The sequence below is a fragment of the Microbacterium aureliae genome, from assembly GCF_054780155.1.
The window spans coordinates 282,538-337,003 of sequence record NZ_BAAGWW010000002.1 but is presented as its reverse complement, the minus strand read 5'-3'; the positions used below and the strand labels follow the sequence as shown (position 1 = coordinate 337,003).

The window sequence follows — 54,466 nt, the reverse complement described above, 5'->3', positions numbered from 1 at the left end:
CGCGCGGCGCCGGTGACCAGGGCTGACGGCATCCGTCGACCTTACCCGTAGGTGTAGAAGCCGCGCCCGCTCTTGCGGCCCAGGTCGCCGCGGGCGACCATGTCGCGCATCAGCTGCGGCGGCTCGAAGCGGGGGCCGAGCTCGGCGGCGAGATACTCGGCGATGCCAAGGCGGACGTCGAGTCCGACGATGTCGGTGAGGGCGAGCGGCCCGATCGGGAAGCGGTAGCCGAGCACCATCGCCGCGTCGATGTCCTCGGGCGAGGCGACGCCCTCCTCGACCATGCGGATCGCCTCGAGCCCGATCGCCACCCCGAGCCGCGACGACGCGAACCCGGGGGCGTCCTTCACGACGACGGCCGTCTTGCCGAGGGCAGCGACCCACTCGCGGGCGCGGGCGACGAGCTCGTCCGCGGTCTGCTCGGCGACGACGACCTCGACGAGCTTCGACGCCGGGACCGGGTTGAAGAAGTGCAGCCCGCAGAGCCGCTCGGGGCGCTCCAGCCCCGCGGCGAGCGCCGTCACCGACAGCGACGACGTGTTCGTGGCCAGCCACGCGTCTGGGCCCGCGTGCCGCGCCATGCGCGCGAGCGCCTCGGTCTTGAGCGCGAAATCTTCGGGCACCGCCTCGACCACCAGCCCGCACCCGGCGAACGCGGCGAGATCGATCGTGACGGTGAGGGTGGGCGCGGGTGCGTGGGTCTCGCCGGGCGTGTGGGGCTCGCCGGGTGCGTTCGGCTCGCCGGGCGTGTGGGGCTCGCCGAGTGCGTTCGGCTCGCGAGCCATGGGATTCGCGGCGAGACGGATGCCGTCGCCCCCGGTCTCGGCGGGAATCCCCTGGGTCGGCGGCGCAACGGCTGCCGCGGCGCGTTCCCGCGTGCGGCGCAGGTCGGTGTCGATGCGCTCGCGCGCGGCGGCCACCGAGGCCTCGTCCCGCTCGACGACGACGACCTCGGCGGCGCCGGACACGAGGAAGGCGTGGGCGATGCCGGCTCCCATGCGCCCACCGCCGAGCACGCCGACCCGCGCCGGCACCCGCGCCGGCACCCCTGACGGCACCCGCGCCGGCATCCCCGCCTGCACCCCTGACTCCGCGCCGCCATAGCCCGCTGCGGGCACCGAAGAAGCCACCCCCGACGCGGCCCCCGAAGACGCCCCGCCGCCGGAACCGACCGCCGTCACGCGCGGTCCCCTCGGGTGTTCCGGCGGTCGAGGAAGGACTGCATCCGCTCGAACTTGGCGTCGGACTCGAACAGGATCGCCTGGGCGATGTTGTCGACGGCCGGGTGCGCGTCGCGGGGCATCGCGAGCAGCTGCTTGCCGAGGCGGACGGCGAGGGGGTCCTGCCGGGCGATGTCGTCGGCGAGGGCGTCTGCGGCGTCGAGCAGCTCGGCCGGCTCGTGCAGCGAGGTGACGAGACCGCGGGCGAGCGCCTCGTCCGCGGTGAGCGAGTGCCCGGCCAGGACGAGGCGGCGCGCGGTGTCGAGGCCGGCGAGCTCCGCGATCCGCCACAGGGCTCCGGCGGCGGGAAGGATCCCGAGGCCCACCTCGGGCTGGCCGATGCGCACGCGGGTCGTGGCGACGCGGAAGTCCGCCGCCCACGCCAGCTCGGCCCCGCCGCCCAGCGCGTAGCCGTCGAGCGCGGCGATCACCGGCATCGGCAGGCGGGCGATGCGCTCGAAGACACCGGAATTGATGCCGCGCAAGGCGTCCTCGCGCCGCCGCTCGCGAAGCTCCGCGATGTCGGCGCCCGACGCGAAGAAGCCCCTGCCGTCGATCTCGGTGCCCGAGAGGATCAGGATCTTCGGGTTCCGCTCGAGGTGGTCGCACAGGCGGTGCAGCTCGTCGACGAGTGCGGCGTCGATGGCGTTGCGGGTCTCGGGCCGGCGGATCGCGGCGTGCAGTCGGTCGTCGGTCTCGTGGACCTGCACGGCGGCGAAGTCGGCGGGATCGGCCGACGTCGCCGAGGAGGACGTCGTTGTCATCCCCCCATCATGGCCGCTCGACGGATGCCGGTGCGGACCGCCCCGTCAGCGCTCCTGCACGCGCCGCATCTCGGCGGCAAGCTCGGGGTTGGTGCCTTCGAGCCGCGCGGCGACGTCCGCCTGGACCTCGGCGGGCTTGTTCTGACTGAGCTTCGCGCGCGCGTCGAAGCGGTCCACCCGCATCCGCAGGCCCACCGTCCCCCTCGCCATGCGGCGGGTGCCCGCCTCGTCCTCGGCGAGGCTGCGGCCGCCGGGGTGATGCTTCTCGAAGTGGTCGGTGAGCCGGCTGAGCATCGCGTAGTTCTCGTCCTCGCCGAGCACCTCGGGCGTGCCGTACAGGTGTGCCGTGAGGTGGTTCCACGTGGGCACGACCTGCCCCTCGGGATACCAGCTGGGCGAGACGTAGTCGTGCGGGCCCTGGATGATCACGAGCATCTCGTGCTCTCCGAGCTCGTGCAGCTCCTCGTCCGGACGGCCGAAGTGGCTGACGATGACGATGCCGTCGGCATCCTCATCGAGCAGCACGGGATAGTGCGAGGCGACCAGCCCCGTACGCGCCGCCGACACGAACGTCGCCCACGGGTGCCGGCGGATGAGCCGGCGCACCTCGTCCGGGTCGGTCATCAGGAAGCGCGGCGTGTGGCGCATCGGGGTCTTCCTTCGGTTCGGGATGCCGGTGGGCTCGCGCGTCGGCGCCCCACCGGCATCCGATCACATGGTCAGCAGCGCCTTGATGGCGCGGCGCTCGTCCATCGCACGGTACGCCTCGGCGGCGTCGGCGAGGGGCACCTGCAGATCGAAGACGCGGCCGGGGTCGATCCGGCGGTCCCAGATGAGCTGGATGAGCTCGGGCAGGAAGCGACGCACCGGCGCGGGGCCGCCGTGCAGGTGGACGAGCGACATGAACATCTCGCGGCCGTCGAGCGAGACGTCGTGCGAGACGCCGACGAAGCCGACGTGGCCGCCGGGGCGGGTCGCGCGGATCGCCTGCGTCATCGACTCCTGCGTGCCGACCGCCTCGATCACGCTGTCGGCGCCGAGCCCGTCGGTGAGCTCCTTGATGCGGGCCACGCCCTCGTCGCCGCGTTCCTCGACGATGTCGGTGGCGCCGAACTCGCGCGCGAGAGCCTGCCGGTCGGCGTGGCGCGACATGGCGATGATGCGCTCGGCACCCAGCTGCTTCGCGGCCAGGATACCGAGGAGGCCCACCGCGCCGTCACCGACGACTGCGACGGTCTTGCCCGGTCCGGCCTCGGCGGCGACGGCGGCGAACCAGCCGGTGCCGAGCACGTCCGATGCGGCCAGCAGCGACGGGATCAGGTCGGGGTCGGGCTGACCGGGCGTGGCGACGAGCGTGCCGTCGGCGAGCGCCACGCGCATGTACTCGGCCTGCGAGCCGCCGACGCCCTTCCGGTGCACGCAGCCGGTGTGGTAGCCGGCGCGGCAGATCTCGCACGTGCCGTCCGAGGCGAAGAAGGAACCGACGACGAAGTCGCCGGGCTTCACCGTGGTGACCTCGTCACCCACCTGCTCGACGGTGCCGCAGTATTCGTGTCCCATCGCGCGCGGCTCGGACACCGCGTCCGCGCCGCGGTACGGCCACAGGTCCGATCCGCACACGCACGCGGCGGCGAGCTTGATCACGGCGTCGGTCGGCTGCTCGATGGCGGGGCGGTCGCGCTCTTCGACGCGGATGTCGCGCGGGCCGTACAGGATCGTGGCTTTCATCCCCCCAGCATCCCCCGGTTTGCCCCTCTCGCGGCGCGCGGAACGCTCGGCTTTCGGTGACCGGGTCGCCCGTTCGGTGTCCGGATCACGTGATGCGCACGAGATCACCCGGTGTTTCCGGTCCGTACCGGGTGATCTCGTGCAGATCACGTGATCTGGTGGTCAAGAAGAGGGGAAGTGACCGGATGCCGGGGAGCCGGCATCCGGTCATCTGTGCGCGGCGAGCGCCTCGCTGAGCCCGGTGACCGACGGCAGACCGGCCAGGCCGGTCTCGGTGACGTACACCCTGCAGGCGAGATCGGCCGTCGGAGCCCCGCCGAACGGATCCGCGCCGTCGAGCAGGATCGTCGGCGACCCGGCGAATCCCGCGGCGACCGCCTCATCGGGCGTCGTGATGAGGCGCACCGCGATGTCGGCGTCGATTCCGAGATCGCCGACCGCGTCGCGCACTCGGCGCTCGGCCTCACGCCAGTTCGGGCACTCCTCGATGTGCAGGATCTCGATGTGCATGCGACCAGCCTGCCACCGCCGCCGGGCGGGACGGAATGCGGCTCGGCGCAGTCGGGGCTGCTTCCCGGGCCAGATCACGTGATACGTACCAAAGCACCCGCTGTTTCCGGTCCGCAGCGGGTGATCTCGTACGCATCACGTGATCCGGTCACCCAGACAGACAGGGGGTCCGGCACGCGCGGAGCTGTCAAGTGCCGGGCGCAAGCGCAGGTGGGCGGGATAACGTGAAGGGTCGTCCGCCGCGCCCGCGGCGCCTGGACGGAGGAAGATGACCGACGCGAGTCTGCCCCCCGATCACGTCACCGGAGAGACCCTCGACGGCCGTTACCGCCTCATCGAGCGGATCGGCGAGGGCGGAATGGCGCGCGTGTACCGCGCCGAAGACACCGCACTCGGCCGCACCGTCGCGATCAAGGTGCTGCGCGGGCCGTCCGGCGACCTGCAGGTCATCGAGCGCGCGCGCTCCGAGACGACGCTGCTGGCCTCACTCAACCACCACGCCCTCGTCACGCTGTACGACGCGCGCATCGACGACGACGCCGGCGGCTACCTCGTCATGGAGTACGTCGACGGCATCACCCTGCGCGACCTCATGGCCCGCGGCCCCGTCGAGCCGCGCGAGCTCGCCGGCATCGCCACCGACCTCGCCGAGGCGCTGCAATACGCCCACGACGCCGGGATCGTCCACCGCGACATCAAGCCCGGCAACGTCCTGCTCTCGGCATCGCCGCGACCCGACCGGGAGTGGCGGGCGAAGCTCGCGGACTTCGGCATCGCGCACCTGCTGGATTCCGACCGCGTCACCACCCCGGGCCTCATCGTCGGCACCATGGCCTACCTCGCCCCCGAGCAGGCCCGCGGCGCCGCGCCCGCGCCGTCGGCCGACATCTACGCGTTCGGCCTCATGCTGCTCGAGGCGCTCACCGGCTCCCGCGCGTTCGGCGACGCTGAGGGCATGGCCGCCGTGACCGCACGACTGGCCGCTCCCCCGGTCATCCCCGAGACCGTCGCACCGGCGTGGCACGATCTGCTGCGGCGCATGACCGCCATGATCCCGGCGGACCGTCCCACGGCGATCGAAGTCGCCCTCGCCGTCGAACAGGCAAGATCAGCGGATGCCGGTGCCCCCGGTAGCCGGGACACCGCCGTCACGCGGGTGATGCCCGCCGGGCTCGCCGCCTCGGGCATGCCGCCGCTTCCGGCTGTGCCCGCCGCGGTCGCGGCCGCGGGCATCGGCGCCGCGGCGGGCGCCGCCGCCAACGCCGCCGCAGGACCGGGCGCCGGAGCGACCCAGGCCACCACCGTCCTCGAAGAGCGCGCGGGCGCGGCTGCCGCGGGCGCGGCTCCGGCGTCCGCGAGAACGCGCTCGGGAGGATTGCCCCGTCGTGCGGCGCTCATCGCGGGCGCGATCGCGCTGCTGCTCGTCCTCGGCGTGGTGCTCGCGGTGCTGTGGGCGGGCTCGCTCGCGCCGGCGCCCGCCACAACCCCGACGCCGACGTCGACGGCCACCCCCACGCCGACGCCCACGCCGGAACCCGAGCCCGCACCACCGGCGGACGACGACGGCGATGACGACGGCGGCAACGACAACAGCGGGCCGGGCAACAACAGCGGCAACAACGGCGACGACAAGGGCAAAGGCAAGGGCAAGAACAAGGACGACTGACAGCCGTCGTCGGCGGGAGCTGCCGGGTCAGCGCCCGTCGTGGTCGTGCGGGCCGTGGTCGTGCCGGTCGTGCTCGTGCCCGTCGTGCTCGTCGTCGAGCGGCATCCCCACGGACGTCGCGCACGCGTCGCCCCGCCACGCCTCGATGCCCTCGCGGACGGCGAAGCCGGCGATGACGAGAGCGGCGATCGGGTCGACCCACCACCAGCCCAGCAGGCTGTTGAGCAACAGTCCCACGAGCACGGCACCCGACAGGTACGCGCAGATCAGCGTCTGCTTCGAGTCGGCGACCGCGGTGGCGGAGCCAAGTTCGCGGCCCGTCCGGCGCTCGACGAACGACAGCACCGGCATCGCCACCACGCTCACCGCGGTCAGCGCGATGCCGACCGGAGAGTGCTCGGCCTCGACACCCGCGGTCAGTGCCAGCACAGAGGATGCAGACACCCACGCCGCCAGCGCGAAGAACGCCACCGCGATGACACGCAGTGTCGGCCGCTCCCACCGCTCGGGGTCGCGCCGGGTGAACTGCCAGGCGACGGCGGCGGCCGACAGCACCTCGATCGTCGAATCCAGCCCGAAGCCGATCAGAGCGACCGACGACGCCACCGTCCCGGCCGAGATCGCCACGATCGCCTCGATCACGTTGTACGAGATGGTCGCAGCGACGATCCAGCGGATGCGGCGCTGATGCACCCCGCGACGGCTGTCGACCGGTGGGCCTCCGCCGGCGCGGGTCCCCGCGCCGCTCATGCGCGGCACTCGCACGCCGGGTCGACGCAGGGCATGCCGTCCTCGACCGCGACGACCGCCTCGAGCAGCTGCCGCAGACCCTGCGAGAGGTGCGGGTCGGCTATCTCGTAGCGGGTGCGGCGACCCTCGGGCGTAGCGACGACGAGCCCGCAGCCGCGCAGGCACGACAGGTGGTTCGACACATTCGCCCGGGTGAGCTCGAGCGAGTCCGCGAGCTCGGCCGGGTAGCCGGGTGCCTCGAGCAGGCTCAGCAGGATGCGGGAGCGCGTGGGATCCGCCATCGCCCGCCCGAGGCGGTTCATGACGTCCAGGCGTGTGGTCACGGTCAGCACACGGAAGACTATACAGCGACCGCTGAACAATCGCCGCCCGCCCGGCCCACGACGGCATTGCCGGTCTACCCTGGGAGGATGGCGCCCACCACCGACGGAGGATCATCGCCGTCTGGGGCGCCCGCCGACCCGGACGCCGGCACGTGGCGCCACATCCTCGCGGGTGACACCACCGACGACGACGACATCTGCGCGCTCTACGGTCACCTCGTCCGCACCGAGGGCCGCGTCGCGATCGGCCAGCTCGGCCAGAGCCTGGACGGATTCATCGCCGCGCGCACGGGAGACGCGTGCTTCGTCACGGGCGAAGAGGACCGCCGCCACCTGCACCGGCTGCGCGCCCTCGTCGACGCCGTCGTCATAGGGTGGCGTACCGTCCGCAACGACGACCCGCGGCTGACCGTCCGCGCCGTCGCCGGGCGGAACCCCACCCGCGTGATCCTGGATCCCGACGCGCGCATCCCGCACGCATCGGGAGTCCTCACCGACGGCGCGGCGCCCACCGTCTGGGTCGTGGATGCCGGCACCGACGTCCCGCTCGATCTCGCCGGCCATGTCGAGGTCCTCCCCCTTCCCCGGGTGCGCGAACTCCCGCCGCGGGAGCTGCTCGACGTCCTCGCCGCGCGCGGCCTCGAGCGCGTGCTCGTCGAGGGCGGCGGCCTGACGATCTCGAGGTTCGTGCAGGCTCGGGCGCTCGACTGGCTCTACCTCACGACATCGCCGATGCTCATCGGCGACGGGATTCCCGGCATCCGCTTCGATGGTGAGGACCGTCTCGCCGACGCGCTACGCGGCCGGGTCCGCCGCTTCACGTTCGGCGAGGACATCTGCACCGAGTTCGCCTTCGGCCCGGCGCAGCCGCCGGCGTGACCGCGCGCGGCGGAGCTCGCGAACACGCGGAGCGAGGCGTGCCGCGACGATGACGGCTCCCGGCACGGTCGACCACAGCGCCAGGATGCCGTACCCCACCGACACCGCCACGCCCAGGCCCGGCGCGAGGCCGACGAGGCCGAACGCCCACGCGGCCGCCGCCTCGCGGGTCCCCCACCCGCCGACGCCGATCGGCACGGACATGCCGGCGATGGCGATGGACGCCAGCGCCGGAACCTGACCGGGCGGCACCGCGGGAGCCAGTGTGAGGATCGCGAGGACGAAGAGCCCCGCGAACGCCGCCCACCCCACGATCGACAGGGCGACGACCAGGGCGAGCTCGCCGAGCGACAGCGGGCGCAGCCACCGCCACGCGACGGCGGCCGCCACGATCGCCACGGTCAGAGTCACCGCCGCACCCGGCAGCGACAGCGGCACGAGCGCGACGGTCGCGGCGGCGAAGACGACCGCGGTGCCGACGAGGCGCTCCGCGGCGATCGCGGCGAACGCGCTCGCCAGGGCCCGGCGTCCGGCCGACACGGTGGCGTCGCTGGAGTCGTCGGCGCCGCGGACGAGGTCGCCGGCGAGGCCTCCGGGGAGCACGCTGTTTAGGAACGCCGCCTGCCAGCAGCGGGCGACCGCCGGCCCGACGCCGATGCGGATCGCGTGATGGCGGGCGACCGTGCGCCACCGCAGGGCCTGCGCGACGACGCCGACCCCGCCCAGGGCGAGCCCCGCGGGGAACATCCACCACGGCAGCGCCGACATCGCGTGGACCATCGGGGCCGGCCCCCACCGCCACACCATGAACCCCAGCAGCAGCACGGTCACCGCGAGCTGCGCGAGCGAGACGACGATGAGCCTGCGGCGGCCGCGATCGGGGGTCCCCGGCGCGCCGGCCCTGCCCCCGCGGGCGAGGACGCTCACGGCCGTGACCCGGCCGAGGCGGGCAGGCACCGCAGGTCCGTGTGCCCGACCCGGACGCGCAGGCCGGCGCGGTCGATGCCGGCCGTCCGAGCGGCGAGCCAGTCCGCGGCGACGGCGGCGAGTGCGGGGTCGTGCTCGACGGCGGCCTGGGCGCGGTCGGTCAGGTAGCGGCGCAGCAGCGGCGCCTCGCGGGCCGCGTCGAGCTGCCAGGCGGTGTCGATCGCGTCGACACGGCAGCCGCTGTCGCGGAGCAGCCCGGCAACGTGGGTGGCGGCATCCGGCCCGAGAATGCCGTCGCGACGCTGGTGGGCGTCGAACGCGGCCGCGATCGCCGTGTCGGCCGCGTGAGGCGGATCGAGCGCGACCTCGCCGGTGACGCTGAGACTCAGCAGTGCCACGGACCTCGCGCGGACGATCGCGTCGGCGAGGACCCGCGCGTCGTCGGGGGTGAGCAGATCGAGCAGGGCGGCGCACGTGACGAGGGCGGGGGCGCCCGCTGGAACGAGCGCGGGGAGCTCGTCGAGTGCGGCGACCCGCCGGGTCACCTCGACGACCCGCTCGGGCACGTCGGCGTCGACGGCATCCATGAGGTCGGCGTCGTGATCGACGAGGACCCACCGCTGCGGGAACGGCAGCCGCGGAGCGAGCCACGCGAGGTTCGAGCCGGTGCCCGCGCCCACATCGACGACGGTGACGACCTCTTCGGCGAGGGTGGCGGCGATGTCGTCGAGCCACGGCACGGTCGCCTCGCGCGCGCGATGGTCGGCGGCACGGCGCAGCGACAGCCAGTCGGCGGCGACGGGGCGGGTCACCATCCCTGCGCCGCCTGGAGCTCCTTCGCTGCGTCCGGCCACGTCCGGAGTCTAAGCCGCGCCGAGAGGGCCCGGCTCCGCCAACGGTGACGGATTGGTGGCTCGTCCAGCCACCGCGCGATCGCGTCCGCCCACGCTCCCGTGTCCCGCGGATCCAGCGCCGCGCCGGGAAGGTCGCTCCCCCCGGCGCCTGCGGCGAGGGCTTCGACCGCACCCGTCCCCGAGGCGACGAGACTCGGGATGCCGCGGGCCAGCGCCTCGGTCACCACCATGCCGTACGTCTCGGCGCGGGACGGCAGCAGCAGCAGGTCGGTTCGGTGCCAGAGCTCCGCGAGCTCGTCGCCGGCGACGGCGCCCCGCACGGCGGCGCGGGACCCGAGGATCCCCGCCGCCCGATCGATCTCGCGCGCATAGGCGGGGTCGGCGCCGCGGGGACCGGCGACCGTGACGGTCCACTCGCGACCGGTGAGGCGCGCGAGGGCCTCGAGGGCGACGACGGCGTTCTTGCGTGGGGTCTGCGCGCCGAGGATCAGCAGGTGGGCCGGATCGCTGCCGGCGGCGGGCGGAGCCGGCTCGACGCCCGGCGCGACGACGACGGCATCCACGCCGTACCGCGCGCGCAGGTCGTCCCGCGCCCACGCGCTCGTGCAGACGACGGCGTCCGCGGCGGCCAGCGCCGCCCGCTCGGCCGCGGCGAGTCGGTCGGCTTCGGCGGGGTCGAGCCCGGTCTCGGCAGGCAGGGGCAGGTGCACCAGGATCGATACGCGGATGCCGGCGGCCACGGCATCCGTGATCTCTTGCGGAGCCGCGCACGCGACGATGCCGTCCACGAGCACGTCGGACGCGGAGCGCAGCGCCCCGGCGAGCGCTGCGCGGTCGGACGGACGGGGGTGCGGCCACGCGCCGGGGAGCGTCCGCTCGGCCACGTCGACGTCGGCGGCGCGCAGGGCGCCGAGGACGCGGGCGTTGTAGCGCGAGCCGCCGCTCGGACCGCCGAGGTCGCCCGGGACGAGGAACGCGCGAGATGCGGTCGGCGGGGGCTCAGCGGGCGGGGAGGTCGAGCTCATAGGTCACCCACGCGTCCGGATGCTCGCGGACGACCACATCGATGCGCGCGATGCCCGCATCGACGACGCGGTCGGCGAGTCCGTGGGCGATGTGCCGGGCGACGGCCTCGGTCGTGCTGAGGGTTCCGGCGAACGCGGCGTGCTCGTCGAGATTGGCGTAGCGCAGCGGCCCCAGGACCTCGCCCAGGTGACGGCCGGCCTCGCCGATGTCGAGGACGACGTTGTGCGCGTCGAGGTCACGCCGGCGCCAGGTCGCCTCGACGACGAGGGTCGCGCCGTGCAGCCCCTGCGCGGGGCCGAAGAACGCGTCGGGAAGGCTGTGGGCGATCATGATGTGGTCGCGGACGGTCAGGCCGAACATCGGTGTCCTCTCGGTCGTCGTCTCAGGCTACGGGTGGAGGAGCCGAGCCCGGCCGGTTCGTCGAGACATGGGATCCGCCGCGATACCGAGGACGTCGCCTCCGGTCTCGCCCGGCATCCCGTGGTTCGCACAGCGGACACGCGGTGCGCAGCGGACGGGCCGCCCCCGCCACCCGCACACGCGCGCGCGTCACGCCCCGGCGCCGGGGTAACGGACGGCGACGCAGCCGGCGCCCCGCTCGAGGTCGCCGAACGCCGCGTCGATGCCGGCGAAGTCGACCTCGGACGCGATGAGCGCGTCGAAGGCGTCGTCGGCGAGCAGCGACAGCGCGAAGGCGCGACGTGCGGCGAGGTCGCGGCGGTGACGGCGGGCGGCTCCGACGCGGCCGACCTGGCTCGCGATGATCCGCAGCCGGCGCGAGTGGAAGTCCTCGCCGAGGGGCAGGCGCGGTGCGCGGTCTCCGAACCACGACAGCTCCACCAGGTCGGCGTCGTCGCCGAGCAGCGCCAGGGCGGTCGCGGCGCCCGCCTCGGACGCCGACGCGTGGAAGACCAGGTCGCAGTCCGCCGCGGCATCCGCCGGAGAGACCGTCTCGAGACCCACCGCCGCCAGCTGCTCCCGCCGCGCGGGATCGGCGTCGACGACCTGCAGGCGGGCGAGAGGGTAGCGGCGCAGCAGCAGAGCCGCAGCGCCGCCGACGAGTCCCGCGCCGACGACGGCGATGCGGTCGCCCGCGCACGGCGGTGCGTCCCACAGGGCGTTCAGGGCGGTCTCGACGGCGCCGGTCAGCACGGCACGGCGCGAGGGCACGTCGTCGGGCACCGGCAGCAGGCTGTCGGCGGGGACGACGAAGCGGTCCTGGTGCGGATGCAGGCTGAACACCCGCCTGCCGATCAGCTCGGCGGGCCCGTCCTCGACGACGCCGACGGCGAGGTAGCCGTATTTCACCGGGAACGGGAAGTCGCCGGCCTGGAACGGCGCCCGCATGCGATCCCGCTGCGACGGGGGGACCTCGCCCCGCCGCACGAGCAGCTCGGTGCCGCGGCTGATCCCGCTGTACAGGGTGCGGACGAGCGCGTCGCCGGCACGCGGGGCGGGCAGCTGCTCGGTGCGCAGCTCGCCGAGGCCGGGTGCGGTCGCCCAGTACGCCGTGGCGGTGACGGATGCCGTGGTCACAGGCCCCCCGCTCGCAGACCGGCCTCGAGGCCCGCCACGGTGACTCCGCGCCACACCGACGAGGCTCCGGTGTGTCCCAGCAGCACCGTGAACACCGTCGCGACCAGCCCGGCGACACCCGCGAGGACGCCCGCCCACCGCGTGGCCTGCCCGGCGAGGCGCGGCGGCTGGGGCCGGCGCGACAGGATGAGCAGCGCGTACCAGGCGCCCGCGAACACGCCGAACACGATGGCCGCCGTGAGTCCCGGGTCCGCCCACGCCATGTGCTCGTAGGGCGTGCCGACCACGGCGGCGAGCGCGGTGCCGGTGCGGTGCGCGATGAAGAACGCCACCGCTCCGGCGAGCGCCATGCCCGCACCGACGGCGCCGATCTGCACGCGGACGCGCGCCCACGCGACGGCTGTGATGACGAGCAGGGTCGCCACGGGAACGAAGATGACCGCCACGTGGACGATCAGGGGATGCAGGGGCGGGTTCACGGTCGCTCCATTCGGGTTCCGCGGGTGGCGGGCGGCGCCGTAGCGCCCCGCTCGAGGGTGACGACGTCGCGTCCGAAGGACGCCACGAGCAGAACGAGCGCGAGGGCGACCGCGAGCACCGCGAGCGGGACCGGCACGATCGGCAGCAGCGCGACGAGCAGCGCGATGCCCTGGAGGGCGGCGACCACCCGCCGGAACTGGCTGAACGCCAGCTCCCCGCCGAGCCGCGGTCGCACCCACGCCGCGGCGACGAAGAGGTAGCGCATGGCGCCGATCGCGAGCACCCACCAGCCGACCGTCGGCGCGGCCAGCACCGAGAGGACGAGCAGCAGCGCGGCATCCGACTCCATGTCGAGCCGCGCGCCCGCGGCGCTGGACGTCCCGGTTCGGCGGGCGACGTAGCCGTCGACGGCGTCGAGCGCGAGGGCGACTCCGACGATGACGGCGACGAGCCACGTCCGGGTAGGCAGGTCGCCGGCGAGCATCAGCACCGTCGCCGTGGCGAGCACGCCGGTCAGGGCGACCCGGCCGAGCGTGACACGGTCGGCCGGCGTGATCACCGGAGGCCGGCGCCGCAGCAGCGCGACCGAGGCGACGACCGGCACGACGAGCCCCGCGAGGACCGCGGTGACGGCGAGGGCTGACGGCGGAGCGACCGCGATGACCCACGCGGCCTCGGCGGCCAGCGGCAGGGCGAACAGCAGCGCCGCGGTCACGCGCACGTCGGCGCGGCCGGCCCGGAGTCCGGCGGGCTCCGTCGCGGCGCGCGCACGCATGCTGTCACCCTAGACCGGGCCGGCCCCGTGCGGCCGGTACGGTCGAGGCATGACCGGGATGCCGACTCCTTCCCTCGGCTCGTCGGTGTGAGCGTCCGGCTGGAGCAGGTCGCCGTCGATGATCCGCGCGCGGTGGCGCTGCGCGCCCTGCTCGACGAGGACCTGCACGCGCGGTACGCGCCGCTCAACGCCGGCGAGTCCGACGAGCGCCGCGCCAAGCGGCAGGCGGCGCTGCACACTCCGGACGATCAGGTCTTCGCGACGTGGATCGCCGTCGGTGACGACGGGGAACCGCTCGGCCATGTGATGCTGCGGCGCCTCGGGAAGGAATGGGAGCTCAAGCGGCTCGTCGTCGCCCCGCACGGCCGGCGCCGCGGCGTGGGGATGGCGCTCACCCACGCCGTCGTTCGGCGCGCCCGCGCCGAGGGCGCGCGACGGCTGATCCTGCAGACCGGTGACCCGCAGCCGGAGTCCGTGGCGCTGTACACCGCCGCCGGCTTCACCGCGATTCCGGCGTACGAGCCCTACGCCGAGACGATGCCGGACTCCCGCTGCTTCGAGCTCGTCCTCTGAGGCGGCCGCGGGCCTACAGGTCGAGGAAGTCTCCCAGCCACATCCGCACGTCAGCCAGGCAGCCGCCGGAGACTTCGCCCGCGACCGCCGTGATCCGATCACGGGACAGCGTGCGGGGTTGCTCCGTCATCACCCACGACGGGCGATCGAGGCCGCTGGGCCCCTCGATGCGGATGTGGTTCGGCCACCCCCGATCCGTGGTGGTGATCGGCAGGATGATGACCAGCGTGGTCACCGCATCCAGGTACCCGGCTGAGGCGATCACGAGCACGGGGCGATGACCGCCTTGCTCGCGCCCGCGGACCGGCTCGAGCGCCGCCCAGGCGACGACTCCTGGCGCGAGTTCGTCCGTCGTCACGGCTCGTCGGAGAGTTCGGCGCGCTCCCAGTCGGCGGCTTCCGCGACGTACGCGGCGGCGTCCTCTGCGGCCGAGGCTCCGATCGCCACCTTCAGTGCGTGCAGCCGCAATCGTCGATCCTCGGCGTCGGCGAGGTGGGCGAGGTGCGCCCCGAGAGTACGTCCATCGCGCGCGGCCTGTGCCTTGAGCCGGTCGCGCAGGTCATCGCTGACCTTGATGGTGGTGGTCATACCGCGAGTATACCGAGCGGTCGGCGCGTTCTTTCTGGTCACTGCAGGCAGAACTCATTCCCCTCGGGATCGCGGAGCTGGTAGTAGTACTCCGGCCACGGCCCCCACGACTGGTCGACGAGGCGGACGACCTCGGCACCGAGGGCGACCAGGCGGTCCTTCTCGGCCTCGAGCTCGTCGCGTGTCGGACGCCGACCCGGGGTCGCGCTGATGTCCAGATGCAGGCGGTTCCGCCCCGCCTTCGCCTCGGACGCGTGGTGGAAGAACAGCCGCGGACCCGGATCGCCCTCGGGCGGCTGCGCGAGACCCCGCTTGCCGAGATCGTCCTCGGTCAGCCCGGCGGCGAGCAGCTGGCTGCGCAGCGGCTCCTCCCACTCCACCGGCGGATAGTGGAAGACCGCCGCCCAGAACCGCGCAAGCCGAGGCGGGTCGTCGGCGTAGAAGACGATGTTGCCGAGCTTCGATGACATGACTGCCTCCTGGATCGCTGGCTGCCCGCGACGCTACACCCGGCATCCGACACCCCGCAGGCAGCCCGCACGCAGCCCGCAGCCACCCCGCTCACAGCCCGCAGAAGACAGCCGCGGCCTATCGACGGGGCCATACGACACGCGACATCATGAGTCCACCCCCTGCGGCGGGGCCGGATGCACGGTAAGAGTGGAGTGTGAGGTTCACAGACGATCTCGGCGCCTGGGTGGCGCAGCAGCGGTGGTACGCGGGCAAGAGCCATGCCCCACGATTCCGGATCCTCGACACGCAACCCGCGCCCGAGGCGACGCGGTACCTCGTGATGGACGAAGCCGGCCGCCTGCCGACGCTCTATCACCTGCCCCTCTCGCGGGTCGCCGAGGCGCCCGACCCGCAGGCGGTCGTCAGCCGGGACGGCGACGAATACCTCGTCGACGCCACACGGCACGCGCCGTTCGCGACGGCGATGCTCGCGCAGATGGGCGTCGACGTCAGTAGTGTGACCGGATGCCGGACCCTGACCGGCGAGCAGTCGAACACCTCGATCGTGTTCGACGAGGACGGGCAGCCGACGATCATCCTCAAGCTCTTCCGCGCCCTGCACCACGGCGAGAACCCTGATGTGACGGTGCAGCGCGTGCTGAGCCGGGCCGGGTCGCCGTACGTGCCGCGCTTCCTCGGCAGCCTCGACGGCGAGTGGCCCGACGTCGGCCGCGAGTCCGGCGTCGCGCACGGCACGCTCGGCTTCGCGCAGGAGTTCCTGCCCGGGGTGCGGGACGGCTGGGCGGTCGCGCTCGACGTCGCTCGCGAGGGGCACGACTTCACCGGCGCCGCACGCGACCTCGGCACCGCCCTCGCGGGCGTGCACGCCGACCTGGGCGCGGCGCTCGAGACGACGGATGCCGGCCCCGACCAGGTCGCCGCGGTCGGCACCGCGTGGCGCCGGCGGCTGTCGATCGCCGCGACCGAGGTCCCCGCCGTCGCCGACCGGCGTGACGCGATCGAGGCGGTCTACCGGGCCGCGCTGGAGCGCCCGTGGCCGCGGCTGCAGCGGATCCACGGCGATCTGCACCTGGGTCAGGTGCTCGCGGTGCCCCACGGCGGCTGGCGGATCGTGGACTTCGAGGGCGAGCCGCTGCGGCCCATGGCCGAGCGCGCGATCCCCGATCTGCCGCCGCGCGACGTCGCCGGCATGCTGCGCTCGTTCGACTACGCCAGTGCCGTCGCGGCGGGGCCGGGTGCAGCCGCCTGGGCGACCGCGTGCCGCGCGGCGTTCCTCGAGGGGTATGCCGGAGCCGCGGCATCCGTCGAACTCGACCCCGTGCTGCTGCGCGCACTCGTGCTCGACAAGGCCGTGTACGAGTCGATCTACGAAGCCCGCAACCGGCCCAGCTGGCTGCCGGTGCCGCTCGCGGGGATCGACGCCGCGCTGGCGGCCTGACCTACTCGGCCTCGTCCGCCTCGACCGGGTTCAGCACCAGGAAGAGCGCGCCGTACCCGGGCAGCGACACCGAGAAGCTGCGCAGGTCGTCGACGTGCCCGACGACGTCGCCGGTCGCCGCGTCGACCACCTCGCTGGCCGGAACCAGCTGCTCGGAGCGGACGGTCCCCTCGGTCGGCTCCTGCGAGAAGTTCAGCACCGTCACCTGCATGGGCGCGTCGGCGTGCGGGTCGCCGCCGTCCAGGCGGTGGACGAGTACGAGCATTCCGGCGTGGGCGACTTCGGGGATGTCGACCTGGGATGCCGTGGCGATACCGTGCTCGCGACGAAGTCGCAGGATGTCGGCGAGGCGGGACGCGAAGGACTCCGGGTCCTCCAGCTGAGCGGGCAGCGCCCCGTACAGCGACCGCCCGCGCGGCATCCCGGCCGCGGAGCGCGTGGCGTTCGGGTCGACGTCGAGCAGGTCGTGGGCGCCGCGCTCGATCCAGCGGGTGTCGCCCGCGGCGATGAGGTCGGCGACGTCGCCCGCGGGCAGGGTGAGCATGCCCGTGAGGTCCCACCCCGAGAGGGCGAAGACGCCGGGCTGCCAGGCGTTGTAGGCGCACAGCAGCAGGTGCGCGTCGCGGATGGCGGGGATGTGCTCGTCGGTGACGTCGTCGAGCCGCGCGATGCCGCGGGTCGCGGCGATGAGCGACGTCGCCGTGCAGGCGATGCCGTTCTGGGTGAAGACGCGGTTGAAGTCGGCGGTGCCGGTGAGCGCCTCGGTGAGGTCGGCGCGGATCTCTTCTGCCAGCTCGGTGCCGGTGATCTCGCGACCGCGGAAGCGGTAGAGCTCGGTGTCGGGCCGGGTCGCCCAGTGGACGAGCTCGTAGGTGAGCTCGTCGTGGTTCTGCAGGCCGTGGACCAGTTGCACCGGCTGCACGCCGAGCTGCAGCGAGGTGGTCAGCGCGAGCCGCAGGAACTCGGTGTGCCCGGTCGCCAGGGCGTGGTGGTAGCCGGGACGGCCGATGAAGTCGTACGACAGGTCGGCGCCGACGGCCCCCGTGTCGCGGATGTCCTCGATGGTGAGGTTGAGCTCCTGGAAGGTGAAGCCGCCGACCTTTCGCACCATACCGGCGATGATGTGGTTCGCCGCGTGCGACAGCGGATGGCCCTCGGACCACGCCGGCAGTCCCTCGGTGCTCTTCTCGACGCCCAGGAAGCCGTTGGCGTCCAGGCGGAGCGCGCTCGTGCCGAGCTCGCCGAGGGAGTGCAGGGCGTCGCCGATCACGAGGCGCATGCCGGCGAAGGTCGGGTCGAGCCAGTTGATCGACGGCTGGCCCTGCTTGAAGTAGTGCAGGTACACCCAGCGACGCGTGACGCCGTCGGGGCCGAGGACGGCGTCAGTGGCGCTCCAGTTCGTCTCCTTCACCCCCGGCGTGTAGAAGATGACGCGCTGCAGCGCACCGATGATGTACCCGCGCTCGGCGAGCTCGTGCTCGGTCGCGGGGTCCAGGTTGACGCTGTCGACCCCCTCGGGCACGTCGGGCAGCAGCTCCCAGTCCTCGGGCGGGATCTCGACCATGTGGTAGATCCCGGGGTAGTCCTTGAAGCCCATCTCGGCCAGGCGGAAGTCGGCTCCCTTGCCGGTGTGGCCGGGGACGATGTCGTCGATGATGCTGCCGCCGTGCGTGTCGGCGGTGTCGCACAGTGCGCGGAACTCGTCCTCGGTGCCGAACGCCGGGTCGATCTGCGTGCTGATGCGGTCGAAGTGGCCGTCGACGCTGGGGGTGTCCAGCCATCCGGCGATGCCGCCGGCACGCTTGACGGGGCCGGTGTGGATCGCACTGATCCCGATGCGCTCGAACGTCGCCCACAGCTCGTCGTCGCCGAGCGCCGACAGGAACGACTGCCCGGGACGGGTGATGAGCGAGATCGGATACGCGGTGAACCACGCGTCGCTCGTCTCGATCGCGCGACGCGCGTCAGGGCGCGCGTAGGCGTGCCGCCACATGGTGGGCTGCCCCGACAGCTGCCGCGCCAGCACGTCGGCATCCTTCAGCATCGATTGACGCACCAGCCACTCGACATACGAGGGATTGGTTCCGTTCGCGGTGCGCGGGTCGGTACGGATGCGGCGCACGCTGCTGCCGCGCAGGTTGTCGCGCGGGCGCAGCCGGCGCGGGCGCGCGGGATACCGCTGCTCGTCGTAGCTGATCTCGGGGATCTCGGGGGTCTCGTGATCGGGGTCGTCACCCTCGATCGCTTGGATGCCTGCCAGGTCGATCGGGCCGGTGTACAGGTCCTCGGGGTGCTCGTCGCGCGCCATCCCCCCACGCTATTCATCCCGGGCGCTGGGTGCGAGTGGCTGGTGCGGGATGTCCGCAGCGACTATGGCGCGGAGTCGAGGAAGCTGACGGGCGCGTCGGCGATCGCGAGGCCCGATGACCGCACCGCTTGTTCGAGGGCCGGATGCCGGTCGCCCGGCGCATCCAGCTGTACGGCGCCGTCGCCACCGGCGGTGTCGTCCTGCGCCACCCAGAACGCGCGGGCGCCGAGGTCTGCCAGCCGCGCGAGAAGAGTGGCGTAGCCGCCGGCATCGCCCGGAGCGAGCGTGAGGCCGAGATTCGGCGCGTTGACCTCGACGACGTGGCCGGCGTCGAGTCCGGCGGCGCCGCGCAGCACCTCGGCGTCCTCGACCAGCGGCAGCAGGCGGTCCAGCGCGAGCTGCTCGTCGTAGGTCGTCTCGACGAGCGCGAAGACACCGTCACCCCAGACCGCGGGCTGCACGCGCAGCCCGGGGGCGAGGCGTCCCAGCTGCTCGACGAAGCCCTCGGCGTCGAAGCCGAAGTGCGGGCAGGCCGGGATGCCGTCCGCCGGGTCGGCCGGGTCGGCGGGGTCGGGGTCGGCCGCGAGGACCGCCTCGGTCGAGCTCGGCAGCGGGACCCGGATCGACCACCCGACGGGATCGTCGTAGGCGCCGTCGCACGCGGCCCGCAGGACACCGCCGAGACCCTCTCTGCCGACGGTGACCGCGATCGACGTCATCGGCGTCGAGAAGGTGGGCGCCTCGACCCACCGTTCGGTCTCGACGCTGTCGACGTCCGGCAGCGCCGCGAGGTCGGCGGCGAACGCGTCGAGCTCGGCGCTGGGCCGGTCGAACCGCGTCTCGTCGACCGTCCACCCGAAGAGGACGGATCCGGCGATCACGGCGCCGACGGCACCCAGACCGAGGAGCACCTGCAGGGACCGCCGGCGGATCGTCCGCGGCCGCGGATGCGCCGCCCCCAGGCTCGCTTCCGGCACACGCGTGCTCGACATCGGCTCCCCCTTGTCCGCTGTGGGCCGACCCTACATCGGCGAGGCGCGGCGCGCTACGCCGTGGCCCGTGCGATCGCCGCCGTGGCTCGGATGCCTACCAGATCGTGCCGCCGCCGATCGAGATGCCACCCCACGTGAGCGCGATGAAGATGGCGGCGAAGACCACCGGGGCGATCCCCTTGCCGGTGCGCGCGAGGCCCTTCAGCAGCGCGATGACCGCGAGGATCGCCGCCACGATCGACAGGCCGCCGCCGAGGATCAGCCCGATGAAGAGCGGGATGGGCATCAGGATGAGTCCGGCCAGCGCGATCCAGAAGGCGGCCCATGCCGTGGGGTTCGAGCGACGTTCGACGGAAGCAGACATGAGGCCAGTATGTCTCGTCGCGGGCAGGCTGGCCGGTCGCGCCACGGACACGTCCGGCGTGCGTGTGCCGGGCTCTACGACCTCTCGACCGGTTGCCGGAGGATCGTGCGCAGCTTCGCCGGCTCGACCCGTCGAGCATCGCTGAGATAGATCTCGTGGTGCTTCCCGCGCATCGTCAAACCTGCGTGCGGGATGAAGCGATCATGCATCTCAGCCAGGACAGGAGCCTCGTCGTCGTACGAACCGACGTGGAGGGTCTGGACGCACAGTCCCTCAGAAAGGGTTTCCAGGCGTACGAGGTTGAGACGCGCGAGGCGATCCTTCTTCGCCACCGCGGTCACCGCCTGAGCGAATACGGCGGGCGTGATCCACGGCGGTGCCATGATCATGGCCGTCCACGACCATTGCGACTTGTCGCGTGCAGAGGTGAACGCGGCCATGTCGGCCGCCCACCACAGCGCTTCGAGCGGCGGCACGACGTAGTCCCGGCCGAGGTCGCTCTTGCTGAGGAACTTCAGCGTGAAGGCGAGGGGGTAGAGCGTTGCCAGCGCCGCGGCATAGTTCGTCGAGTTCGGGTCGCCGTGCCCGTCCGTCATCAGATACTGCGTCGGTGGGACGTCGACGACGCGGAACTCGCCGGGCTTCGCGCGGTAGGGGTCGTCCCTCTTGAAGTCCACCTTCACGCCGCCAGTATCGCGGACGCATGTCGGCCGCAGGCCGACCGGGAGTCAGAGACCGACGGCCATGTCGGCGAAGCGCGAGAAGTGACCCTGGAAGGCGATCTCGAGATTCGCGGTCGGGCCGTTGCGGTGCTTGGCGACGATCAGGTCGGCCTCGCCGGGGCGGGTGTCCTTGTCGTAGACCGAGTCGCGGTGCAGCAGCACGACCATGTCGGCATCTTGCTCGATCGACCCCGACTCGCGCAGGTCGCTCACCTGCGGGCGCTTGTCGGTGCGCTGCTCAGGACCACGGTTCAGCTGCGACAGCGCGATCACCGGTACCTGCAGCTCTTTCGCCAGCAGCTTGAGCGCGCGCGAGAACTCGCTCACCTCCTGTTGACGCGACTCGACCTTCTTGCCGCTGGTCATCAGCTGCAGGTAGTCGATGATCACCATCTTCAGCCCCGCCCGCTGCTTGAGCCGGCGGCACTTGGCGCGGATCTCGACCAGAGTCATGTTGGGGCTGTCGTCGATGTAGAGAGGCGCGTCGTTGATGCGACCGCGGGTCGACGCGATGGTCGTCCAATCGCGGGAGTCCAGCGTTCCCTTGCGCATGTTCTGCAGCGGCACCGATCCCTCGGCGCTCATCAGGCGCATCGCGATCTCGCTGCGCCCCATCTCGAGCGAGAAGAAGATCGTCGGCATCTTGTGCTTGATCGCCGCGGCCCGGGCGAAGTCCAGGGCGAGCGTCGACTTGCCCATCGCGGGTCGCGCGGCCACGACGATCATCTGACCGGGATGCAGGCCGTTGGTCAGTTCGTCGAACTGCTGGAAGCCGGTCGGGATGCCGGTCATCTGCCCGTCGCGGCCGCGGGCCGCCTCGATCTCGTCGATCGCGGCGCCCACGGCGACCTCGAGCGGCACGTAGTCCTCGACCGTCTCGGCGCCGGTGACGCCGTAGATCTCGGCCTGGGCGTTGTTGACGAGGTCCACCGCATCGCCCTGACCGGCGTAACCCATCTGCACGATGCGCGTGCCGGCATCCACCAGTCGTCGAAGCAGCGCCCGCTCGGCGACGATCGAGCCGTAGTAGCCGGCGTTGGCGGCGGTGGGGACGATCGAGGTGAGGGTGTGCAGGTAGTCCGCGCCGCCGGCGCGCTGCAGCTCGCCCGTCTTGATCAGCTCATCGGTGACGGCGACGACGTCCGTCGGCTCGCCGTGCGAGTACAGCGAGAGGATGGCCTCGAAGATGACCTCGTGCTTGGGGATGTAGAAGTCCGACCCGCGCAAGGACTCGATGACGTCAGCGACGGCGTCCTTGGACAGCAGCATCCCGCCCAGCGCGCTCTGCTCGGCGAGCAGATCATGCGGAGGCGTGCGCTCGTGCTCACGCTCGCGCGGTGCCCCGAGTCGGTCCTCCGAGATGTCAGCGATCGACATTGCGTGAAGCACCTTCCCACCATCCGATGGCCATCCCCCCGATGGACCCTGGACCACGGTATGGATGGCCTCGGACAGGCGCAACATGGCCTGTGGATAACTATGTGGAGAGTCTGCGAGAAACGCCGTCGACCGTGTGGATAAGACCTGTGGACAACCGGTGGGGAGAACTTCGGATGCCGTCCCGGATACGCTCCTGACCTGGACATTGTCTTTTCACATGCTGTGGATGGATGCGAGGTTGAAGCTACGCTTGAAGGTTCCGCTAGGCCGCCGAGTTATACACAGATCATCGCGAAACTCAAGTCGTTCGAATGGGGGACAGATTCCGCCAGGGGGTGGACGATGGGGCGGTTCCCGTCTACAGTGTCTCGTTCCAGGCACCCCGGTATGCAGCCGTCAGCGGCTGCCGTACCCAGTGCCGCCCCGCAAGACGATCTTCGTCGTGGGAGGTGAACGTGGCACCGCCAGTCCGCACTGCCGTGCGGCTCGACTGTCCGGCTCTCGCCGCCGTCGGACTCGCGTTCGCCTGGATGTGCGGTGTCATCCTCTTCGGCGCCGCGAGCGATGCCTACGCCGGGGACGGACTCTTGGGCGACACGGTGTCGATCAGGGAAGCGGCCGATGCGCGTGACCCGGTGGCGGAGAGCGTCGCCGACGTCGCGCGGGGCTTCGCGGACGTGGAACAGGTCGTCGAGCCGGTGGAAGCGGTCGTGCCGAGTCCGGGGGCACCCGCGGACGTGTCGGATGTGCCTGCGGTCGCGCCCGATGTGCCTGCGGTCGCGCCCGTCGTGGAGGACGTCGCCCCGGCGGTGCGGAGTGCACCGGTCGTCGGCGCGGTCGTCGAGCCAGCCGTCACCGCGGTGTCCGGCGTCGCCGAGTCGGCGGACGACGCGGTGCGTGCCGTGATCGGCGGGGTCCGCGGCACGATCGATGTCGTCGAAGACGTGGTCGACGACCTCGTCGACAGGGATGCCGGCGGCCCGGGGACGAGTGCCCCTGTGGGTGACCTGCCATCTGACGGCGTCGCACCGGCCGCGCTCCCATCGCCCGCCGACGAGAGCGCCGTGGACGACGGGGCCGCCGCGGATGCGGCGGGCGTGCGGCGGACCGCGTCAGCGGGCGCGGCATCCGTCATCGTCTGGGTGAGTGGCGTGCCTGTGGACGTCGCCTCGCCGGCACCGCCGCCGCCTCTCGGGGGAGGACTCTGCCCCGCGCAGCTTTCCGCTTCATCGGGTTCCGCAGGCGGCGCGTGGGCGCTGCTCGCCGTGTTCCCCGTCGCCGCACACCGTGCCTGGGTGCGCCGGCGCGGAGCAGGCGACGACGGCCCGCCGCCGTCGCCGTTCTTCGACGGCGACGTTTCTCCCGACTGATCGAATCCGGCCGCTCTCTTCGCAGCGGCACGGACCACGCGCATTCGCGCACTTCGATCACTCATTCATTGGGGAGAACTCCATGCGTACATTTGTTTCGCGTGCCTTGTGGGGCACGCTCATCGCCGGCGGCATCACGCTGTTCGGCGCCACGGTCGCACACGCGGCCGAACCAGAAGACGGCCTGACGGCCGACGCGCAGGTCGTCGCGGCGGTCAGTGCGGCGGATGCCGTCGAGACGGTCGTCGAGACCGACGTCGGGGCGGGGGATGCCGGGGCTGCGGACGCGGCGGTCGTCGCCGCCGTCGATGGCGGGACTGCGGATGCCGCCGTCGTCGCGGGCGTCGATGCCGGGGCGGCGGATACCGGGGCTGCGGATACCGCCGTCGTCGCGGCCGTCGATGCCGGGGCTGCGGTCGTCGTCGACGACGCGGCCACGACGACCTCGGTCGCCATCGCGGCAGCGGTTGACGGCGACCCGACCGCCGCGGCATCCGTGGACATCGGAGCCGTCGTGGCCGATGACGTGGCGGCGGCGGTGTCGGCGGAACTCGGCGCGGGCACGGGCGACTCGTCCGCGCAGCTCGCCGTCGCCGCTGATGTCGCCACTGCGGCGGACGCCTCGAATGCCGCGGTCACGGGTGAGGTCATGCTCGCACTGACCGGCGGCGACGGGCTCACCGCCGGTGGCGATGCGATGGTCATGCTCGGGTCCGGAACGTCGGGATCCGACCTGGCGGGTTCCGCGACGGCGTCGTTGACCCTCGGCACGGGAACGGCCGGAGCTGACGGCGACGGCGTCGCGGTGGCCCGGGTCGGCGGAGGCGACGTCGGTCTGCGGGTCGGGGTGAAGGGCGCCGCGACGGACGGTGGGGAGCCGATCACCCGCGGCCCGGCGCCGGGCGCTCCGCGCGAACCGGCCGCGCCGGTGAAGGGTGCGACCGGCACGAACGCCTCGGCGGCTTCGAAGGCCCGTGCCGGTGATCGCAGCGCCGCCTCGCCGGTGAGGCTAGCGGTCGCCGGCGGAAGCCGGGCGACGGGCGTCGCCGAACTGGCGATGACCGGCGGGCTCGCCGGCATCCCGGCCCTGTTCGGTGGACTGCTGCTGCTCACCGGAGGAATCGGAGGCATCGTGATCGCACGCCGACGCACCACCTGACACGTCCGGGGCGGACCGTGCCTGGCCGCCCTGAACGTGAGGGGCGAACCTCGGATACCGCGGCCTCCCCGGTCCTTGTGGGGCGGGGTCGCGGCATCCGAGGCGCCCTGGGTTGACGCCGTTCGCGGTTATCCGGACGGATGGCAGCGGACGGCGTCAGCCCGGCGGGCCGGCGGGTGATTGAGATGACGCCGTTCGCGGCTACGGGACCGGGAAGCAGCAGATGGCGTCAACGGCCGCTGCGGGGGGTCTCGGTACGCCCGTTGCGCGGGCTACTCGACCGCCGGGGCCTGCCGGGGCTCCTGCTGCCGAGATGACGCCGTTCGCGGTTATCCGGACGGATGACCGCGGATGGCGTCAACGCCCGGCCCAACGGCGGGGGGACACGACGGATGCCGCGGCCCGGGCTCCCGAGGGAGCGGAGGACGCGGCATCCGGAGGTGTCTCGCCTTACTTGGCGGCAACCACCTGAAGGGTGATCACGGCGGTGAGGTCGTCGCGCAGACGGACCGTCGCCTCGTGCTCGCCGACCGACTTGATCGGCGAGGTGATGTGGATCTTGCGCTTGTCGAGGTCACCGAGACCCGCAGCCTTGACGGCGTCGGCGACATCGGCGGTCTTGACCGAACCGAACAGGCGTCCCTCGTTGCCGGCCTTAACGGCCAGGCGGACGGTGTTCGACTCGAGCGTGTTCTTGAGGGCCACGGCCTCTTCGTGGTCGTGGATCGCGCGCGACTCGCGGGCGGCGCGGATCGACGCCACCTGCTTCTCGCCGCCGCGGCTCCACGCCACTGCGAAGCCCTGGGGGATGAGGTAGTTGCGGGCGTACCCGTTCTTGACCTCGACCACGTCACCGGCGCTACCGAGCCCGGTGACCTCGTTCGTGAGGATCAGCTTTGCCATTCCGGTGCTCCTTAGCGGCCAGCGCCGGCGTAGGGCAGGAGCGCCATCTCGCGCGCGTTCTTGATCGCCTTGGCGATCAGACGCTGCTCCTGCACCGAGACACCGGTGATACGACGGGCACGGATCTTGCCGCGCTCCGAGATGAACTTGCGAAGCGTGGCGACGTCCTTGTAGTCAATGACGCCCACGCGGATCGACTTCGCGGGAGCGGCGTTCTTCGCGCCCTTCCGCGGCTTGCGGCGGTCGCCGCTCGACTTTCCAGCCATGGTGATTCCTTAAAAGATGTGTTTCAGAACGGGGTGTCGTCGCCGTAGGCGCCGGGGGCGCTCCACGCGTCGGCGTTGGAGTTCGACGAGCCGGGGGTCGACCACGGCTCCTCCGAGACCTGCGCCTGCTGGCGCGGGGCTCCTCCGCCGCCGCCCGCGGCGCGAGTGACCTGAGCGGTCGCGTAGCGCAGCGACGGACCGATCTCATCGACCTCGAGCTCGATCGCGGTGCGGTTGTTGCCCTCGCGGTCCTGGTAGGAACGCTGCTTCAGGCGGCCGGTTGCGACGACCCGCATGCCCTTGGTCAGCGAACCCGCCACGTGCTCGGCGAACTCGCGCCACACGCTCGCGCGGAGGAACAGCGCTTCGCCGTCCTTCCACTCGTTCGCCTGGCGGTCGAAGTTGCGCGGCGTCGACGCGATCGTGAAGTTCGCGACGGGCAGGCCGTTCTGCGTGTAACGCAGCTCGGGATCAGCCGTGAGGTTGCCCACGACGGTGATGATCGTCTCGCCTGCCATCAGCTCAAGCCTTGGTCTCGACGGGCTCGACCCGGCGCGCGCCCTTGGCCGACTTGCGGGCGGCCTTCTCCTCGGAGCGCTTCGCTTCGGCGGCGACCATGGCCTGAGCCTCTTCGGCGCGGAGGACCTTGGTGCGCATGATCTGCTCGCTCAGCTTCAGCTGGCGGTCGAGCTCCTGCGTGGCCTCGGCGGTCGCGGTGAAGTTGACGACGGCGTAGATGCCCTCGGTCTTCTTCTGGATCTCGTAGGCGAGACGGCGGCGACCCCAGATGTCGACGTTGTCGATCGAGCCACCATCGTTCGTGATGACCTTCAGGAACTTGTCGAGGTTCGGGCCGACCTGGCGCTCGTCGATCTCAGGGTTCAGAATGACCATGAGTTCGTACTGGTGCGTCACTAACCCACCTCCTTCGGACTAGAACGGCTCCCGGGCATTTCCCGGAAGCAGGAGGGTGTGTTGCACGTCGTCCGCATGTCGCGCGCTGGGGCGCGTGCGGACAACCCTCCCATGGTACCGGATGCCCGGTCAGCCACCCAATCCGCCCTTCTGCGGCCGGTAGGTTGGGCGGCATGGCTGCCGCTTTCGATCCGCGTCCGCTCACCGAACCGGTCGACCGCGAGGCGGTGCGCGCCTTCGCGGACGAGCTGCGGCGCACCGGGCGGGCGCCGGCGAGCAACCCCGTCGGCATCATCATCGTCGTGATCGTCGGCGGCTTCGTGCTGACGATGTTCGGGTCGGTGTTCGCCTCGATCGCCGGCAGCATGGCGATGACCTCGGACGGCGGCGGCCTCGGGTCGCTGTTCGCGCTCTTCCCGTTCGTGCTGGCCGTCGGCATCCTGAGCATCGTCGTGACGCTCGTCGTGCGCGGCCTGCACGGCACCGCGGAGCGCCGCTACCGCCTCGACCGGTTCGCCCGCGCGAACGCGATGAGCTACGTGCCCGGGGTCTCGAGCCCGAGGCTGCCGGGAATGATCTTCGGAATCGGCAACAGCCGCCGCTCGAGCGACCTCGTGCGCGGCGATCGCCCGCGTTTCGTCGAGTTCGGCAACTATCAGTACGAGACCGGCTCGGGGAAGAACCGCACGACCCACAAGTGGGGCTACGTCGCGGTGAAGCTCGACGTGCCGCTGCCGCACATCGTGCTGGACGCCACCGGCAACAACGGGCTGTTCGGCTCCAACCTGCCGACGACGTTCCAGAAGGACCAGCGCCTGAGCCTCGAGGGGGACTTCGACCGCTACTTCGCCCTCTACTGCCCGGCCGGCTACGAGCGCGACGCGCTCTATCTCTTCACGCCCGACATCATGGCGCGCTTCATCGACAACGCCGCCGCGCTGGACGTCGAGATCGTCGACGACTGGCTGTTCCTGTACGCCAAGCGCGACTTCTCGACCCTGGACCCCCGCACGTGGGCGTGGCTGTTCTCGGTCGTCGGCGCCCTGCTCGACAAGCTCGCGCAGTGGGCGCGGTGGCGCGACGAGCGACTGCGAGCGGATGCCGTCCGCCCGGTATCCGCGACCGCCGGCGCCGCGGGCGCCGCCCTGGGAGGCCCGGCTCCCGGCGGGCACGACGCCGTCCCGTTCGGCACCCCGCTCGAGCAGCTGCGACCCCCGCCCGGAGTGGCGGCCCCAGGCCGCCGGCTGGAGCGCGGGGTCCCGTGGGTCGCGATCATCGTCGGCGGGATCATCGCGGTGGTGTGGGCCCTGCAGTTCTTCGGCGGCTTCGCCGGCATGCTCGGCCGCTGACCCGCCCGGCGGCGGATGCCGATGGGCCGCGGCCCGCGGCCCGGTGCCGGCGGCCGGTGCCCGCTACCCGCTGCCCACGACCACGAGACTGCATCTCTGTCCCCAGACGGTGGTCCAGGACCACGGTCTCAGGCGAGAGATGCAGTCTCGCGGTCGGCAACGGTCTCCCGGCCGGCAGGCGACTCAGCGCGCTGCGACGCGCTCCGCCTCGGCGGTGCGCTCGGCGTCGGCGCGGTCGATGTCCAGCAGCGAGATGCCCTTGGACTCCCGCAGCGACAGCACCGCGATCGCCGTGACGACGCACGCGAACACGATGTACAGCGCGATCGGCAGCCACGACCCGAAGTCGCGCAGCCACTGCGTCGCGAGGATCGGAGCGAGGGAGCCGGCCAGGATCGCGGTGACCTGCGCGCCGAGCGAGACGCCGGAGTACCGCATCCGGGTCGGGAAGAGCTCGGCCATCACCGCCGGCTGCGGTGCGTACATGAACGCGTGGAAGCACAGGCCGATGGTGACCGCGACGACGATGAGCACCGGGTTGAGAGTGTCGAACAGCGGGAAGGCGAAGAACGCCCACGTCGCGCTCAGCACGGCTCCGGTCAGGTACACCGGCCGGCGGCCCAGCCGGTCGGCGAGGCGGCCGGCCTGCGGGATCACCAGGAAGTGCATCACGTGCGCGATCAGCAGCGCCAGCAGCAGCTGGCTGGTGTCGTACTCGTGCACGACCTTCAGGTAGACGATCGAGAAGCTGACGACGATGTAGTAGACGATGTTCTCGGCGAAGCGGACCCCCATCGCCTGCAGCACGCCCTTGGGGTAGCGCTTGAGAACCTCGACGACGCCGTAGGACGTGGCCATCTCGGCCTCGACCTGCGCCTTGGCCTCGAGGAAGATCGGGGCCTCCTCGACGTGGGTGCGGATGTAGAAGCCGATGAGGACGATCACCGCCGACAGCCAGAACGCGATGCGCCAGCCCCAGTCGAGGAACGCCTCGGAGCTCATCATCCACGAGGTGATCAGCAGCACGAGGGTCGCCAGCAGGTTGCCGACCGGGACGGCGGCCTGCGGCCAGCTGGCCCAGAACGCCCGCGAGCGGTTCGGGCTCTGCTCGGCCACGAGCAGCACCGCGCCGCCCCATTCGCCGCCGACGGCGAAGCCCTGGATGAAGCGCAGCGCGACGAGCATCGCCGGCGCCCAGTAGCCCATCGTGGCGAAGCCGGGCAGGCAGCCCATCAGGAAGGTCGCGACGCCGACGATGATGATCGTCGCCTGCAGCGTGGGCTTGCGGCCGAAGCGGTCACCGATCTGCCCGAAGACGATGCCGCCGAGCGGACGCGCGACGAAGCCGACGGCGTAGGTGACGAAGGCCGCGATGATCCCGTCGAGCGGCGAGCCCGTCGACGGGAAGAAGTAGGTGCCGAACACGAGGCTCGCCGCCGTGGCGTAGAGGAAGAACTCGTACCATTCCACGACGGTGCCGGCCATCGAGGCGGCGACGACGCGCTTGAGCTTGCTGTGCGGCACGTCCGTCGTGTCCACAGCGTGTGAGGTGGGGGATTGCATGTCTCTCCTTCGATGTCGCCGATGACATCACCCTGAGAGTCTGTTCATGTTTTTGTTGTGGGGCAATGCCCAGTGGCGCACCCGCGATGTGCATAATTGCACAATGGATGCCGGCGTCCGGCCCCGCGCCGACGATCTGCTCGCGCTGCTGGCGGTGGCGCGTACGGGTCGCTACACCGCCGCCGCCGATCTGCTCGGGGTCGACCACACCACCGTCGCCCGGCGGATCGCCGCCCTCGAGGACGCCCTGGGCGGCCGGGTCGTCGCCCAGTCCCCCGCCGGATGGGAGCTCACCGCCCTGGGCCGGCGGGCCGCCGATGCGGGTGGCCACGTGGAGTCCGCCCTGTCGCAGCTGGCCGGCGCTGCCGAGGAATCCGACCCAATCGCCGGGGTCGTCCGCATGGCCGCGACCGACGGATTCAGCGCGTACATCGCCGCGCCCGCGATAGCCGAGCTGCGTCTGACCCACCCGCGCCTGTCCGTCGAGATCGTCACGGTCACCCGCCGCGCCGCCGCGCACCGCCCGGGGCTCGACCTCGAGGTCGTCGTCGGCACCCCGCAGACCGAGCGCAGCCACCGGGTCGAACTCGGCGCATACACCCTCGGCATGTACGCCTCGAGGGACTACCTCGCGCGCACCGGCGTTCCGCAGTCCCGGGACGAGCTCATGCGGCATCCGCTGGTGTACTTCGTCGACTCGATCCTTCAGGTCGAGGCGCTCGACCTGCCGCGCCGCCTCGTGCCGCGCATGGCCGACGGGCTGACCTCGACCAACGTGTTCGTGCACATCGAGGCCACGCGCGCCGGCGCCGGCATCGGCCTGCTGCCCTGCTTCACCGCCGACCGCCACCCCGACCTCGTGCGACTGCTGCCGGGCGAGTTCGCCGAGCAGTTGCCGTACTGGATGGTGGTGCGGCCGGAATCGCTCCGCATCCCCGCCGTCGCCGCCGTCGCCGGGGCCCTGCAGGCGCGCACGGCGGCGTCCCGCGACATGCTCGCCGGCCGCCCCTGAACCCGGGCGCCGGCCCGCACCGTCAGGCCGAGAGGCCGAGCGCGGCGAGCTCGGGCTCGTCGAGCATGCGCGAACGGATCAGGAACCGCTTGCCCGTCGGCGACTCGACGCTGAAGCCCGCGCCCCGACCGGGCACGACGTCGATGGTGAGGTGCGTGTACTTCCAGTACTCGAACTGGGATGCCGACATCCACACGTCGACCGGCTGCGCCAGTCCCGCGTCGACGGCGCCGAGATGGACGTCGCCGGGGCCGGTGATGAACATCCCGAGGGGGTAGCACATCGGTGCGCTGCCGTCGCAGCATCCGCCGGACTGATGGAACATCAGCGGGCCGTGCTGCGCGGTGAGGTCACGCAGCAGAGCGGCCGCGGCCGCAGTGACGGCCACGCGGCTGGGTGTCGCGGTGGGGGGCATGAGGTGTCTCGCTTCGTCTCGCTTCGCTCGCTCAGCGACCGGGCGAGGGGACGGCGGCCGCTCAGCGGCCGGGGGGCGGGAGGCGGCGCTCGCTCAGAGGCCGGGGGTTGAAGGACGGCGGCCGCTCGGCGACCGGGGGCGGGGGGCGGCGCTCGCTCAGCGGCGGGGACGCTGAGCGAGCGCGCGACGGTCGGCTCAGAAGAAGCCCATCGACCCCTCGGCGTACGACACCAGCAGGTTCTTGGTCTGCTGATAGTGGTCGAGCATCTTCAGGTGGTTCTCGCGGCCGATGCCGGACTGCTTGTACCCGCCGAACGCCGCGTGGGCGGGGTACTGGTGGTACGTGTTCGTCCACACGCGTCCGGCCTCGATGGCGCGTCCGGCGCGGTAGGCGGTGTCTCCCGAACGGCTCCACACCCCGGCTCCGAGGCCGTAGAGGGTGTCGTTGGCGATCGAGATGGCGTCGTCGAAGTCGTCGAACGCGGTGACCGAGACGACGGGGCCGAAGATCTCCTCCTGGAATATCCGCATGTCGTTCGTCCCCTCGAAGACGGTCGGCGCGACGTAGAACCCCTCGGACAAGTCACCGCCCAGATCGACCCGCTCGCCGCCGGTGAGCAGCTTCGCCCCGCCGGCCTTGCCGATGTCGATGTACGACAGGATCTTCTCGAGCTGGTCGTTCGACGCCTGCGCACCGATCATCGTGGCGGGATCCAGCGGGTTCCCCTGCACGATCTTCGACACCCGCTCGAGACCGTCACCGAGGAACCTGTCGTAGATCGAGCGCTGGATGAGAGCCCGGGACGGGCACGTGCAGACCTCGCCCTGGTTAAGGGCGAAGAATGTGAAGCCTTCGAGCGCCTTGTCGTAATAAGCGTCGTCCGTGGAGCGCGCGACGTCCTCGAAGAAGACGTTCGCGCTCTTGCCGCCGAGCTCCAGGGTCACCGGGATGAGGTTCTGGGACGCGTACTGCATGATGAGGCGCCCGGTGGTGGTCTCTCCGGTGAAGGCCACCTTGCGGATCCGCTTGTGCTGAGCCAGCGGTGCGCCGGCTTCGATGCCGAACCCGTTGACGATGTTGACCACGCCGGCGGGCAGCAGGTCACCGATGATGTCGAACAGGAACAGCAGGGATGCCGGGGTCTGCTCGGCCGGCTTCAGCACGACGCAGTTGCCCGCCGCGAGGGCCGGCGCGAGCTTCCACGTGGCCATGAGGATGGGGAAGTTCCACGGGATGATCTGACCGACCACCCCCAGCGGCTCGTGGAAGTGATAGGCCACGGTGTCCTCATCCAGCTGGCTGAGCGAACCCTCCTGCGCCCGGAGGACCCCGGCGAAATAGCGGAAGTGGTCGACAGCCAGCGGGATGTCGGCGGCCATCGTCTCGCGGACGGGCTTGCCGTTCTCCCACGTCTCGGCGACGGCGATCCGCTCCAGGTTCTCCTCGATGCGGTCGGCGATCTTGTTGAGGATCACGGCGCGCTCGGCCGGCGTCGTGCGCTTCCAGCCCTCGAACGCCCGCCACGCGACGTCGACGGCACGGTCGATGTCCTCGACGGTGCCCCGGCCGACCTCGCAGAACGGCTTGCCGTTGACCGGTGAGATGTTCTCGAAGTACTGGCCCTTGATCGGCTCGACGAACTCGCCGCCGATGTAGTGGCCGTAGCGGGAGCGGTAGTCGGCGATCGAGCCGCGCTGGCCGGGGGCTGCGTAGACGCTCGAGACGCCCTCTTCGACGATGGTCATGTGCTGTCTCCTTCGACTGCTCTCGCGACGGTCCTCGTCGCGTGCAGTCGAACGTAGAAGGCGCAACGTTGCGAAACGTTGCACCCCTTCCGGTCGCTTCGCCTGAGCGCTAGGCCGGCGAGGATTCGAGGCGCTCGATACGGGCGACGAGAGCGGACCGTTTCGGTGAGCGAGCAGGCAGCATCCGAAGACACTGCCGCAGCACGTCGGGGTCGCCGGCACCGGCATCCGTCTCGGCGTACGCCAGCAGCACGTCCACGGACGCCTCGGTCATGAGCGCGTCGCGCAGCGTGGTGCGCATGGTGTCGCGCAGGTCCTCCACGCCGGGCGCGACCGAGTCCGGCAGCACATCCCCGCGGTACGCCGCGAGCGCCACGCGATGCGCGCCGCGATCCAGCAGTGACATCACCTGCTGCGCGTCGGTCTCGAGGTCGGCCGTCAGACGGTAGGGGCGGGATGCCGGGACCAGCGCCGGTGCGGACCTCTCGAGCGCGCGCCGCAGCCGCACCATCTCGGGGCGCAGCGTGTCGGCGCTGTCGCCGTCGCCGTACACCAGCTCTCCCAGGCGCTCGGCCGACAATCCCTGGCGATGCGTGGCGAGCATCAGCAGGATCTCGGCGTGACGGGTGGTCAGCTCGACCGTCTTGTCCCGCGCCTCGAGCAGGCCGCGGTCGCGCCCGAGCACGCGGAGGGTGGCGGGCGCGGTGGCCGCCCGCGCCGGCGTCCGGCGGGGGCGGGCCTCGGCGCGCTCGCGCAGCCGGGCCACCATGAGCTCACCCTCGATGGCGCGCGCAGTGGCGTCCACCAGCAGCTGCGCCTGCGGGCTCACCGCCTCGGCACCGCCGGTGACGTCGATGACCCCGAGGATCCGACGGGTCTCGGGATCGTGGACCGGGACGGCGGTGCACGACCAGGGCTGGACGAGCCGGTTGAAGTGCTCGGCGCCGTGTATCTGCACCGAGCGGTCCAGTCGCAGCGCGGTGCCGGGCGCGGCCGTGCCGACGGCATCCTCCGACCAGTTCGCCCCCTCGACGAACCCCATGTCGCCGGTGAGGGTGCGGATGCGCCGGTCGCCTTCGATCCACAGCAGGCGCCCGGCCGCGTCGCCCACCGCCACCACCACCCCGGACTCGCTCGCCTCACCGGGCAGCAGCAGCCCGCGGACCATGTCCATCACCCCGGCCAGCGGGTGCTCCCGGCGGTAGTCGTCGAGGTCGTCGGCGTCGAGGTCCAGCGGTGGCAGCGCCTCTGCGCCCACGAGGCTCGCCAGCGCACGCCGCCAGGACTCGCGGACGAGCGGGCGCACATCCCGCAGCCGCTGGTCGGCGGTGTTGCCGGCGAGGATCTCGTCGTGGGCGCGCTCGATCAGCAGGCGGGAGGTCTCGGGCGACACTCCGTGCCTGGGCGACCACGGCGATGACATGCGGCTCCGATCGGCGTCGGTGGAGCGTGCGTCAAGTGTAAGGACGTTTCGCCTCGCTGCGCTCGCTCAACGACCGGGGCTCGGACGTTGAGCGAGGGAGCGCAGCGACCGAGACGAAACGCGCCGGGCGCACGAGAAGAGGGCGCAACGTCGCGAACGTTGCGCCCTCTGCGGCCCCGGGGGAAGGGCCTTTTCTGGGGGTCTGGGACCTGAGATCTGCATCCAAAATACCGCCGATATCGCTAGTCAGACGAGTTTCTCCCGGTTTCGGCCGCCCTCTTGACAATCGCGCACAGCGCGGATCCGGGGGCGGGCGTTTCGTCTCGCTACGCTCGCTCAACGACCGGAAAACCCGGGGGGTCGGGCGTTTCGTCTCGCTTCGCTCGCTCGGCGACCGAGGGTCTACGCGCGGGCGGCCCACCAGGCGCGCAGGCGCTCCTCGGCGACCTCGGCGCCGAGGATGCCCTCGTCCAGGCGCAGGTCCAGCAGGAAGCGGTACGCCTCGCCGACCTCGCGCCCCGGCGGGATCCCGAGCACCTCCTGGATGCGGTTCCCGTCGAGCTCGGGACGCATCGCGTCCAGCTCCTCCTGGGCGGCGAGCTCGCCGATGCGCCGCTCGATGTCGTCGTAGGCGGTCCGCAGCCTCGTCGCCTTGCGCCTGTTCCGGGTGGTGACGTCGGCCCGCGTGAGGATGTGCAGGCGTTCGAGGTCGGCGTCGGCATCCCGCACATAGCGCCGCACCGCCGAGTCGGTCCAGGCCCCCTCGGCGTAGCCGAAGAACCGCAGGTGCAGCTCGATGAGGTGCGTGACGGCGCGGATCGTCTCGGAGTCGAACCGCAGCGCCGTGAGGCGCTTCTTCGCCAGCCGCGCGCCCTTGATGTCGTGGTGGTGGAAGGTGACACCGCCGCCGGGCTCCAGCCGGCGGGTGGCGGGCTTGCCGATGTCGTGCAGCAGCGCGGCGAGCCGCAGGGGCACATCCGGGGCGCGTCCCGGATGCCGGGACGTTTCGAGGTCGATCGCCTGCGCCAGGACCGTCAGCGAGTGCTCGTACACGTCCTTGTGGTGGTGGTGCTCGTCGACCTCGAGGCGCAGCGCCGGGATCTCGGGCAGGAAGAGCTCCATGAGCCCACTGTCGACCAGCAGACGGATGCCGCGCACCGGGTCGCCGGTCTGCAGCAGGCGGACGAGCTCGGACTGGACGCGCTCCGGGCTCACGATCGACAGCGTCTCGCGCAGCTCGGCCAGGGCGTCCCGCGTCGCCGCCTCGACGTCGAAGTCGAGCTGCGCGGCGAAGCGCGCCGCGCGGAGCATCCGCAGCGGGTCGTCCCCGAAGCTGACCTGCGGGTCGGCCGGTGTGCGCAGGCGACGCGCGACGAGATCCTCGACTCCGCCCGTGGGGTCGACGAGCGTCTTGCCAGGGACCCGCAGAGCCATGGCGTTGACGGTGAAGTCGCGGCGGACGAGGTCACCCTCGAGGGAGTCGCCGAACTCCACCGTGGGCTTGCGGGTCGTGCCGTCGTAGCTGTCGGCGCGGTAGGTCGTGATCTCGACCTGGTCGGTGGTGCCGTCGGCCGCCCGCACGCGGGCCCCGATCGTGCCGAACGCGCGCCCGATGTCCCATTGGGCGGTCGAGATCGGCGTGACGATGCGCAGGATGTCGTCGGGGCGCGCGTCGGTGGTGAAGTCGAGATCGTGCGTCGCGCGGCCCAGCAGCGCGTCGCGCACGGGCCCGCCGACGATCGCCAGGTCGAAGCCGGCGTCGGCGAACGCCCGCGCGACGGTCGCGACGACGGGCAACTCCGCGAGCGCGCCGAGGCGCGCGACACCCTCGGCCATGTTCAGCATGGGTTCGAGCCTACCGAGAGCCGCCTGCGTGCCCCGTGGGGGCGCGGACCGAGGGCAGATGCCGCGTCAGTCGTCGTGGCTGATCTCGAGGATGCCGGTCAGTGCGAGTTCCCGCATCCGAGGAAGGATGTCAGCGCGCAGCGCGACCGGATCGACCTCGAGCAGCTGCGCGACCGCATCGATCAGGACCCCCGCGGGCAGGTCGCCGTCGCAGGCGCCGACCACGGCCGCCATCGCGGAGTCGACGGCGAGGACCCGCCCGAATCCACCACCCTGGCGCAGCTCGATCACGCTCGGGTCGGCCTCGCCAGGCAGGTGATGACGGGCCTCGGTCACGTCGCCGGCGACGGTGAAGACCGTGCGCGACAGCTCCACGTCGTCGAGTGACGCCAGCCGATCATGCGCACGCAGCCCCGTGGCGAGGTGCGACCCGAGCGCGCGGGACGGCAGCGAGTGATGCAGGCGCTCGTAGCGGTCCAGCGTGACCTGCGCGCCGGTCGCCGGGCGCCGCAGCAGGATGTAGCCGAACCCGATCTCGGTGACGCGGCGGGCGCTGAAGTCATCGAGCCACGCATCGATCAGCCGTCCGTGGTCTGCCGATCCGGGGCGGATACCGCCGTCGCGCACCCACAGCTCCGCGTAGGCGAGAGGATCGGCCGCCTCCCGTTCCACGATCCATGCGTCCAGCGGAATGTCATTGGATCGAACCCATTCCCGCACGCGGTCGAGGCCGCTCACACCGTCTCGCGTCTCCCAGTTGCCGAGCAGCTGCGCCACTCCACCCGGTTCCAGATGATCGCCGATGTGACGCACGAACGCGGCGACGAGGTCGTCGCCCACCATCCCTCCGTCACGGTACTCATAAGAGGGGATGCCCTCCGCGCGGGGGGTGATGACGAACGGCGGATTCGACACGATGCGGTCGAAGCGCTCACCGGCGACCGGCTCGAACAGGCTGCCTCGGCGGGTCTCGATCCCGTCGACGTCGTTGAGCAGAGCGTTCAGCTCGGTGAAGCGCAGAGCGCGGTCCGAGATGTCGGTCGCGACCACATGCGCGCAGTCGCGCCGTGCGCGCAGCGACTGGATCCCGCATCCGCTGCCGACGTCCAGCGCACGGCCGGCCGGAGTCGGCAGCTGCAGGCCGGCCAGGGTGAGGGACGCCCCGCCGACCCCCAGCACGTGGTCCTCGGCGATCGGGCCGTCCAGCGCGGCCTCGTCCAGGTCGCTCGCCACCCACCACTGCCCGGCTCCGCGCTCGTCGGCGAAGGACTGCGGACGCACCAGGGCCGTCGGCACGACGGTGTCGCCGTCGAGGCGGGCGAGTCCGAGGGCGACCAGGCCGGCCGACCCCGTGCGCGGAAGCGCGAGATCCACGGATGCCGCGGCCGCCGGCATCCCGAGCATGAGGGTTCGCGCGAGGACCGCGAGAGCATCGTCGCGACCCCCGAGCGCGCGGACGGCGGGGTTCCGCAGCCCACGGCCGACGGCGTCGTCGGCCGTCGCGCCCCACGCGGCGCGCACCGCTTCGGAGTGGTAGCCGGCGGCGGCGAGATCGTCGGCCAGCGAACGGCAGAGAACGGGATCGGGGTGGGGACGCACGGATCCATTCAACCCCGCCGGGGCTCGGCGGGCTTGCGGCCGGCGTTCCGTAGAATCTGTGCAGTCGCGCGACCGGTCGGTCGCGCAGAACGAACCCCTCGATGATCCTCACCTTCTCTGCTCCGAGGCGCCCAGCGCGCCGTCGCCTGGCGACCGCCGCGACCGCCGGGCTCGTGGCGGGGCTGCTGAGCGCGGGGCTGCTGAGCGCCGGGCTGGGATCGGGCGCCTCGTTCGCCGCGACGGCCACGCCGTCGCCGTCGCCGTCCACGTCTCCCGAGCCGGCGACCTCTCCGCTGACCCGCGCGGCCGTCGACCTCACGTTCACGCCCGTCGGCAACGGGGTCGTCGACGCAGGTTCGAACCTCACCATGTCGATCGGGTTGACCAACCGCACGTCGGACGTGCTCGCCGGCGGCGAGGTGACGGTGCGGCTCGGGTCGACGCCGATCGGCGACCGCGACGCGCTCACGCGGTGGCTCGCGGATGATGCGACCGGTGCCCGCCTGAGTGAGGTCGGCAGCACCACGTTCGAACCCCTCGCCGACGGCGAGCTGCAGGTGCGCGGGGTGACCGTGGACGCCGACTCCAGGGCCCTTGAGGGTCGCGCACCCGGGATCTACCCGCTGCTGGCGTCGCTGGACACCGAGGACGGCACGGTCCGCGCCACGAGCGTCATCGTGATCCCCGACGCGGACGCCGAACCCGTCGACGTGGCTCTGGTGGTGCCCATCACCGCCGGCGCCCGCACGGATGCGCTGGTCGGCAGCGAGGAGCTCGCGGAGCTGACCGCTCCCGGCGGCGGCCTGGCCGCGCAGCTCGACGCCGTGGACGGCACGGGCGCGATCCTCGCCGTCGATCCCGCCATCCTGGCCTCCATCCGCGTGCTCGGCACCGCTGCACCCGAGACCGCCCTGACGTGGCTGCAGCGATTCGAGCAGCTCCCGAACGAGCGGTTCGCGCTGCAGTTCGGCGACGCCGACGTCGCCGTCCAGTTCGCCGCCGGCGCGAACGCGCCGCTGCGACCCCGCGCCCTGACGGCGTTCCTCGACCCCGAGGACTTCACCGCCGGTCCGACCCCCGCGCCCACCGCGTCCGCGCTGGATGAGAACGGCCTGCCGCAGCTGCCCGCCCTGCTCGATGTCGGCGAGGCGATCGAGGACGTCTACTGGCCCGCACGCGGCGCGGCACCGGCCGAGACCGTCGACGTGCTGGGCGATCTGGGCGACGGCGACCGCGCATCGACGACGCTCCTCGCGTCCCGTGCGACGTCCCAGGGCCAGTCGGGTCGCACGGTGCCCGCGCACGCCACCGCGGGCGAGGCGGCCGGGGCGCTGGTCTACGACTCCGACATCTCGGCGCTGCTCAGCGACGCCGCCGCCGTCGACGAGACGCTGCCGCGCGGAGCCGCGCTCACGGCGGCCACGGCCCACCTCACCTTCGCCTCCGCCCAGAGCGGCGGGCGGCCCCTCGCGCTGGCGCTCGACCGCAGCATCAGCCGGTCCCGCGTGGGGCTCGGCACGGCGCTCACCGCGGTGGCGCAGGCCCCCGGCATCCGGATCTCCCAATGGGATGCCGTCGGCGCGGCGCCCGCGCGCGACGTCGACCTCGTCGAGCTCGAGGTGGACGAGGAGCGCCGCCAGGCGGCATCCGCTCTGTTCGCGGCCGAAGAGGACCTGGCGAGGTTCGCCACCATCCTCGACGACGCCTCTCTTCTCACCGGCCCCGAGCGGGGCGAGATCCTGCAGCTGCTGGGAACGGCGTGGATCGCGCAGCCGTTCGCCTTCGACGTCGCGGTCTCTGAGCACCGGCTGTCGACCCGGGCGACCATCGGCTCGGTCGAGCTGCTGCCCACGAGCGACATCACCCTCGCCGGCTCGTCGGCCGACCTGCGCTTCTGGGTGCGCAACGACCTGCCGTACCCCGTCGAGCTGGTCCTCTACGCGGCGCCGGATGACCTGCGTCTGAACGTGCAGCGGGCGACGACCGTCACCGCCACCGCGCAGAGCAACACCCGCGTGGTGGTCCCCGTCCAGGCGCGTCTGGGCAGCGGGCAGGTCTCGCTGGACCTGCAGCTGCGCAGTCCGTCCGCGATCGCGATCGGCGGACCCGAGCGGGTCACGGTCAACGTCCGCGCCGAGTGGGAGGGTGTGGGCATCACCGTGCTCGGCGTCCTCGTGGGCGGCATGGTGGTCTTGGGCGCCGTCCGAACCGTGCTGCGCGTGCGCGCCCGGCGGAACGCCCGTGCGGTGGCGTCCGGGGACGACGGTGACGACGAGGTGACCGGCGGCTGAACCGCGGGAGGGGTCGGAATGCCCCGCGACTAGCATGTGTTGTAGCACCCGGTATCAATCGAAGGGGGCGCACGTGCGTCAGGTCATCATCATCGGCTCCGGTCCTGCGGGCTACACCGCGGCGATCTACGCGGCTCGGGCGAACCTCGCGCCGCTCGTCGTGGCCAGCTCGGTCGAAGCCGGCGGAGAGCTGATGAACACCACCGAGGTCGAGAACTTCCCCGGCTTCCCCGAGGGCATCCAGGGTCCCGAGCTGATGGAGAAGATGCAGCAGCAGGCCGAGCGCTTCGGCGCCGAGGTGCTGTACGACGACGTCGTGTCGCTCGACATCGACGGACCGGTGAAGAAGGTCACGCTCGGCAGCGGCACCTCGCACGAGGCCGACGCGATCGTCTTCGCGACGGGGTCCGCCCCCCGCAAGATCGGCATCGAGGGCGAGTCCCGCCTCTCGGGCCGTGGCGTGTCGTACTGCGCGACGTGCGACGGGTTCTTCTTCCGCGAGAAGGCCATCGCGGTCGTCGGCGGCGGAGACTCGGCGATGGAAGAGGCGACGTTCCTGACCAAGTTCGCCTCGAAGGTCTACGTCATCCACCGCCGTGACGAGCTGCGCGCGTCCAAGATCATGCAGGAGCGAGCGTTCAAGAACGACAAGATCGAGTTCGTGTGGAACAGCGAGGTCGTCGACATCGTCGGCGAGGATGCCGTCAGCGGCGTCGTGCTGGAGTCCACCGTCGACGGGTCCCGTCGTGAACTGGCGCTCGAGGGCGTGTTCGTCGCGATCGGCTACGACCCCCGCACGCACCTCGTGCACGGCAAGCTCGACCTCACCCCGGAGGGCACCGTCTGGGTGGACGGCCGCTCCTCGCGCACCTCGGTGCCGGGTGTGTTCGCCGCCGGCGACGTCATCGACCCCACGTACCGGCAGGCCGTGACGGCCGCGGGCAGCGGCACCGTCGCTGCCCTGGACCTCGAGCACTACCTCGCGGGGCTGGGCGAGGCGGGCGAGCCCGCACCGCACGCGGACCCCATCGAGGGCCTGCCCGAGGTCTCCACGGTCTGAGCGTCGCCGGAACAATCCCGGCGCGCCTCGCGTTTACCCCCACCGACAGTCTTCCCGACCGAAGGAGAACCGCATGACTGCGAAGACCACGTCCTCCGCGACCTGGGACCAGGACGTCCTCAACGCCGACGGCCCGGTCCTCGTCGACTTCTGGGCGGCCTGGTGCGGCCCGTGTCGCATGGTGGCCCCCGTCCTCGACGAGATTCAGAACGAGCACCCCGACAAGATCACCGTGCTCAAGCTCAACGTCGACGAGAACCCCGACCTGGCGATGAAGTACCAGATCACCTCTATCCCGGCGATGAAGGTCTTCAACAAGGGTCAGGTCGAGACGACGATCATCGGCGCCAAGCCGAAGTTCGCGCTCGAGAAGGACCTCGCCGCCTACATCGGCTGATCAGCATCCGGCCGGTCGAACCGGCTCACGGTACGTCGACACGCACCGTCGCATCCCAGCGGCGGTGCGTGTTCGCTTTTCCGAGCAGGCGCCAGACTGCGGGCGTGAGGGGCGGGTAGTCGAGGGCGATCTGACGCAGCACGCGGTAATTGCGGGCGGCCCCCGGACGCACGCCCCCGTTCGCGGCGATGTTCTCTGCGCGCAGCATGAACACCACCAGTTCGTCGACGCTCGGCAGGTCCTCCATGAAGTCCCACGGGTCCTCACCGCCGCGCAGCCGCTCGGCGATCAGGGCGGACAGTTCGTCACCGGCCTCGGCGCGAAGGAGTTCCAGGCTCGCGCGGCGCGCGGGGTGCTGTTCGTCGTTCGCCATCCATCCAGGGTACGTGGCTGCGGCGACGTCGGTCGCTTCGCAGCCACGCCTGTGGAGGACGCGTCAGTTCGAGCCGTACCCCGACTCGCCCAGCTCCTCGAGAATCCGATTCAGATCCTGGATGCTGGCGAATTCAATGCTGACCTGGCCTTTACGCGCTCCGAGCGCGACCTTGACGCGGGTGTTCAGCCGGTCGCCCAGACGATCGGCGACCTCGTCGAGATACGCCCGTCGCGCACCGGGGTGAGGTTTCGGGGATCGGGAGCCACCGGCATCCGTCGACTTGGCGGCAGCCTCTGCCGCGCGGACCGAGAGGTCCTCGTTGACGATCTTGTCGGCCAGTCGCTGCATGCGGTCCGTGTCGTGGAGAGACAGGATGGCGCGGGCATGCCCGGCACTCAGAACGCCGGCGGCCACCCGCTGCTGCACGGGGACGGGCAGTTTGAGCAGGCGGATCGTGTTGCTGATCTGAGGACGCGACCGGCCGATGCGGCTGGCGAGCTCCTCCTGCGTGATTCCGAAGTCCTCGAGTAGCTGCTGATAGGCGGATGCCTCTTCCAGCGGATTGAGCTCGGACCGGTGCAGGTTCTCCAGCAGAGCGTCGCGCAGCAGATGCTCGTCGGCGGTCTCGCGGATGATCGCAGGAATCGAGGTCAGTCCGGCCTCGCGCGCGGCACGGGTGCGACGCTCACCCATGATGAGCTCGTACTGGCCATCCTCGTTCGCGCGCACCACCACCGGCTGCAGGACGCCGAATTCACGGACGCTGTGCACCAGTTCGGCGAGATCGTCCTCGTCGAAGTGTGTCCGCGGCTGACGCGGGTTGGGCACGATGTCGTGGGGGTCGATGTGCGCGAGACGGGCGCCGGGGACGGCGACGAGGTCCTCGTGGGGTTCGTCCTCCCGCCCGGGTGACTCGGACTGCGTCGCGGGGTCCGCGGCGGCCGGCTGATCGGTCGCGGATCCCTCGTCGCGTGTCGTCTCGTCACGCGGGGTTTCGTCGGCGTCCTCTGCCCGCTCGCTGGAGCGCGGGAAGAACACGTCCGCAGGGCGGGATTCTGCCGGCTCACTCGTGGGGATCAGCGCGCCGATCCCCCGTCCCAGACCTGTGCGCTTGGCCATCAGGACTCTCCTTCTTCGATGTTCGCGTGATCGCGCTGGATGATCTCGACCGCTGCCTCCTTATAGGCGATCGCGCCCGCGGACTGGCCGTCGTAGGCGATGACGGTCTGCCCGAAGCTCGGCGCCTCGGAAACCCGCACCGATCGCGGGATGACGGTGTGCAGCACCTCACGCGGGAAGTGCTCCCGCACCTCGTCGGCGACCTGCTGCGCCAGTCGGGTGCGGCCGTCGTACATCGTGAGCATGATCGTCGAGAGATGCAGGCGCGGGTTGAGGTGCTTCTGGATCATCTTGACTGTGCCGAGAAGCTGGCTGAGACCTTCGAGCGCGTAGTACTCGCACTGGATCGGGATGAGCAGTTCATCCGCCGCGGTGAACGCGTTGATCGTGAGCAGGCCGAGCGACGGCGGGCAGTCGATGATGATGAAGTCGAGCTTGTGGGCGGGATCCGCCAGGTAGTCCTCGACCGCGGTGCGCAGGCGGTGCTCGCGAGCCACCTGCGAGACGAGTTCGATCTCGGCGCCGGCGAGGTGGATGGTGCTCGGCGCGCAGAGCAGGTTATCCGACTCCGGGCTCGTCTGGATGATGTCGGCGAGGGGGAACTCGTCGATCAGCACGTCGTAGACGCTGGGCGTCTCGGCCGTGTGCGGAACCCCGAGAGCCGTAGAGGCGTTCCCCTGAGGGTCCAGGTCGATCACGAGAACCCTGGCGCCGACGGCGACGAGCGCGGCGGCGACGTTCACGGCGGTGGTCGTCTTTCCGACGCCGCCCTTCTGGTTCGAGATGGTCACGACGCGCGTTCGGCCGCTGAGTTCGACTTCGACGCTCTCGAGCTGCCGGCGGCGCGCGGACAGGTCGGCGAGCTCACGGGCGATCGGACTGTCGTCCAACGAGAAGGAGGTGCTGGCGCTGGTCTCGTCGGATGGTTTCACGTGAAACGCTCTTCCCTTCGCGCGCCGGCAACAACGTCCTCTACTCTAACCTCCCCCTCCCCCTTTCCCCGCTCCTCACCCCCCACCCGCCGATCGAGTAGCCCCGCAGGCGCGTATCCGAGATTCCCGCGTTTCACGTGAAACGCTGGTGCTGCATTCGCCCGGTCTCGGTACGCCGGCTCCGCCGGCTACTCGACCACCGGGCCCACCCCACCCGCCGATCGAGTAGCGCCGCAGGCGCGTACCGAGATCCACCCCGGAGTTCTCGATACGCCGGCTCGGCGGCTACTCGACCCCCGGGCCCACCCCACCCGCCGATCGAGTAGCGCCGCAGGCGCGTACCGAGATCCCCGCGTTTCACGTGAAACGCTGGTGCTGCATTCGGCCGGTCTCGATACGCCGGCTCCGCCGGCTACTCGACCACCGGGCACCCCACCCGGCGATCGAGTAGCGCCGCAGGCGCGCACCGAGATCCACCCCGGAGTTCTCGATACGCCGGCTCGGCCGGCTACTCGTCCCCCGGGCCCACCCCACCCGCCGATCGAGTAGCGCCGCAGGCGCGTACCGAGATCCCCGCGTTTCACGTGAAACGCTGGTGCTGCATTCGGCCGGTCTCGATACGCCGGCTCCGCCGGCTACTCGACCACCGGGCACCCCACCCGGCGATCGAGTAGCGCCGCAGGCGCGTACCGAGATCCACCCAGGGCTTCTCGATACGCCGGTTCCGCCGGCTACTCGACCACCGGGATCCCCCGTAGATCGAGTAGCGCCGCAGGCGTGTACCGAGATCCATCCGCGGCCTCAAACTCGGCCTTACGCGTTCGCTCGAATCCGAACCACCCACGTCCCCACACGTTTCACGTGAAACGGTCAACCAACTTCTCCTGCACACCACTTGGTGCGGCCGGATTCATTCACCGATGTCGTCTAGTCGCTGACGACACCCAATCCAGGCACGACACTCGGGTGATGGGCTACATGTACATCCTCGAGTGTTCGGATCGCAGTCTCTACGTGGGCAGCACCAAAGACCTAGATCGACGACTCGCGGAACATAACTTCGGTGAGGGCGCGAAGTACACGAGAACGCGCCGGCCGGTGCGGCTGCTGTACTTCGAAGAGTTCGAGCGGATCGACGACGCGTACGGGCGCGAGAAGCAGGTGCAAGGGTGGAGTCGCAGTAAGCGACTGGCGCTTGTGAAGGGTCAGGTAGACAAGCTCAGCCCGCTCAGCAAGAAGCAATGGGGGTCTGTTTCAGCAGCTACCGGACAGCCTGCGACTGACGATCTCGAGGGGTAGATCTCGGTACGCGCCTACGGCGCTACTCGATCGGCGGGACCTCCGGAGGACGAGCAGCCGGTGAAGCCGGCGTATCGGGAACCCATTCATACGCCACCCGGCGTTTCACGTGAAACGGGCGGATCTCGGAGCGCGCCTGCGGCGCTACTCGATCGACGCGTAGGGGTGCACCGGTGGTCGAGTAGCCGGTGAAGCCGGCGTATCGAGACCACCTTCACGCAGCATCCCCCGTTTCACGTGAAACGGGGGATCTCGGTACGCGCCTTCAGCGCTACTCGATCGGCGGTCGGTCAGCGGGGATCTCGGCACGCGCCTGGGCGCTACTCGATCGGCGGTCGGTCGGGGGGATCTCGGTACGCGCCTTCGGCGCTACTCGATCGGCGGGGGTTGCGAGGTCAGCGGACGGTGGCGCGGAGGACGCGAGTGGGCTCGGAGAGCAGACCCTCACCGAGAACCTCGACGCGCGCATTCGTGACCTTGAACTTGCGAAGCTGTTTCTCTGCGGCCTCGATCTCGTTCGCCACCGATGCTCCCTTGAGCAGAATCAGCTCTCCGCCATCACGGACCAGCGGCGCAGTGATCGGCACCAGGGTGCGCAGCGCGCTGACAGCGCGTGCGGTGACGGCGTCCAGCACCGGTCCCTGACGCCAATCTTCCGCGCGAGCACGAAGCACCTCGACGTTTTCGAGCCCCAACTCCGCGACCTGCTCGGTGAGCCACGCCACACGACGCTCCATCGGCTCGATCAGCACCCACTCGACATCAGGTCGAGCGATCGCGAGCACAAGACCCGGCAACCCTGCGCCGGAACCCACGTCGCCGACGCGGCCAGAGAACAGGGGGGCGGCGACCACACTATTGAGAATGTGCCGTGTCCACAGGCGCGGGGGCTCCAGAGGACCGATCAGCCCGCGTTCCTCGCCGTAAGCCGCAAGCGCAGCAGTGAAACGACGTGCGAGGTCGATCCGATCACCGAAGATCTCCGCGGCGATCGCGGGCTCCGCTTCCACGCCCGTGGTGGGCGTTTCACGTGAAACGTCAGCCACGACGCACGACGGTGTGGCGGTTGGCGCCTTCGCCGTAGGACTCCGAGACGAAACCGCGCTCCGAGACGATGTCGTGCACGAGCTTGCGCTCATAGCTGGACATCGCCGGCAGGGAGGCCTGCGATGCTCCCTCATCCAGCTTGGCGATCGCACGATCGACGAGCGTAGCGAGCTCCTGCTGACGGGCGCTGCGCGAGCCGCCGATGTCGAGGATCAGCCGCGAGAACCGACCGGTGCGATTCTGCACGGCGATGCGGGTCAGTTCCTGCAGCGCCTGCACGGTGTCGGGGTCCGAGATCGTCGCGACCGCAGCGGCGTCCTCAGCCTCGACGGACACATAGGCACGTCCCGATCTCACGTCGAGCGCCAGATCACCGTCGATGTCCGCGATGTCCAGCAGTTCCTCGATGAAGTCGGCGGCGATGTCGCCCTCTTCCTCGAGCTCCTCGATGGTGGGCTGAGCCCGGTCGGGGCGCGTCACGTCGGCGGGGGCGTACTCGGGGGTGCTGGTCATGATGTCCTCGTCGAGATCGCGGGTCGATAGATCAGGATGCCGCGCCCTGGGCGCCGTCCGGCGCATCGGCCGGCTTGGCCGGCGAGCCGGGCTTCTTCTGCGACTGCTTCTTGGCGCGCTGCTTGCTCACCGGCTGCTGGCGCTTGGGCGCGGCGGCACGGGCGGCCTCGGCCTCTTCATACAGGCGCTGCTGCTCGGCGAGGTACTTGTCCATCGGCACGACCTTGCCCTGCGCGTCGATGGCCTTGCCCTTGCGCGCCAGACGCTCCTCACGGGCCTTCGCCGCGTCGGAACCAGGGGTCGGCATCTCGCGGATGACGAGGAACTGCTGGCCCATCGTCCACAGGTTCGAGACGAACCAGTAGATGACGACGCCGAGGGGGAAGAAGACACCCGAGAAGACGAAGGCGAACGGCAGGACGTACAGCATGATCTTCTGCATCTGATACGCCTGGCCGGTCTTGGCCTCGGGGGAGAGGTTCTTCGAGATGATCTGCAGCTGCGTGAAGAACTGCGAGACGATCATCAGGACCACGAGGATCAGCAGGATCACGATCGCGACGGTGTTGCTGCTCTCGATCGCGTTGATGAGCGTCTCGTGCAACGACGCGACGCCGAACAGCTTCGCGTCGTAGAACTGCTGCGTCAGCTGGTTGTTGAGCAGTCCGACGCCGCTGAACTCGGGATTCTGCGCGATCTTCTGCACATCGTTCAGCACGCTGAACAGCGCGAAGAAGATCGGCATCTGCACCAGCAGCGGCAGGCAGCTCGAGACCGGGGTCGTGCCGTGCTTCTTATACAGCGCCATCGTCTCGCGGCTCATCGCCTCGCGGGACAGCTGATCGCGCTTGCCCTTGTACTTCTCCTGAACTTTCCGCAGTTCAGGGGCGATTTCCATCATCTTGCGCTGGCTCTTGATCTGCTTCACGAAGAGCGGGATCAGCGCTGCGCGCACCACGATGACGAGTCCGACGATCGCGAGGACCCACGTGAAACCGTCAGCCGGCGGCATCCCCACCAACGTGAAGAACGAGTGCCACGCGACGAGCACGGCCTCGACCGCCCACTTGAGCGGCCAGAGGATGATGCCGAAGAGATCCATGGGCGGATCAGTCCTTTCGTGTTGCGCCCGGCACGACGAACCCGTGCGGGGTGAGCTCGTGACGGAAATCAGGATGCAGCGGAACGTCGTCCACGCCGCCTTGCGCCCACGGGTGGCAACGGGCCAGCCGCGCCGCGGTCAGCACGACGCCCTTCGCCAGACCGTGCTGCTGCACGGCGCCGACGGCGTAGGCCGAGCAGGACGGGAAGTACTTGCACACGTCGCCGTACGTGTGCGAGATGGTCGCCCTATATGCGTGCAGCAGAGTGAGGCCGGCGTTCCGGGGGACGAGGGGGAGCGCTCGAACGAGATCGGCGGTGTTCAGGTGGGCGTCGCCGCGGGCGTACGCCGGCAGCACGCTCACGCGGCCCTCCGAGCGAGGCATCGCGCGACCTCGTCGCGCAGATCCTGAAAAGAGGCGGATGCCGCGCTGGGCAGTGCGCGGATGACGATGTCGCTGCCGGGGCGAACCGTCGGCAGCGACTGCGCACATACGGCTTTCAGCCGTCGGCGCACGGTATTGCGCACGACGGCTGATCCGACTTGGCGGCTGACGATGAAGCCGAAGCGAGCAGCGGCGGGACCGGAGGTCTCGTCCTCGGCCGCGATCACATAGGTCACCGTGTGCGCTCCGGCACAACGACGGCCCCGACGGACGACGGCCTTGTAATCCGATCCGCGGGTGAGTCGGTTCGGCCTCGCCAGCACCGCTCGCGTCAGGCCGAGAGCTCGGTGCGGCCCTTGGAGCGGCGGGCCGAGAGGATGGCGCGGCCGGCGCGCGTGCGCATGCGGGCGCGGAAGCCGTGCTTCTTGGCGCGACGGCGGTTGTTGGGCTGGAAGGTGCGCTTGCTCATTGGGGATCACTTCCGGATCAGGGTGTCACCGGGACGCTCAGACCGGGGACGATGTACACAGGGGACTGCCGCGAGGGCACAAGTCAACCGATTAAGGCTACGTCGATAACCGCGATAACTCAAACCGAGCCCGCGTGCGGACATATCACGAGGGTACCGGCTCACCCTGGCAAGGACACGCGGGCCGGTCCTACAGTGGAGTTTGCTCCGGACAGGCCCGCTGACTAGCGTTGCTCCGACAGTTATCCACAGGTCGCGTGTGCACTCCGCTGCCCTGTGAGCACACTTTCTTCACGGGGGGCCCATGTCATCGCACGAGATTCCAGATGTACCCGTCTGGTCGGCTGTGCTGGGCGAGCTCTCGTCGGATGATCGCATCAGCCCGCAGCTGCAGGGATTCCTGAACCTCGCGGTTCCTCAGGGCGTCATGGGCGGAACTCTCTACCTCGACGTGCCGAACGACCTCACCGCCGCGCAGTTCACCAAGCGCATGCGCAACTCGATCATGGAGGCCCTCTCCCGCGTCGAGGACCAGGTCGCGGAGCCCGCGAGCACCTTCCGCGTGGTGGTGAATCCGGAACTCGTCGACGCCCCGCCGGCGCCGGTTTCCCCCAACTCATCCACAGCTTCATCCACAGACTCCGCTCCGGTCGCTTCGTCGGCGCCCAGCCCCGTGCTCGGGTCGTCGATCGGTCGCATCGGCATCGAAGAACAGACGGATGCCGGCATCGGCGGCTCCCGGAGCGACACCAGGCTGAACCCGAAGTACACGTTCGACAACTTCGTCATCGGCCAGTCCAACCGCTTCGCGCACGCCGCGGCCGTCGCGGTGGCAGAGGCTCCTGCGAAGGCATACAACCCGCTGTTCATCTACGGCGACTCTGGGCTCGGCAAGACGCACCTGCTTCACGCGATCGGCGACTACGCGATCAGCCTGTACGCCGGCATCAAAGTGCGGTACGTCTCGAGCGAAGAGTTCACGAACGACTTCATCAACTCGATCGCCAACAACCGCGGCTCGGCGTTCCAGGCCCGGTACCGCGATGTCGACATCCTGCTGATCGACGACATCCAGTTCCTGCAGGGCCGCGCCGAGACGCAGGAAGCGTTCTTCCACACCTTCAACACGCTGCACGACCACGACAAGCAGGTCGTGATCACCAGCGATGTGCCGCCGAAGCACCTGACGGGCTTCGAGGACCGCATGCGCAGCCGGTTCGAGTGGGGTCTCATCACCGACGTCCAGGCGCCCGACCTCGAGACCCGCATCGCGATCCTCCGCAAGAAGGCGCAGAGCGAGCGGCTCCACATCCCCGACGAGGTGCTGGAGTACATCGCCACCGTCGTCTCGAGCAACATCCGGGAGCTCGAAGGCGCGCTGATCCGTGTCTCGGCCTTCGCCAGCCTCAACCGGTCCACCCTCGACATGTCGCTGGCGCAGACCGTCCTGCGCGACATCGTCGACCAGGACGACGCCAACGTGGTGTCGCCGACCGACATCATCAGCGCGACCGCGCAGTACTTCAAGCTCACCGTCGACGACCTGTACGGGTCGAGCCGCTCGCAGTCCGTGGCCACCGCCCGCCAGATCGCGATGTATCTGTGCCGGGAGCGCACGAGCCTCTCGCTGCCCAAGATCGGGCAGCTCTTCGGCAATCGCGACCACACCACGGTGATGTACGCGTACAAGAAGATCAGCGACCTCATGAAGGAGCGGCGCTCGATCTACAACCAGGTCTCCGAGATCACGTCGCAGCTCGGCCGCAACGGCCGCTGACCTCGGCACCGGCCCATTCCGCAACCGGCACTTGACAGCATCCGGCGGCGCCGCCATCATTCGCCGTTCTGCACAGTGTGGAAAACCTGTGGATAACTCCGCCAGCCTGCGGACAAGGATGTGAGCGACCGGCGGGTGAGCTGTGGACGGACGTCGAACCGGGATGCCGGCATCCGGCGTCTCTCCCTTAAGAATCCGCAGCCGATCCACAACTCACACGATTGTGGTTCCCAGCCGCCGAGCGGGATCCACGGACTTATCCACACTTTCCACACCTGTTAACAAGATGACAGAGAGATAGATATTCATGGCCGTCCGATCACCTTTGCGGAGCCGGGTCGCTTCGGACATCGCGTCGCTGGCATCCAGCGCCCGTACCACTAGCATGAGAAGGCCCAACCCGCTGTCGAGGGAGCATTCGTGAAGTTCCACGTCAACCGCGATGTGTTCAGCGAAGCCGTGTCGTTCGTGGTGAAGCTGCTGCCGCAGCGCAATCCGCAGCCGATCCTGGCCGGTGTGCTGATCGAAGCGTCCTCCGACGGTCTGTCATTGGCGGCCTTCGACTACGAGGCGTCCGCCCGCACCACGATCGAGGCCACGGTCGACGAACCGGGCACGATCCTCGTGCACGGCCGGCTGCTGTCTGACATCGCCAGCCGGCTGCCGAATGCACCCGTGCAGATCCAGGTCGACGAGGACGGCGGCATCCTGCTGACGTGCGGCTCGGCCCGCTTCACCCTCGCGTCGATGCCCGTGCAGGAATACCCCGCGATCCCCGAGGTGACCGGCGAGACCGGGCTCGTTCCCGCAGAGGACTTCGCGACCGCGATCGCCCAGGTCGCCTTCGCCGCGTCGCGCGATGACGTCACGCCCGTCCTCACGGGTGTGCAGCTCGAGGCCTCCGGCACCCAGCTGAGCCTGGTCGCCACCGACCGCTACCGCGTGGCGCTCCGCGAGATCCCGTGGGACGGCGGAGCGACCGCGAGCGACGAGCCCACCACCGCGCTCGTCCCCGCCCGGACCCTGACCGAGGTCGGCAAGACCTTCGCCCACTCCGGCGACATCTCGATCGCGTTCTCGGGCTCCGGCGACCGCGAGATCATCGCGTTCACGTCGGGGAACAAGACCGTCACGTCACTGCTGATCAAGGGCAACTTCCCGCCGGTCAGGCGCCTGTTCCCCGAGCAGAACGAGCACCACGCCGTGGTCAACACGGCGGAGCTGGCCGAGGCGGTGCGTCGCGTGTCCCTCGTGCTCGACCGCTCGGCACCGCTGCGTTTCACGTTCACGACCGACAGCGTGTCGATGGACGCCTCGGGCACCGAGCAGGCCCGCGCGACGGAGTCCGTCGACGCGCACCTCGTCGGCGAGGACGTGACGCTGGGACTGAACCCGCAGTACCTGCTGGAGTCGCTCGGCGCGGTCAAGAGCGAGTTCGCGCGCATCACGTTCACGTCGAGCGACAACGCCAACAAGCTCAGCCCGGTGCTGATCACCCCGCAGACCTCGGTGGACACGGCCGGCGAGCAGTCCTTCAAGTACCTGCTGCAGCCCAACCTGCTGCTGCGGTGACGCGTCCGGCCCGTTCCGCCCGGGTCGGAAGGGCCGCGTAAGGTGATGCGGTGATCGTGGAGCAGCTCAGTCTCGTGGACTTCCGCAATTATGCGGAAGCCGACGTGACGCTGGGCCCCGGTCCGAACGTCTTCGTCGGTCGCAACGGCCAGGGCAAGACGAATCTGGCCGAGGCGATCGGCTACCTCGCCACTCTCGGCTCGCATCGCGTCACCAGCGACGCCCCGATGGTGCGGGACGGCTGCGACTCTGCCGTCATCCGCGCCCGGCTCGCCCACGGCGAGCGTCGCGTGCTGCTCGAGGCGCAGCTCAACCGCCAGGGCGCGAACAAGGCTCGCGTCAACGGCGCGCCCGTGAAGCCGGCCGAACTCCCGCGCTACGCGCAGGTCGTGCTCTTCGCCCCCGAGGATCTGCAGATCGTCCGCGGAGACCCCTCTGCGCGGCGGCGTTTCGTCGATCAGCTGCTCATCCAGCGGGCGCCGCGCCTCGCCGCGGTCCTCGCCGACTACGACCGCGTGCTCAAGCAGCGCACCGCCCTGCTGAAGTCCGCGCGTGCGCGCGGGCTCCGCGGGGACGCCCTGCCGACCCTCGACGTGTGGGACGACAAGCTCATCGCCCTGGGGACCGAGGTCATCCAGGCACGGTCGGCGCTCACCGCGGCGCTCGCCGAGCCCGTCGCCGACAGCTACCGCGCGATCGCCGGCGCGGATCACCGTCCCGAGCTGCGCTGGTCGCTCTCGGTGGCCGGCGCGGGCGAGGACTCCGACGAAGAGACGATGACGGATGCCGGGCCCGCCGGTCTCGCCGACGCGTTCCGGCGCGCGCTGGCCGAGCGCCGCGCCGCGGAGTTCGATCGCGGCATCACCCTCGTCGGCCCGCATCGCGACGACCTGCGTCTGATCCTCCGGGGCCTGCCGGTCAAGGGATACGCCTCGCACGGGGAGTCCTGGTCGATGGCTCTGGCACTGCGACTGGCCTCGGCCCAGCTGCTGCGCGCCGATTCGCGCCTAGGTGACCCCGTGCTGATCCTCGACGACGTGTTCGCCGAGCTCGATGCCGATCGCCGCGCCCGGTTGGCGGATCTCGTCGGCGGCTTCGAGCAGGTCATCGTCACCGCGGCCGTCGATGCCGACATCCCGCCCGCGCTCCGCGCGCGCATGGTGCGGGTCGAGGCCGGCACGATCGTCGGCACGCCGGCGGCGAACCCGGGTTCCGACGATGAGTGATCCGGACGAGCGGCCCGCGCCGCCGGCATCCGATCGTCCCGAGCCGGCGCTGCCGGCCGCGGTCGGCACCCCCCGGATCCCCGAGACTGTCGCGACCTATCTGCGGCTGCGCGGCCTCGACCCCTCGCCGCGCGCCTATCGCCGGCGTCGTCGCCGGACGGAGGACGACGAGAATCAGCCGTTCACCGCGGGCCGGGATCCGCGCGGGCTCGGCGATGTCATCGCCGACCTGACCAGGGAGTCGGGGTGGGAGGCGCAGCTCTCGCGCGAGGATGTGGTCCGTGCGTGGGACGAGGTGGCCGGCGCCGACACCGCCGCGCGGACGCGGCCGGTGGCCTTCGCGGACGGCGTGCTGGTCGTGCAGGCCGACTCCACGGCGTGGGCGAAGCAGCTTCAGATCATGCGCGCGCAGATTCTGTCCGAGATCATTCGGCGCTTCCCCGACGCGGGTGTCGAGTCCATCCGCTTTCTCGGGCCGGACGTCCCCTCGTGGAAATGGGGTCCCAGAACGATTCCAGGCCGTGGCCCGCGCGATACCTACGGCTGACGCACGTCCGCGGTCGTTCCAGGGGATTTCATCGCGCCACAGGCCCGTACAACAGTGAAGAGGCGGCCCTCGCTTGTTAGACTGAAGCGGATCTGTGTCGAGAATGTGGAGCGCTTGAACCTATGACGTCCGTGAACCCCGAAAGCGTTCCCGAGGAACCCGAAACTCCGGCAGTGAAGGCTCCCAACGAATACGGGGCAGACGCCATCCAGGTGCTCGAAGGTCTCGAGGCCGTGCGCAAGCGCCCCGGCATGTACATCGGATCCACGGGGGAGCGCGGGCTGCACCACCTGGTGTACGAGATCGTCGACAACTCCGTGGACGAGGCCCTCGCCGGCTACTGCGACACGATCGAGGTCACGATCCTCGCCGACGGCGCCGTCCGCGTCGTCGACAACGGCCGCGGCATCCCGGTGGACATGCACCGGACCGAGGGCAAGTCCACGGTCGAGGTGGTCCTGACGGTGCTTCACGCGGGCGGAAAGTTCGGCGGCGGCGGCTACGCCGTCTCG

59 protein-coding genes (2 of these 59 running past the window's edge) are annotated in these 54,466 nt (G+C 70.9%); 17 read left to right on the top strand and 42 right to left on the bottom strand.

Going from position 1 to position 54,466, the window contains the following annotated elements; all coding sequences use genetic code 11:
* From ACYVF4_RS07630 to ACYVF4_RS07605, 6 genes are all read right to left on the bottom strand, one after another.
* On the bottom strand, positions 1-32 hold the start of the coding sequence (locus tag ACYVF4_RS07630; RefSeq protein ID WP_460721378.1) for an SDR family oxidoreductase. It extends 637 nt beyond the left edge of the window; the window shows 32 of its 669 coding nt (coding positions 1-32); it begins with the start codon at positions 30-32; its stop codon lies off the left edge, out of view.
* Positions 33-41: 9 nt separating this feature from the next.
* Positions 42-1,070 carry a 3-hydroxyacyl-CoA dehydrogenase family protein gene (locus ACYVF4_RS07625; protein ID WP_460723070.1) on the bottom strand — a complete coding sequence of 343 codons (1,029 nt, stop codon included), beginning with the start codon at positions 1,068-1,070 and terminating at the stop codon, positions 42-44.
* 107 nt (positions 1,071-1,177) lie between these two features.
* Entirely contained in the window at positions 1,178-1,984 is an 807-nt protein-coding gene (locus tag ACYVF4_RS07620) for an enoyl-CoA hydratase/isomerase family protein (RefSeq protein ID WP_460721376.1), read from the bottom strand.
* 45 nt (positions 1,985-2,029) lie between these two features.
* Positions 2,030-2,632 (bottom strand): FMN-binding negative transcriptional regulator, encoded by a 603-nt coding sequence (locus ACYVF4_RS07615; RefSeq protein WP_460721374.1) that lies wholly within the window; start codon positions 2,630-2,632, stop codon positions 2,030-2,032.
* Between the two features lie 63 nt (positions 2,633-2,695).
* The gene (locus tag ACYVF4_RS07610) at positions 2,696-3,712 is read right to left on the bottom strand and encodes a zinc-dependent alcohol dehydrogenase family protein (protein ID WP_460721372.1); all 1,017 of its coding nucleotides are present in this window, start codon (positions 3,710-3,712) and stop codon (positions 2,696-2,698) included.
* A gap of 207 nt (positions 3,713-3,919) precedes the next feature.
* Positions 3,920-4,222, bottom strand: a complete 303-nt coding sequence (locus tag ACYVF4_RS07605) for a thioredoxin domain-containing protein (protein ID WP_460721370.1) — start codon at positions 4,220-4,222, stop codon at positions 3,920-3,922.
* A 268-nt stretch (positions 4,223-4,490) separates the two neighbouring features.
* On the opposite strand from ACYVF4_RS07605, the gene ACYVF4_RS07600 reads away from it, so the two are divergent.
* The gene (locus ACYVF4_RS07600; protein ID WP_460721368.1) at positions 4,491-5,888 is read left to right on the top strand and encodes a serine/threonine-protein kinase; all 1,398 of its coding nucleotides are present in this window, start codon (positions 4,491-4,493) and stop codon (positions 5,886-5,888) included.
* A 27-nt stretch (positions 5,889-5,915) separates the two neighbouring features.
* Here ACYVF4_RS07600 and ACYVF4_RS07595 read toward each other — a convergent pair whose 3' ends face one another.
* Together ACYVF4_RS07595 and cmtR are read right to left on the bottom strand one after the other, a co-directional pair.
* Entirely contained in the window at positions 5,916-6,638 is a 723-nt protein-coding gene (locus ACYVF4_RS07595; RefSeq protein ID WP_460721366.1) for a cation transporter, read from the bottom strand.
* On the bottom strand, positions 6,635-6,970 hold the full coding sequence (gene cmtR / locus ACYVF4_RS07590) for a Cd(II)/Pb(II)-sensing metalloregulatory transcriptional regulator CmtR (RefSeq protein ID WP_460721364.1): 336 nt from the start codon (positions 6,968-6,970) through the stop codon (positions 6,635-6,637). Before cmtR ends, ACYVF4_RS07595 begins: the two co-directional genes overlap by 4 nt.
* 78 nt (positions 6,971-7,048) lie before the next feature.
* Between cmtR and ACYVF4_RS07585 the strand changes: the two genes are divergently transcribed.
* Positions 7,049-7,840 carry a RibD family protein gene (locus ACYVF4_RS07585; protein WP_460721362.1) on the top strand — a complete coding sequence of 264 codons (792 nt, stop codon included), beginning with the start codon at positions 7,049-7,051 and terminating at the stop codon, positions 7,838-7,840.
* Here ACYVF4_RS07585 and ACYVF4_RS07580 read toward each other — a convergent pair.
* The 7 genes from ACYVF4_RS07580 to ACYVF4_RS07550 all read right to left on the bottom strand — a co-directional run bounded on the left by ACYVF4_RS07580 (position 7,757) and on the right by ACYVF4_RS07550 (position 13,438).
* A complete protein-coding gene (locus tag ACYVF4_RS07580; protein ID WP_460721361.1) occupies positions 7,757-8,797 on the bottom strand; it encodes a lysylphosphatidylglycerol synthase transmembrane domain-containing protein in 1,041 nt (346 codons plus the stop codon). The two genes, ACYVF4_RS07585 and ACYVF4_RS07580, sit on opposite strands and share 84 nt — an antisense overlap.
* On the bottom strand, positions 8,764-9,582 hold the full coding sequence (locus ACYVF4_RS07575) for a class I SAM-dependent methyltransferase (protein ID WP_460721359.1): 819 nt from the start codon (positions 9,580-9,582) through the stop codon (positions 8,764-8,766). The genes ACYVF4_RS07580 and ACYVF4_RS07575 overlap by 34 nt, the downstream gene beginning before the upstream one ends.
* Positions 9,576-10,646, bottom strand: coding sequence for a glycosyltransferase family 4 protein (locus ACYVF4_RS07570; protein WP_460721357.1), 1,071 nt, complete (start codon positions 10,644-10,646; stop codon positions 9,576-9,578). Before ACYVF4_RS07570 ends, ACYVF4_RS07575 begins: the two co-directional genes overlap by 7 nt.
* A complete protein-coding gene (locus tag ACYVF4_RS07565; protein ID WP_460721355.1) occupies positions 10,621-11,007 on the bottom strand; it encodes a 6-pyruvoyl trahydropterin synthase family protein in 387 nt (128 codons plus the stop codon). Before ACYVF4_RS07565 ends, ACYVF4_RS07570 begins: the two co-directional genes overlap by 26 nt.
* A 189-nt stretch (positions 11,008-11,196) precedes the next feature.
* On the bottom strand, positions 11,197-12,183 hold the full coding sequence (locus ACYVF4_RS07560; RefSeq protein WP_460721352.1) for a zinc-dependent alcohol dehydrogenase: 987 nt from the start codon (positions 12,181-12,183) through the stop codon (positions 11,197-11,199).
* Positions 12,180-12,662 carry a hypothetical protein gene (locus ACYVF4_RS07555; RefSeq protein ID WP_460721350.1) on the bottom strand — a complete coding sequence of 161 codons (483 nt, stop codon included), beginning with the start codon at positions 12,660-12,662 and terminating at the stop codon, positions 12,180-12,182. The genes ACYVF4_RS07560 and ACYVF4_RS07555 overlap by 4 nt, the downstream gene beginning before the upstream one ends.
* Complete coding sequence (locus ACYVF4_RS07550; protein WP_460721348.1) at positions 12,659-13,438, bottom strand: CDP-alcohol phosphatidyltransferase family protein; 780 nt, start codon at positions 13,436-13,438, stop codon at positions 12,659-12,661. Before ACYVF4_RS07550 ends, ACYVF4_RS07555 begins: the two co-directional genes overlap by 4 nt.
* An 87-nt stretch (positions 13,439-13,525) precedes the next feature.
* Here ACYVF4_RS07550 and ACYVF4_RS07545 point away from each other — a divergent pair, with 87 nt between their 5' ends.
* A complete protein-coding gene (locus tag ACYVF4_RS07545) occupies positions 13,526-14,011 on the top strand; it encodes a GNAT family N-acetyltransferase (RefSeq protein WP_460721347.1) in 486 nt (161 codons plus the stop codon).
* A gap of 13 nt (positions 14,012-14,024) precedes the next feature.
* Here the strand turns inward: ACYVF4_RS07545 and ACYVF4_RS07540 are convergent, their stop codons facing one another.
* The 3 genes from ACYVF4_RS07540 to ACYVF4_RS07530 are packed head-to-tail and all read right to left on the bottom strand — an operon-like array spanning position 14,025 to position 15,069.
* Positions 14,025-14,369, bottom strand: a complete 345-nt coding sequence (locus tag ACYVF4_RS07540) for a type II toxin-antitoxin system PemK/MazF family toxin (protein ID WP_460721346.1) — start codon at positions 14,367-14,369, stop codon at positions 14,025-14,027.
* Positions 14,366-14,599 (bottom strand): ribbon-helix-helix protein, encoded by a 234-nt coding sequence (locus ACYVF4_RS07535; RefSeq protein WP_460721345.1) that lies wholly within the window; start codon positions 14,597-14,599, stop codon positions 14,366-14,368. Before ACYVF4_RS07535 ends, ACYVF4_RS07540 begins: the two co-directional genes overlap by 4 nt.
* 38 nt (positions 14,600-14,637) lie before the next feature.
* Positions 14,638-15,069, bottom strand: coding sequence for a VOC family protein (locus ACYVF4_RS07530; protein WP_460721344.1), 432 nt, complete (start codon positions 15,067-15,069; stop codon positions 14,638-14,640).
* Positions 15,070-15,266: 197 nt separating this feature from the next.
* Between ACYVF4_RS07530 and ACYVF4_RS07525 the strand changes: the two genes are divergently transcribed.
* Positions 15,267-16,511: a phosphotransferase gene (locus tag ACYVF4_RS07525; RefSeq protein ID WP_460721342.1), complete on the top strand. Its 1,245-nt coding sequence runs from the start codon at positions 15,267-15,269 to the stop codon at positions 16,509-16,511.
* Between the two features lies 1 nt (position 16,512).
* On the opposite strand, the gene treS is transcribed toward ACYVF4_RS07525, so the two are convergent.
* The 5 genes from treS to dnaB form a co-directional block, all read right to left on the bottom strand.
* Positions 16,513-18,819: a maltose alpha-D-glucosyltransferase gene (gene treS / locus ACYVF4_RS07520; RefSeq protein WP_460721340.1), complete on the bottom strand. Its 2,307-nt coding sequence runs from the start codon at positions 18,817-18,819 to the stop codon at positions 16,513-16,515.
* Positions 18,820-18,881: 62 nt separating this feature from the next.
* On the bottom strand, positions 18,882-19,811 hold the full coding sequence (locus ACYVF4_RS07515; protein WP_460721338.1) for a hypothetical protein: 930 nt from the start codon (positions 19,809-19,811) through the stop codon (positions 18,882-18,884).
* 94 nt (positions 19,812-19,905) lie between these two features.
* Positions 19,906-20,175: a hypothetical protein gene (locus ACYVF4_RS07510; protein ID WP_460721336.1), complete on the bottom strand. Its 270-nt coding sequence runs from the start codon at positions 20,173-20,175 to the stop codon at positions 19,906-19,908.
* Positions 20,176-20,249: 74 nt separating this feature from the next.
* The gene (locus ACYVF4_RS07505; protein WP_460721334.1) at positions 20,250-20,858 is read right to left on the bottom strand and encodes a GyrI-like domain-containing protein; all 609 of its coding nucleotides are present in this window, start codon (positions 20,856-20,858) and stop codon (positions 20,250-20,252) included.
* A 45-nt stretch (positions 20,859-20,903) separates the two neighbouring features.
* A complete protein-coding gene (dnaB, locus tag ACYVF4_RS07500; protein WP_460721332.1) occupies positions 20,904-22,274 on the bottom strand; it encodes a replicative DNA helicase in 1,371 nt (456 codons plus the stop codon).
* Positions 22,275-22,732: 458 nt separating this feature from the next.
* On the opposite strand from dnaB, the gene ACYVF4_RS07495 reads away from it, so the two are divergent.
* Positions 22,733-23,647 carry a hypothetical protein gene (locus tag ACYVF4_RS07495; RefSeq protein WP_460721330.1) on the top strand — a complete coding sequence of 305 codons (915 nt, stop codon included), beginning with the start codon at positions 22,733-22,735 and terminating at the stop codon, positions 23,645-23,647.
* 82 nt (positions 23,648-23,729) lie between these two features.
* Complete coding sequence (locus ACYVF4_RS07490; protein WP_460721328.1) at positions 23,730-24,806, top strand: hypothetical protein; 1,077 nt, start codon at positions 23,730-23,732, stop codon at positions 24,804-24,806.
* A gap of 450 nt (positions 24,807-25,256) precedes the next feature.
* On the opposite strand, the gene rplI is transcribed toward ACYVF4_RS07490, so the two are convergent.
* From rplI to rpsF, 4 genes are read right to left on the bottom strand one after another with little or no spacing between them, the layout of a single operon-like run.
* Complete coding sequence (rplI, locus tag ACYVF4_RS07485) at positions 25,257-25,709, bottom strand: 50S ribosomal protein L9 (RefSeq protein ID WP_460721326.1); 453 nt, start codon at positions 25,707-25,709, stop codon at positions 25,257-25,259.
* Between the two features lie 11 nt (positions 25,710-25,720).
* A complete protein-coding gene (gene rpsR, locus ACYVF4_RS07480) occupies positions 25,721-25,975 on the bottom strand; it encodes a 30S ribosomal protein S18 (RefSeq protein WP_040168021.1) in 255 nt (84 codons plus the stop codon).
* Between the two features lie 23 nt (positions 25,976-25,998).
* Positions 25,999-26,493, bottom strand: a complete 495-nt coding sequence (locus tag ACYVF4_RS07475; protein ID WP_460721323.1) for a single-stranded DNA-binding protein — start codon at positions 26,491-26,493, stop codon at positions 25,999-26,001.
* A 4-nt stretch (positions 26,494-26,497) separates the two neighbouring features.
* Positions 26,498-26,890 (bottom strand): 30S ribosomal protein S6, encoded by a 393-nt coding sequence (gene rpsF, locus ACYVF4_RS07470; RefSeq protein ID WP_460721321.1) that lies wholly within the window; start codon positions 26,888-26,890, stop codon positions 26,498-26,500.
* Positions 26,891-27,063: 173 nt separating this feature from the next.
* On the opposite strand from rpsF, the gene ACYVF4_RS07465 reads away from it, so the two are divergent.
* A complete protein-coding gene (locus ACYVF4_RS07465; RefSeq protein WP_460721319.1) occupies positions 27,064-28,239 on the top strand; it encodes a hypothetical protein in 1,176 nt (391 codons plus the stop codon).
* A 183-nt stretch (positions 28,240-28,422) separates the two neighbouring features.
* Here the strand turns inward: ACYVF4_RS07465 and ACYVF4_RS07460 are convergent, their stop codons facing one another.
* A complete protein-coding gene (locus ACYVF4_RS07460; protein ID WP_460721317.1) occupies positions 28,423-29,802 on the bottom strand; it encodes an MFS transporter in 1,380 nt (459 codons plus the stop codon).
* Between the two features lie 103 nt (positions 29,803-29,905).
* On the opposite strand from ACYVF4_RS07460, the gene ACYVF4_RS07455 reads away from it, so the two are divergent.
* Complete coding sequence (locus tag ACYVF4_RS07455) at positions 29,906-30,814, top strand: LysR family transcriptional regulator (protein ID WP_460721315.1); 909 nt, start codon at positions 29,906-29,908, stop codon at positions 30,812-30,814.
* 22 nt (positions 30,815-30,836) lie between these two features.
* On the opposite strand, the gene ACYVF4_RS07450 is transcribed toward ACYVF4_RS07455, so the two are convergent.
* From ACYVF4_RS07450 to ACYVF4_RS07430, 5 genes are all read right to left on the bottom strand, one after another.
* Complete coding sequence (locus ACYVF4_RS07450; protein WP_460721313.1) at positions 30,837-31,229, bottom strand: DUF779 domain-containing protein; 393 nt, start codon at positions 31,227-31,229, stop codon at positions 30,837-30,839.
* 195 nt (positions 31,230-31,424) lie between these two features.
* Complete coding sequence (gene exaC / locus ACYVF4_RS07445; RefSeq protein ID WP_460721311.1) at positions 31,425-32,975, bottom strand: acetaldehyde dehydrogenase ExaC; 1,551 nt, start codon at positions 32,973-32,975, stop codon at positions 31,425-31,427.
* Positions 32,976-33,084: 109 nt separating this feature from the next.
* The gene (locus tag ACYVF4_RS07440) at positions 33,085-34,398 is read right to left on the bottom strand and encodes a GAF domain-containing protein (protein WP_460721309.1); all 1,314 of its coding nucleotides are present in this window, start codon (positions 34,396-34,398) and stop codon (positions 33,085-33,087) included.
* Positions 34,399-34,800: 402 nt separating this feature from the next.
* Positions 34,801-36,243, bottom strand: a complete 1,443-nt coding sequence (locus ACYVF4_RS07435) for a CCA tRNA nucleotidyltransferase (protein ID WP_460721307.1) — start codon at positions 36,241-36,243, stop codon at positions 34,801-34,803.
* 66 nt (positions 36,244-36,309) lie between these two features.
* Positions 36,310-37,842: a DUF7059 domain-containing protein gene (locus tag ACYVF4_RS07430; protein WP_460721305.1), complete on the bottom strand. Its 1,533-nt coding sequence runs from the start codon at positions 37,840-37,842 to the stop codon at positions 36,310-36,312.
* A gap of 101 nt (positions 37,843-37,943) precedes the next feature.
* Between ACYVF4_RS07430 and ACYVF4_RS07425 the strand changes: the two genes are divergently transcribed.
* From ACYVF4_RS07425 to trxA, 3 genes are all read left to right on the top strand, one after another.
* Positions 37,944-40,133: a DUF6049 family protein gene (locus ACYVF4_RS07425; protein WP_460721303.1), complete on the top strand. Its 2,190-nt coding sequence runs from the start codon at positions 37,944-37,946 to the stop codon at positions 40,131-40,133.
* 73 nt (positions 40,134-40,206) lie between these two features.
* On the top strand, positions 40,207-41,193 hold the full coding sequence (gene trxB, locus ACYVF4_RS07420; protein ID WP_460721301.1) for a thioredoxin-disulfide reductase: 987 nt from the start codon (positions 40,207-40,209) through the stop codon (positions 41,191-41,193).
* Positions 41,194-41,266: 73 nt separating this feature from the next.
* Complete coding sequence (gene trxA / locus ACYVF4_RS07415; RefSeq protein ID WP_460721299.1) at positions 41,267-41,590, top strand: thioredoxin; 324 nt, start codon at positions 41,267-41,269, stop codon at positions 41,588-41,590.
* 25 nt (positions 41,591-41,615) lie between these two features.
* Here trxA and ACYVF4_RS07410 read toward each other — a convergent pair whose 3' ends face one another.
* From ACYVF4_RS07410 to ACYVF4_RS07400, 3 genes are all read right to left on the bottom strand, one after another.
* Positions 41,616-41,963: a tryptophan synthase subunit alpha gene (locus tag ACYVF4_RS07410; protein WP_460721297.1), complete on the bottom strand. Its 348-nt coding sequence runs from the start codon at positions 41,961-41,963 to the stop codon at positions 41,616-41,618.
* 63 nt (positions 41,964-42,026) lie between these two features.
* Entirely contained in the window at positions 42,027-43,085 is a 1,059-nt protein-coding gene (locus tag ACYVF4_RS07405) for a ParB/RepB/Spo0J family partition protein (RefSeq protein WP_460721295.1), read from the bottom strand.
* The gene (locus ACYVF4_RS07400; RefSeq protein ID WP_460721293.1) at positions 43,085-44,017 is read right to left on the bottom strand and encodes a ParA family protein; all 933 of its coding nucleotides are present in this window, start codon (positions 44,015-44,017) and stop codon (positions 43,085-43,087) included. Before ACYVF4_RS07400 ends, ACYVF4_RS07405 begins: the two co-directional genes overlap by 1 nt.
* A gap of 969 nt (positions 44,018-44,986) precedes the next feature.
* Here ACYVF4_RS07400 and ACYVF4_RS07395 point away from each other — a divergent pair.
* The gene (locus ACYVF4_RS07395) at positions 44,987-45,316 is read left to right on the top strand and encodes a GIY-YIG nuclease family protein (protein ID WP_460721291.1); all 330 of its coding nucleotides are present in this window, start codon (positions 44,987-44,989) and stop codon (positions 45,314-45,316) included.
* 395 nt (positions 45,317-45,711) lie between these two features.
* Here ACYVF4_RS07395 and rsmG read toward each other — a convergent pair whose 3' ends face one another.
* The 6 genes from rsmG to rpmH are packed head-to-tail and all read right to left on the bottom strand — an operon-like array spanning position 45,712 to position 48,832.
* Entirely contained in the window at positions 45,712-46,362 is a 651-nt protein-coding gene (gene rsmG / locus ACYVF4_RS07390) for a 16S rRNA (guanine(527)-N(7))-methyltransferase RsmG (protein WP_460721289.1), read from the bottom strand.
* Positions 46,355-46,876: a Jag family protein gene (locus ACYVF4_RS07385; RefSeq protein WP_460721287.1), complete on the bottom strand. Its 522-nt coding sequence runs from the start codon at positions 46,874-46,876 to the stop codon at positions 46,355-46,357. Before ACYVF4_RS07385 ends, rsmG begins: the two co-directional genes overlap by 8 nt.
* A gap of 31 nt (positions 46,877-46,907) precedes the next feature.
* Entirely contained in the window at positions 46,908-47,978 is a 1,071-nt protein-coding gene (yidC, locus tag ACYVF4_RS07380; RefSeq protein ID WP_460721285.1) for a membrane protein insertase YidC, read from the bottom strand.
* 7 nt (positions 47,979-47,985) lie between these two features.
* A complete protein-coding gene (yidD, locus tag ACYVF4_RS07375; RefSeq protein ID WP_460721283.1) occupies positions 47,986-48,342 on the bottom strand; it encodes a membrane protein insertion efficiency factor YidD in 357 nt (118 codons plus the stop codon).
* Positions 48,339-48,686, bottom strand: coding sequence for a ribonuclease P protein component (rnpA, locus tag ACYVF4_RS07370; protein ID WP_460721281.1), 348 nt, complete (start codon positions 48,684-48,686; stop codon positions 48,339-48,341). The genes yidD and rnpA overlap by 4 nt, the downstream gene beginning before the upstream one ends.
* A gap of 8 nt (positions 48,687-48,694) precedes the next feature.
* Positions 48,695-48,832 (bottom strand): 50S ribosomal protein L34, encoded by a 138-nt coding sequence (rpmH, locus tag ACYVF4_RS07365; protein WP_064002918.1) that lies wholly within the window; start codon positions 48,830-48,832, stop codon positions 48,695-48,697.
* Positions 48,833-49,136: 304 nt separating this feature from the next.
* On the opposite strand from rpmH, the gene dnaA reads away from it, so the two are divergent.
* The 5 genes from dnaA to gyrB all read left to right on the top strand — a co-directional run.
* Positions 49,137-50,609 (top strand): chromosomal replication initiator protein DnaA, encoded by a 1,473-nt coding sequence (gene dnaA, locus ACYVF4_RS07360; RefSeq protein WP_460721279.1) that lies wholly within the window; start codon positions 49,137-49,139, stop codon positions 50,607-50,609.
* Positions 50,610-51,029: 420 nt separating this feature from the next.
* Positions 51,030-52,181 (top strand): DNA polymerase III subunit beta, encoded by a 1,152-nt coding sequence (gene dnaN / locus ACYVF4_RS07355; protein ID WP_460721277.1) that lies wholly within the window; start codon positions 51,030-51,032, stop codon positions 52,179-52,181.
* 50 nt (positions 52,182-52,231) lie between these two features.
* Positions 52,232-53,407, top strand: a complete 1,176-nt coding sequence (gene recF, locus ACYVF4_RS07350; RefSeq protein WP_460721275.1) for a DNA replication/repair protein RecF — start codon at positions 52,232-52,234, stop codon at positions 53,405-53,407.
* Positions 53,400-53,954: a DciA family protein gene (locus ACYVF4_RS07345; RefSeq protein WP_460721273.1), complete on the top strand. Its 555-nt coding sequence runs from the start codon at positions 53,400-53,402 to the stop codon at positions 53,952-53,954. The genes recF and ACYVF4_RS07345 overlap by 8 nt, the downstream gene beginning before the upstream one ends.
* Positions 53,955-54,076: 122 nt before the next feature.
* Positions 54,077-54,466, top strand: partial view of a DNA topoisomerase (ATP-hydrolyzing) subunit B gene (gyrB, locus tag ACYVF4_RS07340; protein ID WP_460721271.1) — the 5' portion only. Its footprint extends 1,644 nt past the window's final position; 390 of the gene's 2,034 nt are visible here — the first part of the coding sequence; it begins with the start codon at positions 54,077-54,079; its stop codon lies off the right edge, out of view.

What these genes read in the sequence shown, in the direction of transcription:
- ACYVF4_RS07595 (WP_460721366.1), bottom strand. Translation starts at nt 6,638, where the DNA reads ATGAGCGGCGCGGGGACCCGCGCCGGCGGAGGCCCACCGGTCGACAGC.
- rpmH (WP_064002918.1), bottom strand. Translation starts at nt 48,832, where the DNA reads ATGAGCAAGCGCACCTTCCAGCCCAACAACCGCCGTCGCGCCAAGAAG.
- ACYVF4_RS07550 (WP_460721348.1), bottom strand. Translation starts at nt 13,438, where the DNA reads ATGCGTGCGCGCGCCGCGACGGAGCCCGCCGGACTCCGGGCCGGCCGC.
- exaC (WP_460721311.1), bottom strand. Translation starts at nt 32,975, where the DNA reads ATGACCATCGTCGAAGAGGGCGTCTCGAGCGTCTACGCAGCCCCCGGC.
- dnaA (WP_460721279.1), top strand. Translation starts at nt 49,137, where the DNA reads ATGTCATCGCACGAGATTCCAGATGTACCCGTCTGGTCGGCTGTGCTG.
- ACYVF4_RS07490 (WP_460721328.1), top strand. Translation starts at nt 23,730, where the DNA reads ATGCGTACATTTGTTTCGCGTGCCTTGTGGGGCACGCTCATCGCCGGC.
- ACYVF4_RS07450 (WP_460721313.1), bottom strand. Translation starts at nt 31,229, where the DNA reads ATGCCCCCCACCGCGACACCCAGCCGCGTGGCCGTCACTGCGGCCGCG.
- ACYVF4_RS07435 (WP_460721307.1), bottom strand. Translation starts at nt 36,243, where the DNA reads ATGCTGAACATGGCCGAGGGTGTCGCGCGCCTCGGCGCGCTCGCGGAG.
- ACYVF4_RS07610 (WP_460721372.1), bottom strand. Translation starts at nt 3,712, where the DNA reads ATGAAAGCCACGATCCTGTACGGCCCGCGCGACATCCGCGTCGAAGAG.
- ACYVF4_RS07600 (WP_460721368.1), top strand. Translation starts at nt 4,491, where the DNA reads ATGACCGACGCGAGTCTGCCCCCCGATCACGTCACCGGAGAGACCCTC.
- ACYVF4_RS07625 (WP_460723070.1), bottom strand. Translation starts at nt 1,070, where the DNA reads ATGCCGGCGCGGGTGCCGTCAGGGGTGCCGGCGCGGGTGCCGGCGCGG.
- ACYVF4_RS07535 (WP_460721345.1), bottom strand. Translation starts at nt 14,599, where the DNA reads ATGACCACCACCATCAAGGTCAGCGATGACCTGCGCGACCGGCTCAAG.
- rplI (WP_460721326.1), bottom strand. Translation starts at nt 25,709, where the DNA reads ATGGCAAAGCTGATCCTCACGAACGAGGTCACCGGGCTCGGTAGCGCC.
- ACYVF4_RS07585 (WP_460721362.1), top strand. Translation starts at nt 7,049, where the DNA reads ATGGCGCCCACCACCGACGGAGGATCATCGCCGTCTGGGGCGCCCGCC.
- ACYVF4_RS07410 (WP_460721297.1), bottom strand. Translation starts at nt 41,963, where the DNA reads ATGGCGAACGACGAACAGCACCCCGCGCGCCGCGCGAGCCTGGAACTC.
- ACYVF4_RS07455 (WP_460721315.1), top strand. Translation starts at nt 29,906, where the DNA reads ATGGATGCCGGCGTCCGGCCCCGCGCCGACGATCTGCTCGCGCTGCTG.
- ACYVF4_RS07530 (WP_460721344.1), bottom strand. Translation starts at nt 15,069, where the DNA reads ATGTCATCGAAGCTCGGCAACATCGTCTTCTACGCCGACGACCCGCCT.
- ACYVF4_RS07570 (WP_460721357.1), bottom strand. Translation starts at nt 10,646, where the DNA reads ATGAGCTCGACCTCCCCGCCCGCTGAGCCCCCGCCGACCGCATCTCGC.
- yidC (WP_460721285.1), bottom strand. Translation starts at nt 47,978, where the DNA reads ATGGATCTCTTCGGCATCATCCTCTGGCCGCTCAAGTGGGCGGTCGAG.
- rpsR (WP_040168021.1), bottom strand. Translation starts at nt 25,975, where the DNA reads ATGGCTGGAAAGTCGAGCGGCGACCGCCGCAAGCCGCGGAAGGGCGCG.
- ACYVF4_RS07620 (WP_460721376.1), bottom strand. Translation starts at nt 1,984, where the DNA reads ATGACAACGACGTCCTCCTCGGCGACGTCGGCCGATCCCGCCGACTTC.
- dnaB (WP_460721332.1), bottom strand. Translation starts at nt 22,274, where the DNA reads ATGTCGATCGCTGACATCTCGGAGGACCGACTCGGGGCACCGCGCGAG.
- ACYVF4_RS07345 (WP_460721273.1), top strand. Translation starts at nt 53,400, where the DNA reads ATGAGTGATCCGGACGAGCGGCCCGCGCCGCCGGCATCCGATCGTCCC.
- ACYVF4_RS07425 (WP_460721303.1), top strand. Translation starts at nt 37,944, where the DNA reads ATGATCCTCACCTTCTCTGCTCCGAGGCGCCCAGCGCGCCGTCGCCTG.
- treS (WP_460721340.1), bottom strand. Translation starts at nt 18,819, where the DNA reads ATGGCGCGCGACGAGCACCCCGAGGACCTGTACACCGGCCCGATCGAC.
- ACYVF4_RS07515 (WP_460721338.1), bottom strand. Translation starts at nt 19,811, where the DNA reads ATGTCGAGCACGCGTGTGCCGGAAGCGAGCCTGGGGGCGGCGCATCCG.
- ACYVF4_RS07465 (WP_460721319.1), top strand. Translation starts at nt 27,064, where the DNA reads ATGGCTGCCGCTTTCGATCCGCGTCCGCTCACCGAACCGGTCGACCGC.
- ACYVF4_RS07385 (WP_460721287.1), bottom strand. Translation starts at nt 46,876, where the DNA reads ATGACCAGCACCCCCGAGTACGCCCCCGCCGACGTGACGCGCCCCGAC.
- ACYVF4_RS07575 (WP_460721359.1), bottom strand. Translation starts at nt 9,582, where the DNA reads ATGGTGACCCGCCCCGTCGCCGCCGACTGGCTGTCGCTGCGCCGTGCC.
- ACYVF4_RS07405 (WP_460721295.1), bottom strand. Translation starts at nt 43,085, where the DNA reads ATGGCCAAGCGCACAGGTCTGGGACGGGGGATCGGCGCGCTGATCCCC.
- ACYVF4_RS07565 (WP_460721355.1), bottom strand. Translation starts at nt 11,007, where the DNA reads ATGTTCGGCCTGACCGTCCGCGACCACATCATGATCGCCCACAGCCTT.
- ACYVF4_RS07460 (WP_460721317.1), bottom strand. Translation starts at nt 29,802, where the DNA reads ATGCAATCCCCCACCTCACACGCTGTGGACACGACGGACGTGCCGCAC.
- ACYVF4_RS07605 (WP_460721370.1), bottom strand. Translation starts at nt 4,222, where the DNA reads ATGCACATCGAGATCCTGCACATCGAGGAGTGCCCGAACTGGCGTGAG.
- ACYVF4_RS07440 (WP_460721309.1), bottom strand. Translation starts at nt 34,398, where the DNA reads ATGTCATCGCCGTGGTCGCCCAGGCACGGAGTGTCGCCCGAGACCTCC.
- ACYVF4_RS07510 (WP_460721336.1), bottom strand. Translation starts at nt 20,175, where the DNA reads ATGTCTGCTTCCGTCGAACGTCGCTCGAACCCCACGGCATGGGCCGCC.
- trxA (WP_460721299.1), top strand. Translation starts at nt 41,267, where the DNA reads ATGACTGCGAAGACCACGTCCTCCGCGACCTGGGACCAGGACGTCCTC.
- ACYVF4_RS07475 (WP_460721323.1), bottom strand. Translation starts at nt 26,493, where the DNA reads ATGGCAGGCGAGACGATCATCACCGTCGTGGGCAACCTCACGGCTGAT.
- ACYVF4_RS07615 (WP_460721374.1), bottom strand. Translation starts at nt 2,632, where the DNA reads ATGCGCCACACGCCGCGCTTCCTGATGACCGACCCGGACGAGGTGCGC.
- ACYVF4_RS07395 (WP_460721291.1), top strand. Translation starts at nt 44,987, where the DNA reads ATGGGCTACATGTACATCCTCGAGTGTTCGGATCGCAGTCTCTACGTG.